General features: G+C 47.5%; 46 protein-coding genes and 2 pseudogenes (2 of these 48 running past the window's edge). 29 read left to right on the top strand and 19 right to left on the bottom strand.

Annotated elements, in window-relative coordinates; translation table 11 throughout:
• The 3 genes from EPB59_RS06485 to pabB all read right to left on the bottom strand — a co-directional run.
• Window positions 1–1242 carry the 5' portion of an aromatic amino acid transport family protein gene (locus tag EPB59_RS06485; protein WP_055027148.1) on the bottom strand. 12 nt of this gene lie to the left of the window's left edge, so the window shows 1242 of its 1254 coding nt (coding positions 1–1242); its start codon is at window positions 1240–1242; its stop codon lies off the left edge, out of view.
• Between the two features lie 298 nt (window positions 1243–1540).
• Window positions 1541–2155, bottom strand: a complete 615-nt coding sequence (locus EPB59_RS06480) for a CoA pyrophosphatase (RefSeq protein WP_154171921.1) — start codon at window positions 2153–2155, stop codon at window positions 1541–1543.
• A gap of 189 nt (window positions 2156–2344) precedes the next feature.
• A complete protein-coding gene (gene pabB, locus EPB59_RS06475) occupies window positions 2345–3721 on the bottom strand; it encodes an aminodeoxychorismate synthase component 1 (RefSeq protein ID WP_055050675.1) in 1377 nt (458 codons plus the stop codon).
• A gap of 178 nt (window positions 3722–3899) precedes the next feature.
• Here pabB and EPB59_RS06470 point away from each other — a divergent pair, with 178 nt between their 5' ends.
• The 8 genes from EPB59_RS06470 (at window position 3900) to EPB59_RS06435 (ending at window position 11574) form a co-directional block, all read left to right on the top strand.
• The gene (locus tag EPB59_RS06470) at window positions 3900–5417 is read left to right on the top strand and encodes a fumarate hydratase (RefSeq protein WP_000216107.1); all 1518 of its coding nucleotides are present in this window, start codon (window positions 3900–3902) and stop codon (window positions 5415–5417) included.
• A gap of 115 nt (window positions 5418–5532) precedes the next feature.
• A complete protein-coding gene (locus tag EPB59_RS06465; protein ID WP_055050677.1) occupies window positions 5533–5718 on the top strand; it encodes a hypothetical protein in 186 nt (61 codons plus the stop codon).
• A gap of 163 nt (window positions 5719–5881) precedes the next feature.
• Window positions 5882–7255 carry a YcjX family protein gene (locus EPB59_RS06460; RefSeq protein WP_154171919.1) on the top strand — a complete coding sequence of 458 codons (1374 nt, stop codon included), beginning with the start codon at window positions 5882–5884 and terminating at the stop codon, window positions 7253–7255.
• Entirely contained in the window at window positions 7252–8268 is a 1017-nt protein-coding gene (locus tag EPB59_RS06455; protein WP_154171917.1) for a YcjF family protein, read from the top strand. The genes EPB59_RS06460 and EPB59_RS06455 overlap by 4 nt, the downstream gene beginning before the upstream one ends.
• Window positions 8269–8381: 113 nt before the next feature.
• A complete protein-coding gene (gene tyrR / locus EPB59_RS06450; RefSeq protein WP_154171916.1) occupies window positions 8382–9923 on the top strand; it encodes a transcriptional regulator TyrR in 1542 nt (513 codons plus the stop codon).
• Window positions 9923–10498, top strand: coding sequence for a ribosomal protein S5-alanine N-acetyltransferase (gene rimJ, locus EPB59_RS06445; RefSeq protein WP_154171914.1), 576 nt, complete (start codon window positions 9923–9925; stop codon window positions 10496–10498). The genes tyrR and rimJ overlap by 1 nt, the downstream gene beginning before the upstream one ends.
• Window positions 10499–10500: 2 nt before the next feature.
• Window positions 10501–11091, top strand: coding sequence for an HD domain-containing protein (locus EPB59_RS06440; RefSeq protein ID WP_055050681.1), 591 nt, complete (start codon window positions 10501–10503; stop codon window positions 11089–11091).
• Window positions 11092–11100: 9 nt separating this feature from the next.
• Window positions 11101–11574 carry a DUF2947 domain-containing protein gene (locus EPB59_RS06435; protein WP_154171911.1) on the top strand — a complete coding sequence of 158 codons (474 nt, stop codon included), beginning with the start codon at window positions 11101–11103 and terminating at the stop codon, window positions 11572–11574.
• Window positions 11575–11664: 90 nt separating this feature from the next.
• Here EPB59_RS06435 and EPB59_RS06430 read toward each other — a convergent pair whose 3' ends face one another.
• The 3 genes from EPB59_RS06430 to EPB59_RS06420 all read right to left on the bottom strand — a co-directional run bounded on the left by EPB59_RS06430 (window position 11665) and on the right by EPB59_RS06420 (window position 15727).
• Window positions 11665–12543 (bottom strand): EamA family transporter, encoded by an 879-nt coding sequence (locus EPB59_RS06430; protein WP_154171909.1) that lies wholly within the window; start codon window positions 12541–12543, stop codon window positions 11665–11667.
• Between the two features lie 130 nt (window positions 12544–12673).
• Window positions 12674–13897 carry an alanine racemase gene (gene alr, locus EPB59_RS06425; protein ID WP_055050684.1) on the bottom strand — a complete coding sequence of 408 codons (1224 nt, stop codon included), beginning with the start codon at window positions 13895–13897 and terminating at the stop codon, window positions 12674–12676.
• 198 nt (window positions 13898–14095) lie between these two features.
• Window positions 14096–15727 (bottom strand): methyl-accepting chemotaxis protein, encoded by a 1632-nt coding sequence (locus EPB59_RS06420; RefSeq protein WP_154171907.1) that lies wholly within the window; start codon window positions 15725–15727, stop codon window positions 14096–14098.
• 393 nt (window positions 15728–16120) lie between these two features.
• Here EPB59_RS06420 and EPB59_RS06415 point away from each other — a divergent pair, with 393 nt between their 5' ends.
• From EPB59_RS06415 to EPB59_RS06405, 3 genes are read left to right on the top strand one after another with little or no spacing between them, the layout of a single operon-like run.
• The gene (locus EPB59_RS06415; RefSeq protein ID WP_055050864.1) at window positions 16121–17533 is read left to right on the top strand and encodes an SLC13 family permease; all 1413 of its coding nucleotides are present in this window, start codon (window positions 16121–16123) and stop codon (window positions 17531–17533) included.
• A 9-nt stretch (window positions 17534–17542) separates the two neighbouring features.
• Window positions 17543–18892 carry a sensor histidine kinase gene (locus EPB59_RS06410; protein ID WP_055050685.1) on the top strand — a complete coding sequence of 450 codons (1350 nt, stop codon included), beginning with the start codon at window positions 17543–17545 and terminating at the stop codon, window positions 18890–18892.
• Complete coding sequence (locus EPB59_RS06405) at window positions 18861–19337, top strand: response regulator (protein ID WP_154171906.1); 477 nt, start codon at window positions 18861–18863, stop codon at window positions 19335–19337. The genes EPB59_RS06410 and EPB59_RS06405 overlap by 32 nt, the downstream gene beginning before the upstream one ends.
• 24 nt (window positions 19338–19361) lie before the next feature.
• Here EPB59_RS06405 and EPB59_RS06400 read toward each other — a convergent pair whose 3' ends face one another.
• Both EPB59_RS06400 and ompV read right to left on the bottom strand, forming a co-directional pair.
• Entirely contained in the window at window positions 19362–20279 is a 918-nt protein-coding gene (locus EPB59_RS06400) for a VirK/YbjX family protein (protein WP_055050687.1), read from the bottom strand.
• An 80-nt stretch (window positions 20280–20359) separates the two neighbouring features.
• Complete coding sequence (ompV, locus tag EPB59_RS06395; protein ID WP_154171904.1) at window positions 20360–21133, bottom strand: outer membrane protein OmpV; 774 nt, start codon at window positions 21131–21133, stop codon at window positions 20360–20362.
• Window positions 21134–21230: 97 nt separating this feature from the next.
• Here ompV and EPB59_RS06390 point away from each other — a divergent pair, with 97 nt between their 5' ends.
• Window positions 21231–21407 (top strand): hypothetical protein, encoded by a 177-nt coding sequence (locus tag EPB59_RS06390; protein ID WP_154171902.1) that lies wholly within the window; start codon window positions 21231–21233, stop codon window positions 21405–21407.
• On the opposite strand, the gene carS is transcribed toward EPB59_RS06390, so the two are convergent.
• Entirely contained in the window at window positions 21404–22702 is a 1299-nt protein-coding gene (gene carS, locus EPB59_RS06385; RefSeq protein WP_154171900.1) for a histidine kinase CarS, read from the bottom strand. The two genes, EPB59_RS06390 and carS, sit on opposite strands and share 4 nt — an antisense overlap.
• A 25-nt stretch (window positions 22703–22727) precedes the next feature.
• Window positions 22728–23429 (bottom strand): response regulator, encoded by a 702-nt coding sequence (locus tag EPB59_RS06380; RefSeq protein WP_055050690.1) that lies wholly within the window; start codon window positions 23427–23429, stop codon window positions 22728–22730.
• Between the two features lie 382 nt (window positions 23430–23811).
• Between EPB59_RS06380 and EPB59_RS06375 the strand changes: the two genes are divergently transcribed.
• Window positions 23812–26871, top strand: coding sequence for a transglycosylase domain-containing protein (locus EPB59_RS06375; RefSeq protein ID WP_154171898.1), 3060 nt, complete (start codon window positions 23812–23814; stop codon window positions 26869–26871).
• Between the two features lie 39 nt (window positions 26872–26910).
• Here EPB59_RS06375 and nqrM read toward each other — a convergent pair whose 3' ends face one another.
• Together nqrM and EPB59_RS06365 are read right to left on the bottom strand one after the other, a co-directional pair.
• The gene (gene nqrM / locus EPB59_RS06370) at window positions 26911–27117 is read right to left on the bottom strand and encodes a (Na+)-NQR maturation NqrM (protein ID WP_055050692.1); all 207 of its coding nucleotides are present in this window, start codon (window positions 27115–27117) and stop codon (window positions 26911–26913) included.
• Window positions 27117–27569, bottom strand: coding sequence for a NifB/NifX family molybdenum-iron cluster-binding protein (locus EPB59_RS06365; protein ID WP_195707079.1), 453 nt, complete (start codon window positions 27567–27569; stop codon window positions 27117–27119). Before EPB59_RS06365 ends, nqrM begins: the two co-directional genes overlap by 1 nt.
• A 595-nt stretch (window positions 27570–28164) precedes the next feature.
• Here EPB59_RS06365 and mglB point away from each other — a divergent pair.
• The 3 genes from mglB to mglC all read left to right on the top strand — a co-directional run bounded on the left by mglB (window position 28165) and on the right by mglC (window position 31826).
• Window positions 28165–29139, top strand: coding sequence for a galactose/glucose ABC transporter substrate-binding protein MglB (mglB, locus tag EPB59_RS06360; protein ID WP_055064550.1), 975 nt, complete (start codon window positions 28165–28167; stop codon window positions 29137–29139).
• A 160-nt stretch (window positions 29140–29299) separates the two neighbouring features.
• A complete protein-coding gene (gene mglA, locus EPB59_RS06355; protein WP_055050865.1) occupies window positions 29300–30808 on the top strand; it encodes a galactose/methyl galactoside ABC transporter ATP-binding protein MglA in 1509 nt (502 codons plus the stop codon).
• Window positions 30809–30818: 10 nt separating this feature from the next.
• Window positions 30819–31826 carry a galactose/methyl galactoside ABC transporter permease MglC gene (gene mglC / locus EPB59_RS06350; protein ID WP_055050695.1) on the top strand — a complete coding sequence of 336 codons (1008 nt, stop codon included), beginning with the start codon at window positions 30819–30821 and terminating at the stop codon, window positions 31824–31826.
• Between the two features lie 244 nt (window positions 31827–32070).
• Here the strand turns inward: mglC and EPB59_RS06345 are convergent, their stop codons facing one another.
• From EPB59_RS06345 to EPB59_RS06325, 5 genes are all read right to left on the bottom strand, one after another.
• The gene (locus tag EPB59_RS06345; protein ID WP_154171896.1) at window positions 32071–32919 is read right to left on the bottom strand and encodes a hypothetical protein; all 849 of its coding nucleotides are present in this window, start codon (window positions 32917–32919) and stop codon (window positions 32071–32073) included.
• Window positions 32916–33104, bottom strand: a complete 189-nt coding sequence (locus EPB59_RS06340) for a hypothetical protein (protein WP_055034475.1) — start codon at window positions 33102–33104, stop codon at window positions 32916–32918. Before EPB59_RS06340 ends, EPB59_RS06345 begins: the two co-directional genes overlap by 4 nt.
• 289 nt (window positions 33105–33393) lie before the next feature.
• A complete protein-coding gene (locus EPB59_RS06335) occupies window positions 33394–34923 on the bottom strand; it encodes a tripartite tricarboxylate transporter permease (RefSeq protein ID WP_154171894.1) in 1530 nt (509 codons plus the stop codon).
• Window positions 34924–34932: 9 nt separating this feature from the next.
• Entirely contained in the window at window positions 34933–35430 is a 498-nt protein-coding gene (locus EPB59_RS06330) for a tripartite tricarboxylate transporter TctB family protein (RefSeq protein WP_001281733.1), read from the bottom strand.
• Between the two features lie 249 nt (window positions 35431–35679).
• Window positions 35680–36651: a tripartite tricarboxylate transporter substrate binding protein gene (locus EPB59_RS06325; RefSeq protein WP_055050697.1), complete on the bottom strand. Its 972-nt coding sequence runs from the start codon at window positions 36649–36651 to the stop codon at window positions 35680–35682.
• Between the two features lie 539 nt (window positions 36652–37190).
• On the opposite strand from EPB59_RS06325, the gene EPB59_RS06320 reads away from it, so the two are divergent.
• From EPB59_RS06320 to EPB59_RS06285, 8 genes are all read left to right on the top strand, one after another.
• Complete coding sequence (locus tag EPB59_RS06320) at window positions 37191–37895, top strand: GntR family transcriptional regulator (protein ID WP_195707078.1); 705 nt, start codon at window positions 37191–37193, stop codon at window positions 37893–37895.
• 10 nt (window positions 37896–37905) lie between these two features.
• On the top strand, window positions 37906–38802 hold the full coding sequence (gene prpB / locus EPB59_RS06315) for a methylisocitrate lyase (RefSeq protein ID WP_195707077.1): 897 nt from the start codon (window positions 37906–37908) through the stop codon (window positions 38800–38802).
• A 300-nt stretch (window positions 38803–39102) separates the two neighbouring features.
• A complete protein-coding gene (gene prpC / locus EPB59_RS06310) occupies window positions 39103–40236 on the top strand; it encodes a bifunctional 2-methylcitrate synthase/citrate synthase (RefSeq protein WP_154171887.1) in 1134 nt (377 codons plus the stop codon).
• Window positions 40237–40313: 77 nt separating this feature from the next.
• Complete coding sequence (gene acnD, locus EPB59_RS06305; protein WP_154171885.1) at window positions 40314–42920, top strand: Fe/S-dependent 2-methylisocitrate dehydratase AcnD; 2607 nt, start codon at window positions 40314–40316, stop codon at window positions 42918–42920.
• 8 nt (window positions 42921–42928) lie between these two features.
• Window positions 42929–44131, top strand: coding sequence for a 2-methylaconitate cis-trans isomerase PrpF (prpF, locus tag EPB59_RS06300; protein WP_154171883.1), 1203 nt, complete (start codon window positions 42929–42931; stop codon window positions 44129–44131).
• A gap of 4 nt (window positions 44132–44135) precedes the next feature.
• A complete protein-coding gene (locus EPB59_RS06295) occupies window positions 44136–46013 on the top strand; it encodes a propionyl-CoA synthetase (RefSeq protein WP_001277379.1) in 1878 nt (625 codons plus the stop codon).
• A 229-nt stretch (window positions 46014–46242) separates the two neighbouring features.
• Window positions 46243–46719 (top strand): GNAT family N-acetyltransferase, encoded by a 477-nt coding sequence (locus EPB59_RS06290; RefSeq protein WP_154171881.1) that lies wholly within the window; start codon window positions 46243–46245, stop codon window positions 46717–46719.
• Window positions 46720–46750: 31 nt separating this feature from the next.
• A complete protein-coding gene (locus EPB59_RS06285; protein ID WP_195707076.1) occupies window positions 46751–48199 on the top strand; it encodes a bifunctional NUDIX hydrolase/phosphatase PAP2 family protein in 1449 nt (482 codons plus the stop codon).
• 73 nt (window positions 48200–48272) lie between these two features.
• Here the strand turns inward: EPB59_RS06285 and EPB59_RS06280 are convergent, their stop codons facing one another.
• Window positions 48273–49379, bottom strand: a complete 1107-nt coding sequence (locus EPB59_RS06280; protein ID WP_055050705.1) for a tripeptidase T — start codon at window positions 49377–49379, stop codon at window positions 48273–48275.
• A gap of 459 nt (window positions 49380–49838) precedes the next feature.
• Here EPB59_RS06280 and hppD point away from each other — a divergent pair, with 459 nt between their 5' ends.
• From hppD to maiA, 4 genes and pseudogenes are all read left to right on the top strand, one after another.
• Window positions 49839–50912 (top strand): 4-hydroxyphenylpyruvate dioxygenase, encoded by a 1074-nt coding sequence (gene hppD / locus EPB59_RS06275; RefSeq protein WP_055050706.1) that lies wholly within the window; start codon window positions 49839–49841, stop codon window positions 50910–50912.
• A complete protein-coding gene (locus tag EPB59_RS06270; protein WP_154171879.1) occupies window positions 50905–52041 on the top strand; it encodes a homogentisate 1,2-dioxygenase in 1137 nt (378 codons plus the stop codon). Before hppD ends, EPB59_RS06270 begins: the two co-directional genes overlap by 8 nt.
• Before the next feature lie 6 nt (window positions 52042–52047).
• Window positions 52048–53069 (top strand): annotated as a pseudogene (locus tag EPB59_RS06265) (fumarylacetoacetate hydrolase family protein).
• Window positions 53066–53710, top strand: coding sequence for a maleylacetoacetate isomerase (gene maiA / locus EPB59_RS06260; protein WP_095468154.1), 645 nt, complete (start codon window positions 53066–53068; stop codon window positions 53708–53710). Before EPB59_RS06265 ends, maiA begins: the two are co-directional and overlap by 4 nt.
• Here the strand turns inward: maiA and EPB59_RS06255 are convergent.
• Window positions 53692–54831, bottom strand: coding sequence for a response regulator (locus tag EPB59_RS06255; protein WP_154171878.1), 1140 nt, complete (start codon window positions 54829–54831; stop codon window positions 53692–53694). The two genes, maiA and EPB59_RS06255, sit on opposite strands and share 19 nt — an antisense overlap.
• A 121-nt stretch (window positions 54832–54952) precedes the next feature.
• Between EPB59_RS06255 and EPB59_RS06250 the strand changes: the two are divergent.
• Window positions 54953–57671, top strand: a pseudogene (locus tag EPB59_RS06250) (response regulator) (its annotated part continues 609 nt past the right edge of the window); the annotation flags it as partial.

Here is a 57671-nt window from a genome sequence, read left to right as displayed (position 1 = left end):
GTAGATTACAGAACTAATCGCAGCCAAGCCACAAATAACTGTAAAAATCTGTACAGGTGCTGAAGTCTTGAACTTCGCCATCGCAGGTACTTTGTGCATTGCGAATACAGGCAGCAGGAACAAGATAGCGGCAATCATTGGTGCGCCCATGGTTTCGATCATGCCAAGGATGCTTGGGTTGATAATGGCAACAATCCAAGTGGTAATTACGATGAAGCCCAGAGAGATTTTTTCAATCTTGCTGATTTGCATATCGCTGCGAGATTTCACCAGACCAACCAAACCTTCATGTGCACCAAGGAAGTGACCGAAGTAGCTTGAAGTGATCGCTGCGAATGCCACGATAGGACCTAAGTAAGAGATGATTGGTGAAGCGTGTTCGTTCGCTAGGTAAGACAGAACGGAGATGTTTTGCTCTTTCGCCATAGCCAGTTCTTCAGGAGACAGTGACAGTACCACCGAGAATACGAAGAACATCACGAAGCCCATCAGCATCATCGCTGCACCGCCAGTGATCATGTCAGTTTTCTTCACTGCGTTGTCACCAAATTGTTGGCGTTGCTCTTTAGAGAACTGAGAAATGATTGGGCTGTGGTTGAAAGAGAACACGATGATTGGAATCGCAAGCCATACAATAGTTGGCATTGCTGACCAATCAGGTGCGACTTCGATCATTGAAGTGTTCCAATCTGGAATCAGGTAGAAAGACAGTGCCAGTAGGATAAATACCAGAGGGTAAACCATGGCAGAAGTGGCTTTCAGCATCAGCTCTTTACCAAATACCACACCTGCTGTCATCGCGATAATCAGCGCACCAGAGAGCAACCAGCGAGGGATGGATTCCATGCCGATTTGGTTAACGAGGAAAGAGTCAACGGTGTTGGTGATACCCACGCCGTAAATCAGCACGATAGGGTAGATGGCGAAAAAGTAAGCAAAAGTAATAAGGTTAGCGCCAGCTTTACCAAAGTGCTCTTCAACGGTGTCGGTAATGTCTGCATCAGGGTTTTTTGCAGATAAAACGAAACGAGCCAAAGATTTGTGAGCAAACCATGTCATTGGTGCTGCAATTAACGCGAGGATAACTAATGGCCAGAAACCACCTGCACCAGCTTTAATCGGTAGGAAGAGTACACCTGCACCAACCGCCGTACCAAAAAGGGACAGAGCCCAGGTGAAATCTTTGTAGGTCCACTTGCTAGCAGAACGTGCTGTAGAAGTAGCCGCTGTTGTAGTATTCATATGTTTTTACTCATTTTGGGAACAGGAAATAAGTCGGAGCGCATTTTTGCACATTTTTCACATAATAAAACTAGATCTAAATCATGATTGGCTGTGCTTATTGAAACTTCTGTCAAAAACCTATTTTTGATCACGAAATTGGCGTGCCACATGTGAGAATTGTTAATAGGTTGGATTAGTTAAAGTTATCGTTGGGTGAAAGATTCTCAACGAATGAGCTAGCAAACGGTTGCGTTGCTTTTGGATTAGATTTTCTAATCAACCAAGCTTGTTAAGAAATACCAACTTAAAAACGAAATTAAACTAACTCATTGTAATTAATAAGTTGTTTTTGGAGGGATTGAATGATTTGTGCGGTCATACCCCATATAAAATGTTGTTTATAGGGGATGGCGAACACTCTATGGCAATGATTTTTTAGCTGAAACGTACCGCTGTAGAGCTTTTTTCGATCAAGCAAAAAACTGATTGGCACTTCAAATACTTCATCGACTTCATTGTGATCGAGCTGAATTTGGTAGTCTGACTCAACAAACGCCAAAATCGGTGTTACCACAAATTGGCTCACAGTCACTAACTCGGGTAGCTGTCCAACAATGTGGATTTTCTCTTCAAGGATACCGATCTCTTCCCGCGCTTCACGTTTTGCGGTGTGTTGGAGTGAACGGTCACCCTCTTCATATTTTCCGCCGGGAAAGCTGATCTGTCCGGGGTGATGCCTTAAATGTGCGGCTCGCTTTGTTAAAATCACGTGCAGCCCTTGTTGACGTTCGACTAAGCCAATCAAAACAGAGGCTTTGCGTAGCGTGTCGGGTGCTAAATGCGCGACACGCAGTAAACTTTCACGGTGGTATGCGACGGGCAAATGAAATTGAAACTGTTGAATAAACTCGTAACGACTGATTTTTCGCAAAATTGACCTCTATACCGTAATTAGCGTACAACACAAGTTATAGCGTGTTTCAAAACGATGCGCTGTCGGTTACTGCACATTTGCCGGATATGCTCTCTTCCTAATTGAAGCTTCAGGCAGGAAGGGGATGGTATGAGAGGAAAATCGCCAGCGGCATATGCGTCGCTGGCGGTAGTTCAAAACGGCGGATTAGGATTCTAAAGTCGGAAGAATTCGGCTTAACTTATCCAGTGTTTCTTGATATTCCGCCGCACCCTCACTGTCCGCGACTAAGCCGCCGCCCGCCCAAGCATAAAGTTGCTGCTGATAGGCAACCAAAGTACGAATAGTGATACTGGTGTCCATCGTTCCATGGCGGCTGAGGTAGCCAATTGAGCCACAATAAGCGCTTCGGCGATGCGGCTCAAGTTCTTCAATAATTTCCATAGCGCGAATTTTCGGTGCACCTGTAATCGAGCCACCAGGAAAGCAAGCTCGGAGTAGATCGGCTAATTCATAATGCTCATCGAGGGTTGCGCGAATCGTGCTTACCAGATGGTGCACAGCAGGAAAGCTCTCCACATCAAACAGCTTAGGTACATGTACGCTCCCCGGCTTTGCCACACGACCAATATCATTACGCAGTAGATCGACAATCATTAAATTCTCGGCCTGATCTTTTTCTGCGCTGACTAAATCTTGCTTGAGTAGGGCATCTTGTTGCTTGTCAGCATGGCGTGGACGTGTCCCTTTGATCGGTTTGGTTTCAATCACTCGATCGGAGACTTGCAGAAAACGTTCTGGAGAAACACTCAAAATTGCGCCTTGCGGCAAACGCAAAAAGGCGGAAAAGGGCGCTTGGTTGCCAGCTTCCAACTTCAAATACGCTTGCCATTCACTGCCTGTGTAATGAGCCTGAAAGCGCTGTGCGAGGTTGATTTGATAGCAGTCTCCAGAGCGTAAATACTCCTGCACGCGGACAAATTTATCTTGGTAGGCGGTATAGCTCATATTGGATCGCCATGGCGAAGTGAGAGCAAAGTCAGTCACTTTGCTTGGCATTTCTGCCTCTTGTTGGTTTAACCAACGCCAAGCTTCCTCAACGTTATGTCCCACTAGCTGCGCGGTCTGTTCTTGATGATCCACTACCAATGCCCAAGGATAAAGACCGACAGCCATATCAGGCATTGCAATATCTTGCTCGGCTAAGGTCGGGATTTGTTCAACTTGACGGCCGAGATCATAAGCAAAATACCCTAAAGTCCCTCCGATAAATGGGAGATCTTGATGATAAGTTAACGTCGGGAGGTACTGTTCTTGCGTTTGTGCCAAGAGCTGGAATGGGTCATCTCGTGACAATGTCACACTGTCGGCAGTACGAATTTCGGTTTCATTACCGAAGGTGGTAAGGGTTGCTAAAGGATTGGCAACCAGAATATCAAAGCGGCTATCCATATGAGTGGCAGACGCCGAGCGCAACAGCATCGCCCACGGTTGCTGTTCAATCGTATAAAAAAATTGTTTAGCAATATCATGGTGATAAGTTAGGTGTTTATGTTCAATTGACAAAATTTGGTTGTTATTCATTTGTGTAATTTGTGACAGAGAAACCGTTCATTGCGTAGCATCGTGAGGAAAGCAAGAGTATCATAAAAATCTCATACAAAGCTGCTACTTAAAGAGTGAGAGCTTTCTTCCATTTGGAAAGCAGTTGTCCACGTAAATAGCGGCAGTACACGGAAGCATAACAATAACGAGGCAAGCAATGACGGTAATACGCAAGCAAGATGTGATCAGCAGTGTTGCTGATGCGCTGCAGTACATCTCCTACTACCACCCATTGGACTTTGTAAAAGCCCTAGAAAAAGCCTACCAACGTGAAGAAAGCCAAGCGGCGAAAGATTCGATAGCGCAGATTTTGATTAACTCGCGTATGTCCGCTGAAGGACACCGCCCAATCTGCCAAGACACTGGTATTGTCACTTGTTTTGTGAACATCGGGATGGGTGTGCAATGGGACTCTACCGATATGACAGTGCAGCAGATGGTGGATGAGGGCGTACGCCAAGCGTACACCAACCCAGATAACCCACTGCGTGCCTCGGTATTGATGGATCCGGCAGGCAAACGCATCAATACCAAAGACAACACCCCAGCTGTGGTACACATCAACATGGTGCCAGGCGATAAAGTGGATATTCAAATTGCGGCCAAAGGTGGCGGCAGTGAAAACAAAACCAAGATGGTGATGCTCAACCCGTCCGATGATATTGCAGAATGGGTAGAGAAAACCGTGCCGCTGATGGGCGCGGGCTGGTGCCCACCGGGCATGCTCGGCATTGGTATTGGCGGTACAGCAGAAAAAGCTGCAGTGCTGGCTAAAGAAGCCTTGATGGAACACATTGATATTCATGAGCTTATCGAGCGTGGTCCGCAAAATGCGGAAGAAGAGCTGCGTTTAGACATTTTCAACCGTGTGAATAAGCTCGGTATTGGCGCGCAAGGCCTTGGCGGTTTGACCACTGTGGTGGATGTAAAAATCAAATCTGCACCAACTCACGCGGCTTCAAAACCTGTGTGCTTAATTCCAAACTGTGCGGCAACGCGCCATGTACATTTCACGCTTGATGGCAGCGGCCCTGCACAGCTAACACCACCTAAGTTAGAAGACTGGCCACAAATTACGTGGGAAGCGGGCGCCAATACGCGCCGTGTCAACCTTGATAACATCACCCGTGAAGAGATCCAAACTTGGAAAACGGGTGAAACCGTATTGCTGTCTGGCAAGATCCTCACCGGTCGTGACGCAGCACATAAACGCATTCAAACCATGCTGCAAAAAGGCGAGAAACTGCCCGAAGGTGTGGATTTGAAAGGCAAATTTATCTACTACGTTGGACCTGTGGACGCGGTTGGCGATGAAGTGGTTGGCCCAGCAGGCCCAACAACCTCAACACGTATGGACAAGTTTACCGACATGATGCTGGAAGAGGTCGGCGTTATGGGCATGATTGGTAAAGCAGAGCGTGGCCCAGCTACCGTTGAATCGATCAAGAAACACAAAGCGGTTTACTTGATGGCGGTAGGCGGTGCGGCTTACTTAGTGGCGAAAGCGATCAAGAAAGCTCGCGTAGTCGCGTTTGAAGATCTCGGTATGGAAGCAATCTACGAATTTGAGGTCGAAGATATGCCAGTCACAGTCGCGGTTGACTCAACCGGTGCGAATGCGCACCAAATTGGTCCAGATACTTGGCGGGTCAAAATCGCTGAAGCGGCCAAGTAACGCTTTGTAACTCTGTTCAATAAAACACTTGGCAAAAAAATGACAAAGGTGCAGCGTAAGTTGCACCTTTTTAATATTACAATTCATTCTGTTATCGATACGTCAGGAGCCAAACATGCCTCGTTTTATCCAAATTCTACAAATCATTATTGCCGTTATGATTGGCGCAGTAGTCGGTTACGACCTTATTTTGAACGGCATCAGCATTTTCAATGATAAATACGTCACTATTAGTTGTAGCTTGTTTGTGTTGCTTGAAATTGCTTTGTTTGTCATCTACAAACTGATCGAAGAAGACTGATCTCTTTTCATTGCCTCTGTCATCTGAATTGCCGTTTAGTACAGAGGCAAACCCGCAACAACAATCCAGTTCTGTATTTGCCACAAATATAAGTTGTGACTTATTCATCTCACATTAAGTTTGAGTTTATTAAGCTGTGCTAAATCCTAATTTGGAGTAAGAAATGCAGCGAATTCGTCAAGAAATGAGCGATTTTATCCATCGCGGTATGGATTCTCATGTGCGTTTGGCCGTGACGGGTCTTTCTAGAGCGGGCAAAACCGCTTTCATCACTTCGCTGGTTAATCAGCTATTACACACCTCCACCCATCAGAATTTGCCGCTATTGGCAGCGGGGCGTGAACAGCGTTTTATTGGTGCTAAACGTGTGCCACAAACCAATATGATGGTGCCACGCTTTGCTTATGATGAAGCGCTGGCGCAACTGCAAAGCAGTCCAGCACAATGGCCAGTTCCAACGCGAGATGTGAGCGAAATACGTTTGGCGATCAAATACAAGCCGCAAAAACGCAGCAAAAAGTTATTAACCAGCAGCGCGACTCTGTATCTCGACATCATCGACTATCCTGGAGAGTGGTTGCTCGATTTACCGTTATTAGAGATGGATTACGCAACCTGGTCAGCACAGCAATTCAATGCCCTGCATGGTTTGCGCAAAGAACTTGCAGCAGAATGGTGTGCAGCCGTTGAGCAGCTTGATATTAGCCAAGAAGCCAATGAACAAACCTTGGCGGCTATTGCCGCGAGCTATACCGACTATCTGCATCAATGTAAAGCCAATGGACTGCATTGGGTTCAGCCGGGGCGATTTGTGTTGCCCGGCGAGCTAGAGAGTGCGCCTGTGCTGCAATTCTTCCCATGTCATGCACCGCAAGATTCGGTCAGCAAACAGAGCTATTACGCTTTGCTGCAAGCACGCTATCAGGAATATCAAAACAAGGTGGTGAAAGCTTTCTATAAGCACTATTTTGCAACGTTTGATCGCCAAATTGTGTTGGTGGACTGCTTATCGCCGCTCAATGTGGGACATGAATCGTTTTTGGATATGCGCAGTGCTCTTGAGCAAATCATGCACAGTTTCCGCTATGGGCGCAGTGGTTTGCTCAGCCGTCTGTTTGCACCGAAAATCGATAAAGTTTTATTTGCCGCCACCAAAGCCGATCACGTGACACCAGAGCAGCATGTCAACATGGTTTCTCTCTTGCAGCAGATGATTCATCCTGCTTGGCAACATGCGGCGTATGAAAATATTGAAATGAACTGCATCAGCATGGCTTCGGTGCGCGCTACGCAATCGGGCTACATTATGCAGGGAGATAATAAGGTTGCGGCGATTCAAGGTGTGACCATGACGGGAGAATCGATCACGTTATTTCCTGGTGAAGTACCGCGCAAATTACCGGAACCTGATTACTGGCAGCGACAATCGTTCGATTTCACGGCGTTTCGCCCGTTGCCAACATCTAGTGATGAGCCGTGTCAGCACATTCGAGTGGATAAAGCCCTCGACATTCTGATTGGAGATAAATTGCGATGAGCGACCTCAAAACCAAACAGATTTTCAGCGAGCCGCTGCAAGGCAGTATTGAAACGCCGACTTTCACGGTTCAGCAGCAGTTCAGTGCACAAGAGAAATTTGTGCCGATGAGTGTGGAAGAATCGTCGGAAGCTTTGGAAGCACAAATAGATACCATTATTCGCCCAAATAAAGGACGCAAGTGGTTTGCAGGTGGCTTGTTTGCCGCGTTCAGTGGCTTGGTCGCTTGGCAGGCTATTGATAGCGTAGTCAAAGCCATTCAAAGCGCAGACTGGCTTAGCCTAGGTTGGGCGGGCTTTGTTAGTGCTTTGGCGACATTAGGCCTAGGTGCTATCGGCAAAGAATTGTGGAAGCTACGCCGCTTACGCCAACACTTTAGTGTGCAAGAGCAAGCTCAAGCCTTGATGGATAAAGACGCAGTAGGACAAGGCCAAGCCTTTTGTCAGCAGATCGCCAAAGAAGGTCAGGTTGATAAACAGGGTTACCAGCGTTGGCAATCTGCGCTCAATAGCAGCCATAGTGATGCAGAAATCATCGATTTATACGATGCGTTAGTGGTCGCGGAGCAAGATAAACAAGCCAGCCAAATTGTGACTCGTTATGCGACAGAAGCGGCCGCGTTAGTGGCGATTAGTCCACTCGCGATTGCCGATATGTTACTGGTGGCTTGGCGTAATTTTTCTATGGTCGATCAACTGGCAAAAGTGTATGGCGTTGAACTCGGTTACTGGTCACGCGTAAAACTATTTAAAGCCGTGCTGCTGAACATGGCGTTAGCGGGAGCGAGTGAGTTGGCTGTGGATGCGAGCGTTGATCTGTTTTCCATGGACTTAGCTGGGCGAGTTTCAGCTCGTGCAGGACAAGGCGTGGGAGTGGGCATTCTGACGGCGCGTTTGGGCATCAAAGCTGTTGGATTGCTGCGTCCGCTGCCGTGGCACCCCGATCGTCAGCTCAAGCTGAGCTCGGTACGTAAGCAAGTGGTGAGCAAAGTCGCGGCGATGATAGCGAAATAGCCATTAAATTTCGGAAATAGCGATCCGTTATCACGGATCGCTTGACGCCGATCTGGGCTTGGGCGAAACTACTGTCAACTTTTCGTGACACTTTCAAACAGGATCCCATTAAAGTGCGTCTTGAAGTCCTCTGTGAAGACCGTCTCGGTCTGACCCGCGAGTTGCTGGATATTCTCGCCTCCAAAAGCATCGATCTACGAGGGATTGAAATCGATGTGATCGGTATTATTTACCTCAATTGTCCTGATATTGATTTTGAAACCTTCAGTGAACTGATGGCGGAAATTCGCCGCATCCCTGGGGTGAAAGATGTCCGTAAAATCCAGTTTATGCCGATTGAACGACACAACACCGAATTGATTTCTCTGCTCAATAACTTGCCTGATGCGGTGTTGGCGATCAACCTCAAAGGCGCGGTGGATATGGCTAACCACGCTGCTGCTGCACTGTTTAATCGTGAAGAATCCAACATGATTGGTCAGCAAATATCGGCATTGATGCCGGTATTCAACTTCACACGTTGGATTGAAGGCAGCAAATCACGCCTACGTGAAGATGTGGTGTTGGATGGACTGGATTATGTCATGGAGATCATGCCGGTTTACATCTCTGGCGATTCCAAGCAATCAACCTTAGCCAGTGCGATGATGATTTTACGTGCTGCGACAGCAGGGCTGAGTGATATCACGCAGATCCCGCTACAGAGCCATTTAGGCTTTGAGCACTTTGTTGGGGTCTCGAATCGGCATAAAAGCCTAATCAGTCAAGCGAAAAAACTGGCCATGCTCGATCAGCCACTGCTGATTGAAGGGGAAACCGGCACTGGCAAAGAGATGCTCGCTAAGGCGTGCCATAACCGTTCGGATCGTTCTTCTGCGCCATTTCTGGTTCTGAGCTGTGCTTCGATGCCTGATGATGTGGCCGAAACCGAGTTGTTTGGTCATGCGCCGGGCTCCTTTAACCATCAACAAGGTCATAAAGGGATTTTTGAGCAAGCCAATGGCGGCACCGTATTTCTGGATGAAATTGGTGAGATGAGCCCACATTTGCAGATTAAGCTGCTGCGTTTTTTGCAAGATGGTACTTTCCGTCGAGTAGGGGAAGAGCATGAAATCCACGTGGATGTGCGAGTGATTGCTTCCACGCGTCATAACTTAGCGGATTTGGCCGAATCTCGCCGTTTCCGCGAAGATCTGTTCTACCGCCTGAATGTGCTGACGCTGCGTATTCCCCCTTTGCGTGAGCGCCCAAGCGATGTACAGCCGTTGCTCGAACTCTTCATCACCAAACATTGCAATAAACTTGGCATGATGAAGCCGAAATTGAGTGATGATGTGTTAGACAAACTCAGCCAATACCAATGGCCGGGTAATATGCGCCAACTGGACAATATGGTGTTGCGCGCCTTAACTGAAATTGATGGGGATGTATTGGGTATTGAGCCGTTCCACTTGCCACAAGTTGACAGCGTGAGCTCTGCCCCTAGTATCAACCTCGATGGTTCGCTCGACGACATCATGAAGGAATACGAATCACAAGTGTTGGATCGTCTGTTCCAATCCTTTCCTTCCAGTCGTAAGTTAGCGAAAAGACTGAATGTTTCTCACACGTCGATCGCGAATAAACTGAGGGATTATGGAATAAGGAAGCGCTGATGAACGGACTAAACAGCGAATGCCGCTTCTATCAAAGCGATGGTGAAATTGTCGTGCGCTGCGCACAAATCACTGACGCTGAACGCTTGAGCCAGTATTTTGTGGATAACCGAAGCCACTTGATAGAATGGGAGCCGAAGCGCGAAGCGGAGTTTTTTACTGAGTCTGGCTGGCTGCAAAGGCTGATTAAGCTCAATGAATTGCACAAAATGAAGCTCGGTTACTATCTACTGATTTTGGATGCGAAAAATGATGCCATGTTAGGCACCATCTCGTTTAGCAATATTATCCGCTTCCCATTTTATGCCTGTAATGTTGGGTACTCTCTGGGGTTTGATGCGCAAGGGAAAGGCACCATGACCCGAGCGTTGACGATGGCTTGCCAACATATGTTTAGTGAGCATAACCTGCACCGCATTATGGCGTCGTACATGCCACACAATAAGCGCAGTGAAAATGTGCTCAAGCGTGTAGGTTTTGTACTGGAAGGTCATGCCAAAGACTATCTTCTGATCAACGGTAAGTGGGAAGACCATAATCTCACCGCACTTATCAATCCAAATTGGAAGGAATAACCATGTCAGAACGTTTAGCCCAACAGATGGCACTGTTGATGGAGCTTGATCGCCTTAAATCAGTGTTGCGCCGCACGCGAGTGAAAAGTGCTGATGGACGTTTAGAAAACAGTGCTGAACATAGCTGGCATGTCGCGTTGATGGCGATTTTGCTACAAGAGTACGCAAACGAAGCAGTCGATATACAAAAAGTTCTAACGATGCTTTTGCTGCATGATGTAGTGGAAATTGATGCCGGCGATACCTTCGTGTACGATTCCGCCGCTTCTGCTGGGCAGGAAGAGAAAGAGTGGCAAGCAGCCCTCCGCTTGTTCGGTCTGCTGCCGAAAGAGCAAGGCGACGCCTTATTGGCGATTTGGCAAGAATTTGAAGCGGCACAGAGCGCAGAAGCGCGTTTTGCCAAAGCGTTAGATCGCTTAATTCCTATGCTGTTGAACTACCACAATCAAGGCCAAAGTTGGCAAGAGCATGGAGTCACTCGTGAGCAAGCGCTGACGGTGAATCGCAAAATTGAAGATGGCTCTCAAACTCTTTGGGAGTACGCAAAACACATTATTGAACAAGCAAGCCAACACGGCTGGCTGAAAGTTTAAGGAAACTCAATGTCTTATTTGCCTTTGGAGCAATACCAAAGAAAATGGATTTTTACCCATGCGTCAATGCCCGTTCCTGAAGCCGATCTGGCTCAGATAAAACCGATGGAGCCACTACGCGCAGCACAATTTTGGAAAGAGAACATCAGTGCGACAAGTCCTGACGCTGAGCGTTTGAGCTCACAAGACTGGCCACGTAAAGCCAATTGCTGGTCTGATGAAACGAGCTGGATGGCCGAATGGGAAAGTGATGAGCCTGAATTGCCGGAAGCATTGGCAGCCCATCTGCCATGGCAAGATGACGTGACTGTGTATTTCTGTTACGAGAAATACAACGTACTGGAGACCAAATGGTCAGTCTTTAAGCGCCATTGGAAAAACTTCCTGTTTTATGATGATGGCCCATTTTTGCTGGGTCGCCGTCGCAAAGAAGCGCTTTGGTTTAGTAGCGAAGGTAAAGTGAAATTCGGGCTTCGCCCATAAAAAATCCGGCTTAGGCCGGATTTTTCTATTGTGATTCTTAAACTAGCTTTTTAGGGGGGATTGTTTCTCTTTTCATTGAACCCTGAGGCGTTACTCCTGAGTGATCTTAGTGGAGCTTTTGGCTGCAGAAAGCGTCGACCCCATGGACGCTGTGATGATCATGAAAATCGCAAGCCATTGAGTCCACTGTAGCGTTTCGCCTAAAATCGCCAGTCCAGCCATTGCCGCGATTGCCGGTTCCAAACTCATCAAAACACTGAAATGTTGTGTGGAAAGTCGGCTTAGTGCTGCCATTTCTAAGCTATAGGGCAGGGCGCTCGACATTACCGCAACCAGCAGCGCCATCGGTAGAATCGACCAGCTAAAAATGGATGCCTCAGCTAATTGGGTTGCAATCGGAAAATAAATCGCTGCAGCGACAAGCATACCGATTGAAACTGTAATACCACCAGAGCCCACGCTGCCTGCGCGCTGTCCAAACCAGATGTAGCCAGCCCAGAATCCACCCGCAATTAATGCTAAAGCGACACCAATCGGATCTAACGCATCGACCCCATTCATATCTGGCAGCAAGAACACGATGCCCAGAATGGCTAGCGCTACCCAGATCAAATCCTTTTTGCGTTTTGATGACAGTAACGCCAGTAGCAACGGCCCTGAAAACTCTAGTGCGACACCAATCCCAAGAGGAATCCGTTCGATAGCGAAGTAGAAGCAAAGTTGCATACCGCCTAAACTTGCGCCATAGATGATCATTGAACGCCATTGTGGCCAACTGAGTCGCGCCCGCCATGGGCGGAAAATCAGCATTAAAATCAGTGCCGAGAGGCTAATCCGTAGCGCGACTGTGCCACCTGGGCCGACGAGAGGAAACAGTTGTTTCGCAATAGAAGCACCAGACTGAATGGTGACCATTGCAGCGAGCAAACAAAGAATAGCAATGAATAAAGGGGATTTTATTGTTGGCATAAATAATTAAAAATTCGGCAGAAAGTGCCGAGCGATTATGCCGTAAAAAATGGGGTGGAGATAGGTGGGCGTAGTGCGCCCACCTCAATTTCTAGGCTTCGATTCAGAAGCACAGCCAAGTGAAATCCGCTTACTTCACGTAGAAACGTGGGTTACTGTTCCCCCAAAGCGTGTATAGCTCAGGGAAAATCAGCTCTGCGTTATTTTCCATTTCGCTGACCGCGATGCTTTGTTTTTGCTGTTGGCCATAAAGTGCAACTTCTTGGCCTGGGAGCACGCCTTTAATGTCGGTAACGTCAACCACGGTGGTGTTCATTGAAGTTACACCCACTACTTTGGCGCGTTGACCGTTGACTAGCACATCCGCTTTGTTGCCCATTTTTCGTGGGTAACCATCAGAATAACCGACAGGGAGGTTAGCCAGTACACTGTCACGGCTGGTGGTAAAGGTGCTGTCATAACCAACGGTTGAACCTTTCGGTACATGGTGCAAAGACGCCACACGGGTTTTGAAAGCGACAATCGATGGGTATTCAGGGTTGGTTGGCAAATCGCCGTACAACACGCCACCAGGACGAACCATGTCCAGCTGTGCTTCTGGTACGTTCAACGCGGTGTAAGAGTTAGCTACGTGCAGCGTGATGTCTTCACGTTTTAGATTGGATTTTTCGATTAACCAAGCTGAGTTTTCTTTGAATTTTGCCAGTTTAGCGCGCACTTCATCGGCATTGTAATTCGGGAAGTGAGTCATCATGCCAACGATGTTCAATGATGGCTGTTTGGCGATCGAGAGGGCTTCTTTTTTGCCGGCTTCCGTGGTCATGTCGATGCCGTTGCGACCCATACCACCATCGTTCAGGGCCATATGCACCTTAATGGTTTTACCGGTTTTTTTCGCTAAATCAGCCAGTTCCATGGCTTGTTGGTGAGTTCCAATCAGCTCTTCGATATTAAGGTCTAATACCGCAGACATTTCACTTAAGCTCGCTGAACGAACACGCATGAGTTCGCCTTTAAACCCACTTTCACGTACGGCGCGCGCTTCCGCATTGCTTGCTACGCCTACACAAGGAATGCCTTGCGCTATAATCGTAGGCATTAAACCACGAATACCGTTGCCATAAGCATCTGCCTTCATGATAGCGCAGATCTTGGTATCGCTATTCATGTGAGACTTGAATTGCTCAATATTACTTTGGAATTGACCTAAGCTGACTTCCAACCATGAATTACTTTGCTGAATTTGCGCAGCATCCGGTAACACAGTATCAATTTGTAATGGTGCAGCAGAGAGAGAGAAAGAAGGCAAAGTGGCTGCAATAGAAAGAGAAAGTAGCGTGGCTTTAAAGTGCATGATATCTCCTGTTGTTATCATTGATGAATATCCCCTTTGTCCTTGATGCAGCAGGACTGCCGACGTGGTTCATTTGCCCAAAGCTATATGATTGCGCAAATGTGTTTCCGACAAACTGACCACTACTTGCCGCTAACCTGCAACGTCAAGTTGTTCAGGGATAGAGAAAAACGCCCCCGATGTCGGAGGCGTGGGATTTTAACGAACCTTAAATCGGCGTAGTGTGTCTTGCAGAGACACAGCTAACTGACTTAATTCACGACATGCCTGTGCGGTTTGCTGTGAACCTTGAGCGACTTCTTGCGACGCCAAATGAATGTTTTCTACATTGCGGCTTAGTTCATCGGCCACAGAATCTTGCTGGCTGCATGCACTTGCGATTTGTGTACCGACGTCTGCAATTGTTGCAATCGACTCTTCAATGGAAACCATTAATGATTGCGAGTGGTTGCCTTGGTCTACACACTTATCAATGCTAGAGCGTGAGCGTTCTGTGGCATCTTTGGCTTGTTTGGCCATCACTTGCAATTTCTCAATGATGGTGGTGATTTCACCGGTTGAGTCTTGCGTGCGTCCCGCCAAGGTACGAACTTCATCGGCTACCACAGCAAAGCCACGTCCAGATTCACCGGCGCGTGCAGCTTCAATCGCGGCGTTAAGTGCCAGCAGGTTGGTTTGATCGGCAATACTGCGGATCACGTCGACCACCACGTTGATTTGGCTCGATTGCAGTTCAAGTTCACTCACGGTTTCGCCCGCTTCACCGATGATATCGGCAACTTGTTGGATTGAACGAACCATCGAGGCATTTTCACGCGCACCTTCTTGCGATTTACCATTGGCAGCCATCGCTTGACTGGCCGAGTCTTCGGTATTACGCGCCACATCCGCAACGGCGGCTTTCATTTCCGTCATTGCCGTCGCGACTTGGGTTATTTGGTATTGCTGCTCTTTCATACCATCAGCAGATTGATTCGAAATCTGCGTCATTTCTTCTACCGCACTGCTTAACTGAGTCACGGCTGAGATAATTTCATCGATCAGTTGACGTAGATTTTGTTGCATTTGCTCTGAAGCGTCGGCCAAAGTGCCGAGTTCATCATGACCAATTGCTTTACGATCCATGCTTTGCGATAGGTCACCTTTCGCAATTGCATTGGCTTGTTTCATGACGATTGCCAATGGTCCACAAATTAAGCGCGTGAGCACGAGTGTCATTACTACCATGATAGCCAAGATAGCAATATTGCTGACCACAGACGTTGAGTTCAGTGTTTTGACTGAGTCTAAAATCTGCGATTTATTGTTATCCATCGCTTGGCGCAAAATGCCAATCAATTTTGCGAAATCACTTTCCAACGCTTCAAAGGTAGACAATGAATTAGCCAAAATGGGGTAAGCGTCATCGGCACCTTGGGTCAAAAGGGCTTGGTTAAATTGGTTTGTGACCGCGATATAGGCATTCCAATTGCTCATTAGGCGTTTAAACGTTTGTTCTTCTTCACCCGGCCAAACAGTTTTGCCGTAGGCCACCAGTGAATCATTAATTTCGGCTTGAACTCGATTATTACGCTCAATGGTCTGCTTAACTTGCGCGGTATCCTTCATTGGCAATACCGCAAATTGAGTACGACGCCAGTAAGACATCTTGTCTTTGATTGCATCGACATTTTCCATTGCCGGTAAAGTATCATCAGTGTAGTTGAGTAGTTCAGACTGGATCTTGCCCAACTCAGAGATGAGGTAGATGGCGAATCCTAGGCTAATGACTGCAATAACCGAAAATGAAAGTGCAATTTTTTTGCCTATCGACAAGTTTTTTAGAAACATGAATGTTTTACCTTTGATTGATGTCATTTAAAGCCGCGTGACTCACAACATCCTTATCTGCGACAAAGTTTAGAAAGTTACGTATGTCCCAAAATTGGCTGCATACTATCATTTCAATTGTCAGTTGACGACTCTTATAGATAAAGTTAGCAAATGCTACAGAAATCGCAGATAAATTTATTTATTGCTGTTGAGTTGATTCGAAAGCGCGATTTCTCAATGTACTATTTGTTAACTGTGACTCACTTTTGCGCATTGCTCAATTAAGAAACTTTAATCATTGATCTAACACCAAACATTTCTTTTTCACGCATCAATAATAACTCTTGCCGCTCCGATAGCGTGCATTCTCCTCGCCAAACACAAAATCAATTCTCAGGAAGAGTGAACATGATGCGCCCTTATCTTAAATATATTATTCCGTTGCTGATCCCATTATTGGTGTTAATGCTGCCGACAACTGCGTTTCCATTTGATGGATTAACCATTATTCAACAGCGGGTTATTGCTATTTTCTTGTTGGCTGCATTGTTGTGGGTTTTTGAGCCAATCCCCATTTACTCTACATCGGTAGTTATTATCGTACTCGAAGTGCTAATGCTGTCTGATAAGGGATTTATCTTGTTCCGGCTTGGTGAAGGTACTACTGAGTTTGGGGCATTGTTAAAGTCGACCGAAATCATGGCGACCTTTGCCAACCCAATCATCATGCTGTTTTTAGGTGGTTTTTTCCTCGCAATGGCGGCAACGAAGTACCGTCTTGATGTGAACTTAGCCCGTGTATTGCTCAAACCCTTTGGCAATAACCCTAAGTATGTGATGTTGGGTTTGATGTTGATCACCGGTATTTTTTCGATGTTTATGTCGAACACGGCGACAACAGCGATGATGCTCTCAATTCTAACGCCGGTGATTGCGGTATTTGGCCCCAAAGACCCGGGGCGTGTCGCTTTTGCTCTTTGTATTCCTGTCGCCGCGAATATCGGTGGTATTGGTACGCCGATTGGCACCCCACCAAATGCCATTGCTCTGAAATATTTAGTGGGTGATAACTTGATTACTTTTGCGGAATGGATGGCATTTGGTATTCCATTTGTGGTGATCCTCATGGCACTAGCATGGTTTTTAATTGAAGCCATGTATCGAGCCGAGCAGAAAACCATTGAGCTAAGTATTAAAGGTAAGTTTTTGAAAACACCTAAAGCGATCATTGTTTACATTACCTTCGCTGCGACCATTTTATTGTGGATGCTGGGTTCATTACACGGAATGAATTCATATTCGGTGGCATTAATTCCTGTTGCGGTATTTTCTGTGACCGGAATTATTGGCAAAGAAGATTTGAAAATGATCTCATGGGATGTGTTGTGGCTGGTTTCTGGTGGTATTGCTTTAGGTCTCGCTTTAGATAAAACCGGTCTGGCAGAACTGGTCGTCCATAGCATTCCATTTGATCAATATTCACCCTATGTTGTGATTCTCGGTGCGGCCATACTCTGTTTGCTGATGGCGAATTTTATGTCACACACCGCTACTGCGAACCTGTTAATGCCGATCATGGCAGCATTAGGGGCATCAATGACTTCTCTCACACCACTTGGTGGTGAAGTGACACTGATTCTTGTTGTGACGTTTGCCGCTTCGTTGGGAATGTCGCTCCCTATCAGTACTCCACCAAATGCTCTAGCTCATGCTACGGGTAATGTACAAAGCCAACAAATGGCGAAGGTGGGGGTTATTTTAGGGATTCTAGGCGTGCTGATGAGCTTCGTGATGGTGTGGATCCTGAATATGGTTGGTCATTAAGGAAAGGTTATGGCCAAACTTACGGCAGTTATTGAGCGTTATTTTAACCATCCTGAGCGTACGATTACGCTTCCTTCTGGTTCTATTTTGCTGGCACAAAATGGCTATAACGATCGGCTGTACTACCTCAGAAGCGGCCATGTATCGGGTTTTTTTTCCGAAAAAGGGGAGCGCAGAATTAAAGTGTTTTCTGCTGCTCCTGGCGCATTTATTGGGGTACACAGTTTTTTCTCTGGTTTATGGACGGCGTCATCAACCGTGATTGCGGACAGTGAAGTTGAGCTGGCGTGGATTGATCGTGATACATCGGTGCAGGATGTAGAGCAGTATGGCTCACTGAGTACGCAGTTTATGCCTGTGATTGTGGCGGAATTATCTCAGCGGCAGCGAAGAGCCACGCAAGAAGCGGTGGCCAAAGAGCGCGCATTGGAACGGCTGCATTCTGCCGAACAGATGACCACGCTCGGTCAGCTTGCCGCAGGGATTGCCCATGAACTCAACAATGCGATAGGCGTTGTCAGCAGTAAAACTGAACGCTTAGAAGCTTTGTTTATGGAGCTGCTTGAAGAGGTGCATCCAGAAGCGAGTCAGTTCTTTGATTTCGGTTTGCTGTTTGGACAAAAGGTATCGTCGAGCGAGGCACGTGAACGTGGTGCCTTATTTGAAAAGCAATACCAATTGCCTAAAGACATTGCGCGTGAGCTAGCGCGAGCGGTTCCCGCTAACGAACTTTCTACCCATTGGTTGAGAAACCCACATTTGGCGATCCGTTACTGGCAAATGGGGCGGGATCTACATGACTTAAGGCTAGCGGCGAAACATTCTGTGGGTATTGTCAAATCAGTCAAACAGCTTGGCCGCGCGGAGATTCATTTCGATGAAGAGGTGGACTTGAACAGCACCATCAATCGGGCATTGGCCTTATTGCAAAGTGACTTACGTCGAGTCTCTGTTCGTATGCGCCCTGGAACCTTACCTATTATCAAAGGCTCTCAGACCGAGTGGGTGCAAGTGTGGATAAATTTGGTGAAGAATGCGTGTGATGCGATGGCGCAAACGACCGAGCCCACCATTGATATTCATACCCGTTGTAGCCGGCAGCGGCTATACATCACGGTAGCAAACAACGGGCCAGAAATCGATGAGGCGACGCGGCGGAAAATTTTCCAACCCAGTTTTACCACCAAGAAAGAGGGGCTTTCTTTCGGTTTAGGGCTTGGGTTAGCCATTGTGAAACGTATTGTATCGGGCTATGGCGGATCGGTTGCAGTAAAAAGCGATCAGGACAAAACCATTTTTAGGATCAAATTACCAATTGAGGGATACCATGGAGAAGATGAATATCATATGCGTGGATGACCAACGCGAAGTATTGAGTGCGGTACTCCAAGACTTAGAACCGCTGAGTCGCTGGCTGAATATCGAAGATTGTGAATCAGCGGCGGAAGCGCTAGAGCTGATGGATGACCTAGATGCGCAAGGTGAATGCGTTGCTGTTGTGATTTCTGACCATGTTATGCCCGGCAAAAGTGGGGTTGAACTGTTGAGTGAAATTAGTGCTGATCCGCGGTTTGTACACACCAAAAAAGTTCTGCTGACTGGGCAAGCGACTCACACCGATACGATTAATGCGATTAACACGGCGGGCATTCATCACTATTTTGAAAAACCATGGAATGCCAAAACGTTGGTCGATAGTGTACGTAGTCTAGTGACGCACTATATTTTTGATAAACGTTTAGATTATACCGAGTGGCAAAGCGAACTGGACTCTACCATCGTACTTTCCCGACTGCATGGTTAGTATCGGGAAAATACGGCGATACGTTTAGTGACGGGAATTATCCCAAGGCTGCAGCGAGGCTTGAATGGATTGTTCAAGCTCGGTTAGCCACGTGTAGCGTTTAGTGTAAAGACGGCGTTTAGTTTTCGATAAACTGAGCGGGTCTTTACGTGGTGGTTGTAGAGGTAATGCGTGCCAATAAGCATTGATAACCTCACCCCCCATTTCTTGCCATAATTCAGAATATTGAAAACGCACAGAGCTGCGTTTTGAACCCACATAGCGTAGGGCTTGATAAACATGCCCATGATTGGTAACGCCGTAAATTTGTTCTATTTCCCAGTAACGAGCCAAAATCAGCAAAACTTCCATAATCAATGCTTTAGGGCGCAAACCATGTAACTGATGTGTGAGTTGGCGAATGATCTCTTGCCTATGTTCAACATTCGGTCCCGGACCTTGCAAGGCGCCAATATGGATTACGGGTTTGGCCTTACCGCTGATATTAAAAGCCAGTGTAAATAAAGGTTGTTGATCGTGGCTTAGCAACACTAATGCCAGAGAACCTTCACGTTCAGGCCCGTGGCAAAGCTGGATTGAAAATAGATCATGCTGATATAACTGCCAGCCTTGGTGGCGATAAATGAGCGGAAGTAATTGAGCGTGGCGCTTCTCCAGAAAGGCAAAATGTTCAATCATACGCTGAGCGCGTTCTCGCGCAGACCATTTAACACAAACGTAAGGTTTTAGCGGTTTTTCCAACGTGCGCGGGTAGTGCAGACGTACCGTGTGAAAAGAGGGCTGACTAAGTAAGTTTTGCACACGAGTCAATGTCTCAGGCATCAAGACTCCCCATAGGCAGAAGCGAGCGTTATAACGCAGTTTTTTTATGCCTCGAACATCGGGGTAAATTTCAGCTGCGAGAGTTGATAAATGTTTTAAATAATGAATCCGTGAGTTCATATCAAAGCCGTTTGGGTATTACTAAGAACTAAGCAAGCAAAAAATCAAGCAGGAGCTGCACGCTCCTGCCTGTAAGCGGATTAAAAGTGGTAGGCAACGGTGGCGCCGACCAACCATTGGTTCGCACTTTCGACAATCGGAGAGTTGGCGATGTCAGAGCCTAAACGGGTATAAGCACTGGTTTGGGTTATTTCCCAACGTTCGTTAATTGGGTAGACCAGTTTGTAACCGAGGCTGTAAGAGAAATCGCCACCGGCATGGTAGGCTTTGCGCTGTGCGTTTGCTTCTTTGTCTTTCACACCGAAATAGTAGTTGTTGTAGTCCGAACTCTGGTAACTGATACCCGCGAAAGGTACGAGGTCGGCTACACCTAAATCGATGATATGGAAGTAGTTCACACCGGTTTTATAGCCTTTATCTTCGTTGAGGACATCATGTTGGAAGTAGGTGGAGACCGTTCCATCGCCCAGAGCGATATCCGCATTTAAACCTAGGTCAACCGTGGCTTTGCGTTTATCCATTCCTTTGACACTTTTGGCTGAATCTTGGTCATAAGCGACACCACTGCCAGTGAGGTAGGTACCGAGATTGATCACATCGCCAGTTTGACCAAAGAAGCGGTAGTTAATACCCGCCAGATCGGCATTGAAATCTTCACCGTGGTAACCAAAGTTAAGAAGTGCACCGTAAGATTGGTCTTGATCTTTCAGTAGGTCGCTACTGCCAAAGCCGCCAGCTTCAGCAACCCATTGCCCTTCGTGAGTGTAAATATTGCCGTTTCGGATATACGTTTGCGCTGCAAAAGCGTGACCCGCAATGAGCGATGTGGTGATCAGTAGTGCAATGTTTTTCATGATGTCCTTCCATTTAAGAGCTTGTGTTTGGATGTGAACACTGTACAAAATCCCTAGTGAGGACAATATCAAGAGTTTGTATGGGAATGTCGGGCTTTTGTCAGTCGCCTCGAACGGAACGTTATGGAAAGTGGGTGTTCTTGCGTTATTTGGTACTGAAGAACGGTTGAAAGTCAGCTCATCATTATCCGATGAGCTGACTTATTGTATGGAGGGGATGGTGCGCCAACATGTTATGACTAAAGGCGTTGTTGAAGGTAAGTCGGGAAATTAATCCGTCGTGTGTAAGGGTAACCAAAGAGAGAAGCAAGCTCCACCCAGTGGGCTTTTGGTGAGTGTCACTTCCCCTTGGTGACGCCCCATGATCTGTTTCACTATCGCAAGACCCAATCCAAATCCCGATTGCGCTTTGTTACGTGATGAATCGGTACTGTAGAACGCGTCAAAAATATGCGGCCAATGCAGTTCATCAATCCCAGGTCCATTATCGTGAACGGCGATACAAAGCTTTCCATCATGACTGCTGGCTTCGATCAGCAATCGATCTCCGGCATATTTTTCTGCATTGCGGATCAGATTAATTAAAGCGCGTGAGAGGAGCTGTGGATCGGCGTCCAAGCACAGCGGTTGTAAAGAGGGGAGATACTGGATTTGTAATGTACTTTTATGGCTTTGTTCATCAATGAAATCGGCGAGCCACTGATTGACTTCTAAACTTTGGCTTTGTATTTCGCTCTCTGGATGTTCTAACTTAGCGTAATACAGCAGCTCATCGACCATGGTTTCCATTTCTTCGGTATCTTCAATAATACTGGCAATTTGCTGGTGCTGTTTGTCACTCAATTGGCTTTCGGCCAACACTTCGGCTTGCCACTGGATTCGAAAAATAGGGGTACGTAAATCATGCGCTATTGCATTGGTCAGTGCTTTATTACTCAGGATCAGGTGTGAGATTTTATCTGCCATCAAGTTAAAGCTGTGGTTAAGTTTTCCAACGCTTTTACTACTTTTGGTACTCGCTCTGGCTTGTAAGTGGCCGTTAGCAAAGTCGTGGGTGACTTGTTCCAATTCACGTAGACGACGGCTTAGGAACCAAATCAAAAACATACAGTAGAGCGCAAAACCACCAAGCATAAATACCCAAAGCAGGCTATCGGCACGTTCTATGGCCTGATAGACAGGGGAGTGACTATCTGGTTTGAGGAGATAAATCTGCTCATTGGATCCCAGTTGTAGCCATAGGTTCCGGTCATCATCATGATAGATTGGAGAGTGCTCGATGGTTTGAGTGAAATGCTTTTGCACCTCTGGTGGCAGCTCAGTAAGCGGTAATTCGGAGAGCGTTTTATGGATGTGTTGAGCATAGTCACGCAGTGCAGTATCGGCTGCTTGTGGACTGTCTAATTGAGCTATCTGGCTTAATAAGGTGTGTAAACCTTCGGCCTGAAAGTCTTCTAGCACATAGTCATAATCAGTATCTAACTCATAAACAATCAGGCTATAGCTGACTAAACTGCCAAAAAAAAGCACGATCAGCGAGACAAGCGACTCGATGTAAATACGGCGCATAGGTTTCCTTTAAATCTGCTTGGAATTACCAAGTGTCAGGTACAAACAAATAACCCTTACCACGTACGGTGATGATGCGTTTAGGCGTGTTGGAATCATCACACAGCCTTTTACGCAGCGTGACGATCTTGTTGTCTACCGTGCGATCTAACCCATCGTATTCAATGCCTCGCAGGGCTTTAGTCAAAAATTCGCGTGACACTACTTGATCGGCAGAAGAGGCCAGTAACCACAGCAAATCGAATTCACTGTCGGATAAATTGATCGCATCACCTTCTAATTCACAACTGCGCCGACTTTGATTAAGCACTAGACCGCCAAATTGTAATAGATGGGTAACATCAGGGCTGGTAGCTCGTTCTTCCCGCCGCATCAGCATCCGGATTCTGGCTAAAAGCACTCTCGGTTTGATCGGTTTATTTACGAAGTCATCAGCACCCATTTCAAGTGCGGCGACATGGTCAAAATCATCATCACTGGCGGTAAGCATTAAAATCTTACCGAGAAATTGAGCGCGGATCTGTCTACAAATTGTCAGGCCATTTTCACCCGGTAACATGAGATCCAGCAGCACCAGATCTGGCTGATTGAGTAAAATTTGTTCTGGAGCGGTGGCGCCAGTAGAAAACGTAGTGACTTGGAAGCCTTGAGTGGTCATGTACTCGGCCAACATTTCGCGAAGTTTACTATCGTCTTCGATAATGTAGAGACTGGGTTGGTTAGACATGGGGACCTCGTATTTATGGTTTATCCATCAAGGAACAAACGACCAATACTAACCGAAAAGCTCATAGGTAAAACCAATATTTCTGTTTGTTTTTGTCATAAATATGAATACTTCCCTAACAGGATTCGGTAACTGTGGCATGACAAGTATTTTTCTTGTGATGGGTACTTTTCACGTGATCGGCATTATGCAATGATGTGCGCCATGCTTAGTGTGCTGATGGCCTTGCAAATACATCAGGGACGATTTCAATCAGATAAGAAAATGCTGTTCGCTAAATTCGGTAACTTCTTTACACTTCTGTACCATTATCATCGTTTAACGATGACTTCTTCCTGTTGCCTTTTGGCTACACTCTCAGTGATTAAACGGATTCAATTAAGTGGCATCTGACTCTATTCCTCGGCGCGTGTTAAAAAAGCGTCGACGCGCACAAAAAAACAAACCACGATTCTGGCTTTTTATCGTACTTATCGCGGGTACGGCAGCGGGAGCAGCCCTGTATCATGAAATGGAAACCTCCACTCTGCAATCGCGTGAAATCAGTCGGTATGCGGCAGGGCTGACTTATCAAGTTGAATCAGGACCGAGTGATAAAATTACCTTTCCAAGCTATGGTCCTTTCGATCAACGTTTGGGCTATGTGGCTTTACCGAGCATTCAAGAGCGGTTATTGCAACGTGGCTTTGCGATTCGTCAACAAGTTCGTTTTTCTGATGAGCTTTACCGTTATGCTCAGTCGAGTTTGTTTGTGCCTTATACGGAGAAAGTGCAGGCGGGATTAACCTTAATGGATTGTCGTGCTGAGCCGGTTTACCAGTTCCGTTACCCAGGCCATCATTACTCCGAGTTTAATACGATCCCTGACCTCATTGTGCAGTCACTGCTGTTTATCGAAAACCGTGACTTGCTCAGCGAGAAAAATCCTTTGGTTAACCCTGCGGTGGATTGGCCACGCTTTTTTAAAGCGGCATTGACGCAAGTGGGTAAAGCTCTGGATCTTGATTCTCCCTCCGCAGGGGGAAGTACTTTGGCGACTCAAGTTGAAAAGTATCGTCATTCAGAAGATGGTTTGACGTATAGCCCGCAAGAAAAAATTCGTCAGATGGTTTCTGCCAGTGTACGGGCGTATCGATTAGGTGCGAATACGTTAGAAGCGCGCAAACTCGTGGTTTGGGCATACTTGAACTCTGTACCGTTATCCGCCGCCCCCGGTTATGGAGAAGTTCATGGTTTAGGCGATGGTTTGTGGGTATGGTTTGCCGCTGATCCTGAACGAGTGAATCAACTGCTAGATAGCCGACTTAATCATTCTGCGGATTTAGCTGAACAAGGTTTGGCTTTGCGTCAGGTCGTGGCGCTGATGATAGCTCACCGCCGTCCCTCTTATTATCTTGCAGTGCAAGGACGTGCTGATCTCGCGACATTAACCGACAGTCACTTGCGACTTTTCTACCGTGAGAAAATGATTTCGCAGTCCTTGATGAATGCTGCGCTGAATGCGAATTTGCAGTTCCGCGATTTTGTGCGCCAACCCGCATTGGTCAGAATCAATACCAATAAAGGTTTGTTGGCGGCACGAACGCATCTTAGCCGTCAGTTAGGTGTGAGCTTGTATGATCTGGATCGAATGGATCTCAGCGCATCGACAACCCTCAACTTCGAATTACAAAATGAAGTTACCCGCTATTTGCAGAAGCTGGCGAATCCTGAGTTTGCTGCCGAAATGGGCATTTTAGGGTATCGCTTACTTGCTGCTGAAAAAACAGCGGATGTACGTTACAGCTTTACACTTTTTGAACGTAGTGATGAAGGGTTCAAAGTTCGGGTACAAACCGATAATACCAACCAACCTTTTGACCTCAATGAAGGCAGTAAACTTGAGCTAGGCTCTACCGCCAAACTTCGTGTGTTAACCAACTACCTAGAAATTATCGCGAAGCTACACAACAAGTATCGTGATATGCCGATGACTGAACTGCGTCATCATGCGATTGAAGCACAAGATGACTTAAGTCAATGGGCGCTTGATTGGCTTTTAGTGAGCCCGAAACGCGATCTCTCGACCATGTTAGAAGCGGCTTTGGATCGTCAATACTCGGCAGATCCAAATGAACGTTTCTTTACTGGTGGTGGGCTGCATACGTTTAATAACTTCCGTAAAGAAGATGATGACCGGATCCCAACATTGCGTGATGCGCTGCGTGAATCCATTAACTTACCTTTCGTACGTTTAATGCAGGATATTGAACGTTACACGTTGTACAGCGAAGGCTACCGAGCCCAATTGCTGCGCGACGACAATGATCCTCGCCGCAAAGAGTATCTGCGTCAATTTGCCGATAAAGAAGGGCAAGCTTATTTGCTGAGATTCTGGCGCAAATACAAAGACAAAACGGTCGATGAACGTATGGCGACGCTTCTAGAGGGGCTCAAGCCAAGCTCAGATCGATTAGCGGCCGTGCATCGCTATCTGTTGCCAGAGGCATCCATCAATGAGTTTATGCGCTTTATGGATGACAAATTGCCGAGTGCAACACGCGATAAAATCACCAATAAGCAGCTAGAAAAACTGTATAACAAATATGGTCGTGGTCAGTATTCGTTACCTGACCAAGGCTATATTGCTCGGGTTCATCCGCTAGAACTGTGGCTATTAGGGTATTTGAACGAACATGCTCAAGTTTCATTTAGTGATGTCGTCGAGGCAAGCAGTGATAGGCGGCAAGAAGTGTATGGCTGGCTATTTAAAACACGCCACCGTAATGCGCGCGATAGCCGAGTGCGAACCATGCTTGAAGTGGAGGCATTTTTAGATATCCACCAAAGCTGGCAGCGTTTAGGTTATCCATTCGATCACTTAGTGCCTTCTTTAGCGACCGCGCTGGGAAGTTCGGGAGATCGCCCTGCGGCTTTGTCTGAATTGATGGGGATTATTTTGAATGATGGGGTACGTGTTCCGACCAAACGCATCAATCACTTGCATTTTGCACAAGGGACTCCTTTCGAAACCGAATTTGCTCCAGTGCAAACCACAGGAGTAAGAGTGCTTCCTGTTGAAGTTGCTCGTGCTTTGCGTGGTGCATTATCTCAAGTGGTAGACAGTGGTACAGCAAGACGGATATCCGGTGTGTTCAAACTGCCTGATGGTACGCCAATTGTGATGGGTGGAAAAACCGGAACCGGCGACAACCGCTTACAAACGGTGAACCGTATCGGTACTGTAGTGCAGTCTCAAGCACGTAACCGAACGGCCACTTTTGTGTTTTATCTAGGAGAGCGTCACTTCGGTACATTAACCGCCTATGTAGCGGGGAGTGATTCTGAGAAGTTCACCTTTACCTCGGCGTTACCTGTGCAAGTTCTGAAAGGGATGGCCCCGATTTTATCGCCATACCTTGCACCAGATGAACAAGAGTGCCGACCCGCGCTCAAACAATAAATCGGGCGATGAGGAGATTAAGGCAGGAGAATTCCTGCCTTAATTGTTTTTATCTTCTGGTTCAGAAATTTGATAAAGCTTATGTTGATGCATATCGCACGTCGTTTCACAATTACACACCTTATCTACCCCCACATTGGCTAGCCCTCCACAACTACCTTGGATGGGCTTTCGCTTAGCCATGACACCTAATGTCATCAAAAGGGCAAACAGAACAAACACTCCGAAAGCCAGTAAATACGTCATTATTTTTCTCCCTTCCATAATCGTTTGATTGCAAAACCGCTATGGTTTGGTTTGGACAACTTAAATGCAGTTTTCGTACCTTGGCGATGCGCACAAGTATGAGTTTTATTCGAAGAAGATTTGCCATAACTCAATTCGGTGATGGGTTTAAGTTGCTCTAACACTAAGTTGTCGAAGGTTACCCCTCTGGGTAAAGCATAGACACGAATGCCTGCGTTAAACAAGGCTTGCAGCATGGATTGCCCAATCTGACGAACCATCACTGCTTCAACCTGATATCGCTGGAACTGCTCTAAGATTTTAGTTTTCTTTCCGCAAGATGTGGCGGAGTTATGCGTGATCGCTAACTCAATTGGCGGCTGTTGGTGCGAGGAATCCATCAGAACAAAAGAGGGGGCCTTTGCGAAGTGGTTAAAAGGTTGACCTTGGCGGCTAGGGATTGCATACATCATTTTTGTTCTCCGACATGGGTGACGTTGCTATTTTTCTCTAATTATTGGCATATGCCAATAATTATTTTTGCAAACTTATCTGCCATCGCGTTTGTTACTTTGGTTCACTTTGAGGTCAATGATAAGGCTGTGAATAGTAAAGCAATAGTAGACTGGGTTCATATTGTGGTCGGGTGAGAAGCCTTTAATAGAGAGCTTGGTATTCCATGAGATTGGTTTTTTAATCATCATCTTAAAAAACAGCGTCTATACTTTTTATCAATCACAGAGTGTGGCTTTGAATGGTGATATATAACTTGGTGTAAACGTTATCACATTGATTCTGTCAATATGCATGACTATGAGACTAAGTGAGCAAGGTGGATTCAGGAAAAATAGGTGGAATTTGTTATTTACTTCAAAGTATTTAAACAAATAGTTACGCCATTGTTGTTTGGCAAACATTTTTTTAACTGGTTCACATTAATTGTGTTTTTTAAAACTATACTCTTGAGTAAACGTTTTCACTGATTGTGCAAGTTAAGCATTGTGCAAAAGGCTGAATCAACGTTGTTCCCTACACATGTAATACAAAACAACAAATAGGACTTGTTCAATGAGAAAGTTAACTGTTTTAGCAATGCTTTCTGCGGGTATGGGGTTTGGTGCACAGGCTCTGGCAGATACCACCATTGGCTTTACCATCTATAAATACGACGATAACTTCATGTCTGTTGTTCGCCAAGCGATTGAAAAGGAAGCGGCGGCGGATAGCAGTACACGTATCCTGATGAATGACTCGCAAAATAGCCAGTCGATGCAAAACGACCAAGTCGACGTTATGTTGGCGCGTGGCGTTCAAGCTCTGGCAATCAACCTTGTTGACCCAGCGGCGGCATCTACCATCATCCAGAAAGCAAAAATCGACAACGTACCTGTGGTGTTTTACAACAAAGAACCTTCAGCGGACGCGATGGCAAGTTACGACAAAGCTTACTATGTAGGTACGGATTCGAAAGAGTCTGGCATCATTCAAGGTGATTTGATCTCTGCGCAATGGAAAGCAAACCCAGCGTGGGATAAAAACGGCGATGGTGTACTGCAATACGTTATGCTGAAAGGCGAACCAGGCCACCCAGATGCGGAAGCGCGTACCACTTACTCCGTGCAAACCATCAACGACAACGGCATCAAAACTCAAGAACTGCACATGGATACCGGCATGTGGGATACCGCGATGGCCAAAGATAAGATGGACGCGTGGCTCTCTGGCCCGAACGGCAGCAAAATCGAAGTCGTGATTGCCAACAACGATGGCATGGCGATGGGGGCGATTGAAGCTCTGCGCGGCGCAGGCCAAAAAATCCCAGTATTTGGTGTAGATGCTCTGGCGGAAGCTTTGGCTCTCATCAAATCCGGTGACATGGCGGGTACTGTGTTGAACGATGCGCAAAACCAAGCAAAAGCGACATTCGAATTGGCACGTAACCTAGCGAATGGTAAGCCTGCTGCGGAAGGCACTCAATGGACCATTGAGAATAAAGTCGTTCGCGTACCTTATGTTGGCGTTGACATCAATAACGTCGAGTAACCTTGGCGAGATGAGGAGAAGGCTACTTCTCCTCTTCGCTCTTTCGCAACATCTAAAGATTCAGCGTCAGACCGCTAGGTTTGCCGCACAGAAATATCACGCCGTGTGTACCACGCATTGATATGGGTTGTCTGAATTTTTGCACAATAAAAGTGATGCCATGGTCAATCAAACACATGAATTCCTGTTAGAAATGACAGGGGTGAGTAAAGAATTCCCGGGGGTGAAAGCCCTTGATAAGGTGAATTTAAAAGTGCGTCCGCATTCTGTTCACGCCTTGATGGGTGAAAACGGCGCAGGTAAATCTACCTTGCTGAAATGCTTATTTGGTATTTATGAGAAGGATGAGGGCGACATCATTTTTCTTGGCCAGCATGTGAATTTTTCCTCATCAAAAGAGGCGCTGGAATCCGGTGTCTCAATGGTTCACCAAGAGTTGAACCAAGTAAAACAGTGCTCGGTGATGGATAATATTTGGCTTGGCCGTTATCCCACCAAAGGTTTTTTTGTCGATCACGACAAGATGTATCGTGATACTAAAGCGATTTTTGCCGAACTCGATATTGATATCGACCCGAGAGTTAAAGTTGCTACCTTGTCGGTTTCGCAAATGCAGATGCTCGAGATCGCGAAAGCTTTCTCCTACGATGCGAAAGTGGTGATCATGGATGAGCCAACCTCTTCCTTGACCGAAAAAGAGGTAAACCATCTCTTCACCATTATCAAAAAGCTCAAAGAGAAAGGCTGTGGAGTGGTGTATATCTCGCACAAAATGGAAGAGATTTTTTCTATCTGCGATGAAATCACCATTTTACGTGATGGTCAGTGGGTGGATACTCGTCCGTTAAAAGGTTTGGACATGGACAAGATCATTTCGATGATGGTTGGCCGTGAACTGACCCAGCGTTTCCCTGAAAAAAGTAACGAGCCGAAGAATATTATTCTTGAGGTGAAAAACCTCACTGCGCTCAATCAACCCTCGATTCAAGATATTTCGTTTGAATTGCGAGCTGGCGAGATCTTGGGCGTGGCGGGTCTGGTCGGTTCGCGTCGTACCGATATTGTCGAGACCATTTTCGGTGTGCGTGAACGTAGTGCCGGACATGTGTTACTGCATGGACGTGAAATGAAAAATCACGATGCCCATGAAGCGATCAGAAACGGCTTTGCGTTGGTTACCGAAGAGCGTCGCTCAACGGGGATTTATTCCAATTTGGACATCACTTTTAACTCGTTAGTCGCCAACGTCGATGAATACAAAACGCCTTACGGCCTACTCAGCGACAAGAAAATGAAAAGCGACACGCAGTGGGTGATTGACTCGATGCGGGTAAAAACGCCTTCACACCAAACTAATATTGGCTCGCTTTCAGGTGGAAACCAGCAAAAAGTCATCATTGGCCGTTGGCTACTGACTCAACCCGAGATTTTGATGTTGGATGAACCCACTCGCGGTATTGATGTGGGCGCAAAATACGAAATTTACCAGCTGATCCTAGAGCTGGCGAAGAAAGACAAAGGCATCATCATTATTTCCTCTGAGATGCCGGAATTACTCGGTATTACCGACCGGATCATGGTGATGAGCAACGGCCGTAATGCGGGCATTGTGAACACTAAAGAAACCTCTCAGAACGAAATTTTAGAGCTAGCCTCTCGATACCTCTAAGGAAATGACTATGGATGCTGTCAAATCATATGCAATTAAACATTTAAAAGAGGGCGCGATCTACGCAGTGCTGTTTATTCTGCTTGCGGTTATTGTGATTCAAGAGCCCTCATTTCTTAGCCTACGTAACCTCAGTAACATCCTGACTCAATCCTCCGTGCGCGTGATTATTGCACTGGGTGTGGCAGGTTTGATCGTGACCCAAGGTACTGACTTATCCGCAGGTCGCCAAGTTGGTCTAGCCGCGGTTATATCCGCCACCTTGCTGCAATCAATGGATAACGTGAACAAAGTATTCCCAAGTTTGGGTGAAATTCCCATTCTTGCGGTCATTGTCAGCGTTTGCTTGATTGGTGCGATTATCGGTTTGGTGAACGGTGTGATTGTGGCTTATCTCAAAGTAACGCCGTTTATTGCGACCTTAGGTACGATGATCATCGTGTACGGCATTAACTCGCTGTACTACGACTCGGTCGGTGCATCACCGATTGCAGGTTTCGATGAACGCTTCACCACCTTTACTCAAGGCTTTATCCGCATTGGCGATTTCAGGTTCTCCTACATCACCTTCTACGCCATTATCGCGATCATTTTTATGTGGATCCTGTGGAACAAAACGGTATTTGGCAAAAACATTTTTGCGGTTGGTGGTAACCCAGAAGCGGCGAAAGTGTCGGGTGTTAACGTGCCCTTGACCCTGCTTAAAGTGTATGCGCTTTCCGGTGTGTTCTATGCCTTTGGTGGTATGCTCGAAGCTGGACGAATTGGTAGTGCAACCAACAACTTAGGCTTCTTGTATGAGTTGGATGCGATTGCAGCGTGTGTGGTGGGCGGTGTCTCATTCGCTGGCGGTGTGGGGAGTATCGCTGGGGTAGTGACCGGGGTACTGATTTTTACCGTAATCAACTACGGTATGACCTACATCGGCGTTAGCCCGTATTGGCAGTACATCATTAAAGGTTCAATCATCGTTTTCGCTGTTGCGTTGGATTCAATGAAGTACGCGAATAAGAAATAATCGAACTGTAGATTTGCTTTTATAAAAGCCTAGCAATTGCTAGGCTTTTCTTTTGGGAATTTGTAAAAGAAATGGCGTTTTTCTTGAATCAATATTCGTAGGATAGGATTGATTTTGCACGGTTCAAAAGTGTGAGTAAGAGGAGGAGCCTTCAACATATCTGAGGTGACAAATATGTTGATGATTAACTATAACGCTATGGGTCAGGTCATTAACCTTGCTGTTAGAGTGAAAATGTAAACGCTTACCCACTAGATGTAGAATTAAAACCTCGATAGCTCTCTTGCACTGAGTTTGCACTGAACTCAGAGTTGGGTATGCCAATACTGTTGTCAGCACCATTTTTATCACATTTTTTTTCTACTTCTTTAAACTGTTTGAAAGTAGCAATATCGAAAAACGAGTAAATTTCCACTTCTGATTTTGGAATAATCACCCTAAATTGATCTAATGTTAAATTGTCGTGTGTGCCGTCATACAGGTCATTATCTTCATAATGAATATGGTAGTTAGTGAGGATGTTTAGCGATAACTTATCTTTGTCTCGGTATCCACTAAGCAAAGGCAATAGTGATATATGTTCTGAACCACCGTCATCAAAGCCTGCCTCGCCGAAACAAATGCCGACATAGCACTTTCGGGAGCCAAGAGTAACCAATATCGGTATTTGAGTCGCAGAGGCTTCTAAGATGAATGTGTCCAAATGATCATTTTTAGCTATTTTCGCTATGTGTTTCAGTTTTTTGTCTGGGAATATAGTGAAGTAGAGCCTTGATAAAAGACCACAGATAAGCGCGATAGAAACCGATACAAAAGCAAAAGCAATAGTTCGAATATCGTCGAACTTAATGGATAGTTTTGAGACATCTTTAAGGTTGTAGCCTAAATGCTCTATAGTCAAAGCAACACAATTAAAGAAGTCAATTAACACACAGATTATTGCAGCAATGAAGCCCCATAGAGTTCCCCAAGCAACCACATAAAAATAAGAATCCCAGCCAGTTGTTCGCTTCTGCTTAAACCTTGCTGGGATATGTAAACTTGTAAAGACAAAACCTGATACAAGTATTAGTAGAATTAAAACTGCACTCATGCTTTAACAGCAATATCCTCAATTTTATCCACTTGCTCTCTGATGGCTTTGAGCGCATCTTGGGATGCAAGATCTATGGATATGAAACCATCACGATTAACTTTGAACTTACTTTTATTGTCTTTAAGCACTTGTTCAAGAGAGCTGTTTTTAGAGTTGTCTTTGGGTTTTGTGTTCCAGAACATAAACACCTCCATACTCCGCTTGTTTAGTGAGAGAAAAGCACACACGGATGGCCGAATGTGCTTGGACTTTTACCAAAAGTTTAACTGCCTAGGTATAAAAGACAAGTTATTTGTTCGCAAATGCGATCAGCTTGTAACACAGCAATCAAAGGTTGCTCACAAAAGTTATAGAACAAAATGAGCAGTTGAACGATTCATTCACAACACAAAACTACTTCGAATTTCTATCTACTAAAAAGCGCCACCCAAATGGTGGCGCTCTCATATTCTCGTGAAGAATAAGCTTTAATTAGTGCGGCAATTTCACACCTGTTGGGCGTTTTTTACGTTCCATCAAGCGGCCAAACAGTGGGCTAAGTAACGTTACAATTGCCAATACGGTAAAGGCTAAAGTGATTGGGCGTTCCCACAGGAAGCTGATTTCGCCATCCGTAATGATCAATGCACGGCGTAAGTTCTCTTCCATCAAACCGCCCAAAATAAAGCCGAGTAAGAGTGGGGCTAGTGGGAAGTTCGCCAGACGCAGGGCAATTGCGCCCATCGCGACCAGAATCATCACATACACATCCATGGTATTGAACGACACCAAATACACGCCGGTGATGGAGAAGAACAGAATCATCGGCAGCAATACAGTGCGTGGTACTGCTAGCAGTTTAGAGATGTACGGAATCAACGGTAAGTTCAGGATCAGTAGTACGATGTTACCGACGTACATAGAGATGATCACTGACCAGAAGATATCGGGATGCTCAACAAACAGACGAGGACCTGGTTGAATTCCGTAAGCAATCAATGCACCAAGCATAATTGCCGTTGTACCAGACCCAGGGATACCCAACGTTAAGAGGGGAACAAATGAGCCGCTTGATGCCGCGTTGTTGGCGGACTCTGGTGCAACCAGACCACGAATCGAGCCTTGGCCGAACTCTTCTTTCTTGCCTTTTGGTGCGAGATTACGCTCCATGCCGTAAGCCAAGAAAGCCGCAATGGTTGCGCCTGCACCGGGTAGAACGCCAGTGAAGAAACCAAGGATTGAGGAGCGCAGTGAAACCGGTGCGGCTTCTCTCACTTCTTCTCTGGTTAGCTTCATGCTACCGATGTTTTTCATCTGCTCTTGTTCGTTGGCACTGTTATCGCCGTCCGGTTTTAAAATACCCATCAAGGTTTCACCAAGGGCAAAAGTTGCCATGGCTAAGAGTAGGAAGCTAAAGCCATCCATCAAATCGGTCAGGCCGAAAGTGAAGCGTTCGACACCAATGCCTTTATCAATACCAACTGTTGAAAGCATTAAGCCGAGTACGGTCATCATCCATGCCTTTATCACTTGACCTTTACCCGCAAAGGCGGCTACGGCTGAAAGGCCGACCAACATCAGCGCGAAATAGTCTGACGATTGGAAGCTGAGTGATACTTTGGCCAGTGCTGGTGCGGCAAACAGCAACATAATGGCTGAGAGTGTACCGCCAGTGAACGAGGCGTAAGCGGCGAGTGCCAGAGCTTTACCCGCTTGGCCTTTTTGCGCCATTGGGTAGCCGTCAAACGCAGTCACCACCGTTGAAGAACAGCCCGGAGCATTGATCAAAATCGAAGAGGTTGAGCCACCAAAAATCGCGCCGTAGTAAACGCCAGCCATCAGGATTAAGCCTGAAGCAGGTTCTAAACCGTAAGTAATCGGGATCATCAGCGCAATGGCTGAAATGGGGCCTAAGCCGGGCAACATACCGATGAAAGTGCCGACGAAGCAGCCGATCATGACCATCATCAGGTTGGTCGGCATTACCGCCGTTGCCAGCCCTTGTAAAATTCCGTCTAACATGATGATTTCCTATCCGAAAGTAAACAAATGACCAGGTTCAAGATACACATCCAGTCCTTTGGTCAGTAACAAATAAAAGGCAATCACGAAAGGGAATGATGCCCCCAATAAAATGCTTTTCCGCCGCTCACCCAGTAGGTAAAAACCGGCCATGAGGAACAGAGATGTGGCAATCACAAAGCCCAGATACGTCAAACCGAGACCATACAGCGCCATCAGGACTAAGAAACTGATCAGTAATTTCCAGTTAAAATCGAGCACTGCACCACTTTTTTTATCGGGTTGTCCAACTACCAACAATAATAGTGAGAGTGCGATGCCGGCATAAGTCAAAATGGTCGGTAAGGTTCGAGCGTTAAACGGCTCAAGTTCATCGCCGGGAAACATGGCGATCAGTGACGTTTGGTAGCCATAACCGAGGCTGAAGAGCAGGAATAGCATGGCTCCCACTCGATCGCGGCAGAGCATATTCTCTTTGGTAAATAATTTGGTTGGCAGGTCCGACATATCCAACTCCATTGGGTTTGTGAACGGTAGAGGAAAAAAGAGCCGAGTAAACACGAGTTAATGAATGGAGATTAACTAACCCTGTCACACTGCCGGCACGAATGCAGGCAGCATTGGGGTGTCAGGATAAATGAAGTACTGCAAGTCAAAGGAGTTACCCATAACATTTATCCATAAACAAAGGAGTGACGTTGTATACGTTTACTCGGCAAACTGTGAGAGAAGCGGATTGCTCCGCTTCTGCTGCAATTACTTCAGGAAACCAAGCTCACGCATCAGGTCTGCCATTTGCTTCTCTTGCTCTTCAAGGAAAGCGTAAAACTCTTTGTCGCCTTTGTAGCTGTCAATCCAGCCATTACGATCGCGGATCACTTTCCACTCTTCGCTAGCGAACATCTTCTTGAACACTTCGTTCCACTCCGCCACTTTTTCTGCGCTTACGCCCGGTGCGGCAAAGTAGCCACGCCAGTTAACGAAGGTGGTTGGGTTGCCATAGTCGGCAAGGGTTGGAATATCGGGTGCGATGTCCAAACGTTTTGGAGAGGTGATCGCTAAAACGCGCACTTGACCGGATTTCGACATCTCCAGCACTTCGCCTAAACCAGTAGAAAGCACTTGAGTTTCACCAGAGAGCAGAGCTGTCATGGCTGAGCCGCCCGCATCATAAGCCACGTAACGCACTTCTTTTGGATCTAAGCCTTGGCCTTTAAAGGCCGCCGCTGCGACTAAGTGGTCCATACTGCCGCGCGCAGAACCACCTGCAATTTTGATTTGTTTCGGGTTGGCTTTGAAATCCGCAACCACTTGTTCCCAAGAGGTATATTTCGAATCACCTGCCACCACGAAAGCACCGTAGTCAGAGACGATTTCAGCAACGGGCGTTAAATCACGGAAAGATTGTGGGAAAACGCCAGACAGTGAACGGATAACAATCGGGGTTGAGTTTACCATCAGCGTATCTTGTTGACGTTCTGCCGTTTCAATCAGGTGTGCAATCGCTTTACCGCCACCGCCACCAGAAAGGTTTTGGTAAGAGGCGTTTTCGATCAGCTTCGCTTTCATTAGCGCATCACCAGTAGCGCGCGCAGTCATATCCCAGCCACCACCAGCACCACCGGGTACAATAAAGTGGATTTTTTCAATGTCAGCCGCGAGAGAGGAGAAAGAAAAAGTAGCGGCCAGCATGGCGGCGGTGAGAGAAGGTTTAAAAAACTTCAACATGTTTCACGTTCCTTATGTCGGCGCATCATACTGCACGTTGATGCTTATTTTTGTGTTATCCCTTGCTATGCTGAAAAGCGTTCAAATTCGCTTTCACAGAGCTTGGTGAAAAGTGGAGAGCACGAATGGCTGACCACTGCTACCGATGACTTGGTATGCGTTAAGGTTAAAAATCTGTTAAGGAAATGTCTTTAATCCGTCAATAAAAACAATATTGGCTATAAAGGGGATTTTGTTCATAAAGTTCACAGCATCATCGACGTTTAATTTTTAAGTTGGGAAAAATCTGATGGTGTAGACACTGCGCGATTGTTTGTCTCAAGCTATAAATTGGCGGTTTTGTTTTTATTTATTGTTTTTAAACAGCTTATTCAGCTTTCCTCTTTTGGGTTGGTTTTATACCTTAGTCTAAAGTGTCGACAGTTTGCTTGATTGTCGACACTTTAATGGGCTATTTTTTCATCAGACCAAGATAGCGATGCGCATTTAACACAGAGTGAGTTGTGAACAGTTAGTTGCGAACATGAGAATCACGATTGATGAAAAGTAGTCCGTTAGTCCGCCAAGCGAGCACTGAAAAAGAGAGCACCAAATCAGAGAATCTAACCGAATATCTGATTGAAGCCATTGTTGAAGGTCAGCTCGCGCCGGGCGGTAAAATCTCTGAACCTGAGCTCGCCAAACAGTTTCAAGTCAGCCGTGGCCCACTGCGTGAAGCGTTAATGCGAGTGGAAGGGCTTGGGTTGATTGAACGTATTCCGCACATCGGTGCGCGAGTGATTCAATTGTCACCCGTTAAACTGGTTGAGCTGTATGCAGTGCGCGAAGCTCTGGAAGGCATGGCCGCAAGGTTAGCAGCGCGCAATATTATTGAAATCGAACTGGCGGGCTTAGAAAGCTTATTGTCGACACATTCGACCCATATCGATCAGGTTGAAGGCGCTTCTTACTTTCACCAGCAGGGTGATTTCGATTTCCACTATCGAATTATTCAAGCCAGCCGCAATCAACAACTGATTGGCTTGCTGTGTGATGAGCTTTACCACTTGCTGCGTATGTATCGTTACCAATCACCGCGCTCGCATTCGCGTCCGGTAGAAGCTTTGGAAGAACACAAATTTATTCTGCGTGCGATTCGCCAACGAGACGAAGAGTTGGCCGAAATGCTGATGCGTCGCCACATCTCGCGCAGTCGTCAATTGATCGAACAACAAATAATGCTGGATGCCCAACAACAAGGTTAAGGAGAATCCCATGAGTTTAAGTCCTGGCGCCAAATTCAGGCTGGCAGTGAAAACCCATCATCCACTGCAAATCGTCGGCACCATCAACCCTTACTGCGCCATGATGGCGAAAAGTATCGGCCATCAAGCGATTTATCTCTCTGGCGGTGGCATTGCCAATGCCTCGTACGGCTTGCCAGATTTGGGCATCACCACACTCAATGACGTGTTGGTGGATGTGGAACGCATCACCAACGCCTGCGATTTGCCTTTGCTGGTGGATATTGATACCGGATTTGGCGGCGCATTTAACATTGCTCGCTCCATCAAAGCGATGGAAAAAGCCGGAGCCGCGGCGGTACACATGGAAGATCAGGTGGCGCAAAAACGCTGTGGTCATCGTCCGAATAAAGCGATTGTTAGTCAGCAAGAGATGGTGGATCGCGTCAAAGCCGCAGTGGATGCGCGCATTAATCCTGAGTTTGTGATCATGGCGCGCACCGATGCGTTAGCGGTAGAAGGCATGGACAGTGCAATTGAACGTGCGATCGCTTGTGTGGAAGCGGGCGCAGACATGATTTTCCCCGAAGCCATGACCGAACTGAAACAGTACGAGCAGTTTTCGACGGCACTGCGCAGTGCCACAGGTAAACATGTACCGATTTTGGCCAACATTACTGAGTTCGGTCAGACACCCCTTTACAGCGGTGAACAACTGGCGGCCGTGAATGTCGATATGGTGCTGTACCCACTCAGCGCTTTCCGAGCCATGAATAAGGCGGCGGAAAATGTGTATCGCCACTTGCTAGAACACGGTAATCAGGAAGCGCTGCTCGATCAAATGCAAACGCGTAAAGAGCTGTACGCTTATCTGCATTACCACGAATACGAAGACAAGCTAGATCAGCTGTTTTCAAACAATCCCTAAACCCTTGCTACTTGAAGCCGCAGCGTTGTTGGCTACGTTCATTCACCCCAATCACATAGTGTGTCTATGCTCATGGGGATGAACTCACTTGCCGCCTAGCTGCAACTCCAAGTAGTTTGGGTTCCAGTGAGGGAAGCTCAAGGAAAACAACCCTCTCTTAGGTTTGACAGCCAATGTGGCTGCGCGAGTAAGAGAACATTAAATCCAATAACGTGAAATTGCTCTCCTAAAACACCTGAAGGTGGACACTAAGAGGTCGGTGCGCTAGCACCAAAAGGAGAGCCAGAAAAGGAGTTCGACATGTCTGCTGCAAAAGAGTTGGGCGGAGCAGGGCTGCGCGGCCAAAGCGCGGGAAGCACCGCTTTATGTACAGTGGGTAAAACGGGAACCGGGTTAACCTACCGTGGTTACGACATTACCGATTTGGCCCATCATGCTCAGTTTGAAGAGGTTGCACACCTGCTATTGGTGGGGCATTTGCCAACGCAAGCGGAGCTGGAACAGTACAAAACTCGTTTGATTGGCCTGCGCGGTTTACCCGAAAAACTCAAGCAAGCACTGGAATTGATCCCAGCTGAAGCGCATCCGATGGATGTGATGCGCACGGGCTGCTCCATTCTTGGCAACCTTGAGCCTGAACATACCTTTGCAGAGCAACAATCGGCTACCGAGCGTATGTTGGCGCTGTTTCCGGCGATCATCTGTTACTGGTATCGCTTCAGTCATGACGGGGTGCGGATTGATACCGCCGATCAAAGTGAAGATTCGATTGGCGGCTATTTCCTCAAAATGCTCACCGGCCAAGCGCCGAGCGAGCTGTTCAAAAAAGTGATGCACTGCTCGCTCACTCTGTACGCCGAGCATGAATTCAATGCTTCTACCTTTGCAGCAAGAGTCTGTGCGTCAACCTTGTCGGATATTCACTCTTGTGTGACGGGTGCGATTGGTACACTGCGTGGGCCTTTGCATGGCGGAGCGAATGAAGCTGCGATGGCGATGATTGAGCAGTGGCACAGTGCCGATGAAGCGGAAGCGGGCATCATGCGCATGTTGGCGAACAAAGAGAAAATCATGGGCTTTGGCCACGCGATTTATCGTGAGAGTGACCCACGCAATGCATTAATCAAAGAGTGGTCGAAGGCGCTTTCTGAAGCAGTGGGGGATTCTCATCTCTACGCTGTTTCTGAGCGCGTGGAAGCGGTGATGAAGCGTGAAAAAGACCTCTTCTGTAATGCGGACTTCTTCCACGCCTCGGCCTATCACTTTATGGGCATTCCGACCAAATTGTTCACGCCAATCTTTGTGATGAGCCGTTTAACTGGCTGGGCTGCGCATGTTTATGAGCAGCGTGCGAATAACCGAATTATTCGCCCAAGCGCCGATTATGTAGGGCCTGAGCATCAAACTTGGTTGCCGATTGAACAGCGTGGCTAACACTGAACAAGTACAACGAACCCTCCAGTGGAGGGTTCAGAGCCATTTAAATGGCCAGCAGCAATGGAAGCAAAAACATGAACAGTCTGTATCGTAAATCTTTATCGCCAAGCCCCGTGCAACCTCAGGTCGATTTCTTTGATACGCGCGCTGCGGTCGAGGCGTTAAAACTGGGCGCATACCAAACTTTGCCTTACACGGCACGTATTCTGGCCGAAAACTTGGTTCGCCGCTGCCCACCGGAACAATTGAGCGAAAGTCTGCTGCAAATTATCGAGCGTAAACGCGATCTTGATTTCCCTTGGTATCCCGCGCGTGTGGTGTGCCACGATATTCTCGGCCAAACCGCGCTGGTCGATTTAGCGGGCTTGCGTGATGCGATAGCCGATCAAGGTGGCGACCCCGCGCAAGTCAATCCTGTCGTAGAGACTCAGTTGATTGTTGATCACTCGTTGGCGGTGGAATATTCCGGCTGCGATCCTGATGCGTTTGAAAAAAATCGCGCGGTGGAAGACAGACGCAACGAAGATCGCTTCCACTTTATCGAGTGGTGCAAAACCGCGTTCAAAAACGTCAGCGTGATCCCCGCCGGTAACGGCATCATGCACCAGATCAATCTGGAAAAAATGTCGCCGGTGATACAGGTGAAAGAGGGCGTGGCCTTCCCTGATTCTTGCGTAGGAACCGATAGCCACACGCCGCACGTCGATGCACTCGGTGTGCTGGCGATTGGTGTGGGTGGCCTTGAAGCGGAAACCGTAATGCTCGGTCGCCCTTCCATGATGCGCTTGCCAGATATTGTTGGCGTGAAACTGACCGGAGCGCGCCAACTGGGCATTACCGCAACCGATATTGTATTGGCCTTAACCGAATTTCTGCGCCACGAGCGCGTGGTCTCGGCCTATCTGGAGTTTTTTGGCGAAGGGGCGAAAGCGCTGACCATCGGCGATCGCGCGACCATCTCCAATATGACACCGGAATACGGTGCGACCGCCGGCATGTTCTACATTGATGAACAAACCATTCAATATTTAAAACTGACTGGTCGCGAGCCAGAGCAAGTTGCTTTGGTTGAAAGCTATGCCAAAGCCGCAGGTTTATGGGCGGACAGCTTAGAGCACGCGGAATACGAACGTGTGCTAGAGTTTGATCTCTCCAGCGTTGAGCGTAATTTGGCGGGGCCTTCCAATCCACATCGCCGTTTGCCTACCAAAGAGCTAAGCGCGCGTGGTATTGCGATACCTTCTCAGCAACGAGAAGCACAACAAGCTGAGGGCTTGATGCCCGATGGCGCGGTGATCATCGCCGCCATCACTTCCTGCACCAACACCAGTAACCCGCGTAACGTCGTTGCAGCAGGGCTGCTCGCCCAAAAAGCCAATCAGCTGGGCCTTAAACGTCAACCTTGGGTGAAAACCTCTTTCGCGCCCGGCTCGAAAGTCGCCAAATTGTATTTGCAAGAAGCTGGGCTGCTCTCTGAACTTGAACAGCTTGGTTTTGGGATTGTGGCGTATGCCTGTACCACTTGTAACGGCATGAGCGGTGCGCTCGATCCTGCCATTCAACAAGAAATCATTGAACGCGATCTCTACGCAACGGCGGTGCTGTCTGGCAACCGCAACTTTGATGGCCGTATTCATCCGTATGCCAAACAAGCGTTTTTGGCTTCGCCGCCTCTGGTCGTGGCTTACGCGATAGCAGGCACGATGCGCTTTGATATTGAGCGTGACGCGCTGGGTCACGATGCGCAAGGCAAGCCGATTTATCTCAATGATTTATGGCCAAGTGATGAAGAGATTGATGCCGTCGTTGGCCGCGCGGTCAAGCCGGAGCAGTTCAAGCAGATCTATATCCAGATGTTTAAACTCGATGAGACACAAAGCGCGAGCTCGCCGCTGTATGACTGGCGGCCGATGAGCACGTATATTCGCCGTCCACCGTATTGGGAAGGGGCGCTCGCGGCGCCGCGAACCTTGAAAGCGATGCGACCACTGGCGATTTTGGGTGACAACATCACCACCGATCATTTATCACCCTCCAATGCCATTTTGGCGAACAGCGCAGCTGGGGAATACCTGAGCAAAATGGGCGTGCCGGAGGAGGATTTTAATTCTTACGCTACCCACCGCGGCGATCACCTGACTGCACAGCGAGCGACGTTTGCCAACCCGAAACTGTTTAACGATATGGTCAAAGAAAACGGGCAGATCAAACAAGGTTCCCTCGCACGTATTGAGCCGGAAGGCAAAGTAACCCGCATGTGGGAAGCGATTGAAACTTACATGAACCGCAAACAACCGCTGATTGTGATTGCGGGAGCGGATTACGGCCAAGGTTCATCGCGCGACTGGGCGGCTAAAGGCGTGCGTTTAGCGGGTGTTGAGGCGATTGTTGCGGAAGGCTTTGAGCGGATTCACCGCACCAACTTGGTCGGTATGGGCGTACTGCCGCTAGAGTTTAAGCCGGGCGTCAATCGCCACTCGTTAGCGCTCGATGGCACTGAGCTGTTTGATGTGGTGGGTGAGATCAAGCCCGGTGCCGATTTAGCGCTAGTCGTGACCAGACAAAACGGCGAGAAGCTCGATGTGGCGGTGACGTGCCGTTTGGACACGGCCGATGAAGTGCATGTATATCAAGCGGGTGGCGTGTTGCAACGCTTCGCGCAAGACTTTTTGGCGCAGTAGGAGGCAGCATGAACGAGACAGTGTCACAAATTCGTATTCCTGCCACCTACATGCGCGGCGGAACCAGCAAAGGGGTGTTTTTCCGTCTGAAGGATTTGCCGCTTGAAGCGCAGCTTCCCAGTGCTGCCCGTGATGCTCTGTTGTTACGAGTGATTGGTAGCCCTGACCCCTACGGCAAGCAGATCGATGGCATGGGCGGCGCGACATCAAGCACCAGCAAAACGGTGATTGTCAGTGCCAGTTCGCGCGCGGATCACGATGTGGATTATCTGTTCGGGCAAGTGGCGATAGATAAACCGTTTGTCGATTGGAGCGGAAACTGCGGCAATCTTTCCGCTGCGGTGGGGCCGTTTGCAATCCATGCTGGGCTGATTCCTGCTGAGCGTATTCCGCACAATGGTGTGGTGGCGGTGAAAGTGTGGCAGGCCAACATCAGCAAAACCATTGTGGTGCATGTGCCGATAGTCAATGGCGCGGTGCAAGAGTGCGGTGAATTTGAACTCGATGGCGTGACCTTTCCGGCGGCCGAAGTACAGGTCGATTTTGTTGATCCTGCGGATGACAGCGGCGCTATGTTCCCAACTGGTAACGTGATGGATGATTTGCAAGTGCCGGGTATCGGCACGTTCAACGCGACTTTCATCAACTCGGGCATTCCAACTATTTTTGTCGATGCTGAAGCGCTTGGCTATCAAGGTACTGAGCTGCAAGATGCCATCAACAGTGATCCACAAGCCTTGGCGAAGTTTGAAACGCTACGCGCTTATGGCGCACTGAAAATGGGGCTGATTGAGTGCATTGAAGAAGCGCAAAACCGTCAGCACACGCCGAAAATTGCTTTTGTCAGTAGCGCGAAAAGTTACCTCGCTTCAAGTGGTAAGCCAGTAGATGCGGATTCGGTGGATCTGTTGGTGCGCGCGCTCTCGATGGGCAAACTGCATCACGCCATGATGGGCACGGCCGCTGTGGCGATTGCTTCTGCTGCCGCCGTTCCGGGCACGTTGGTCAATTTGGCCGCGGGGGGCGGTGAGCGTACGTCAGTCACCTTTGGTCATCCCTCCGGCACTTTAAAAGTCGGAGCCAAAGCCAAGCAAGGTGAACAAGGCTGGAAAATTGAGCGTGCGATCATGAGTCGCAGCGCCAGAATTCTAATGGAAGGATGGGTACGCGTTCCCGCAAATTACGCTGCCCTCAGTGAGAGCAAGGAGTAATGCGATGTCTGCCTATCAAGAGCAATATCAATGGGCGAAAGAGCAGCCCGAAGCCTTCTGGCGTAAACAAGCGCAGCAGATCGACTGGTTTCAACCACCGCAAACCATTTTGGCGAATGATGAGCATGGCATCGAGCGTTGGTTTCCTGATGGTGTACTCAATACTTGCTGGCTAGCGCTCGACTATCACTGCGAGCAAGGCCGTGGTGATCACACTGCGCTGATTTACGATTCGCCCGTGACGGGCAAAAAGCAGCGCTATAGTTACTCGGCATTGCGTGACAGTGTCGCGAAAATTGCCGGTATGCTGGCTGCGCAAGGGGTGAGCAAAGGTGATCGCGTTATCATCTACATGCCGATGATCCCAGAAGCGGCGATGGCGATGCTGGCTTGTGCGCGTTTGGGCGCCATTCACTCGGTCGTGTTTGGTGGCTTCGCACCGAATGAGCTGGCAGTGCGGATTGAAGATGCGGAGCCGAAAGTGATCATGACCGCCTCGTGCGGCGTGGAAATCAATAAGGTGATTCCCTACAAGCCCATGGTCGACAAAGCCATTATGGATAGCCGCTGGAAGCCTGAAAAAGTCTTGGTTTATCAGCGCAGTGAATGCCGCGCCGAGCTCACTCATGCACGCGATTTGGAATGGAACACGGTCGTGCAATCGGCCACGCCGCACGGTTGTGTGCCTGTGCTCGCCACCGATCCGCTGTATATCCTCTACACCTCAGGCACCACAGGCAAACCGAAAGGCGTGGTGCGCGATAATGGCGGTCACGCGGTTGCGCTCAAGTATTCAATGCAGATCATCTACAACATGCCGCAAGATGGAGTGTTTTGGGCGGCTTCGGATGTGGGCTGGGTAGTCGGTCACTCCTATATTGTGTATGCGCCGCTGATTCATGGCTGCACCACCATTTTGTATGAAGGCAAACCGGTACGCACACCCGATCCCGGCGCGTTTTGGCGAGTGTGTCAGGAGTACCAAGTCACCGCTCTGTTTTCTGCGCCGACCGCGTTTCGTGCCATCAAAAAAGAAGATCCAAATGGCGATTATTTAAAACAGTACGATTTGTCGGCGTTAACCACCATTTTTATGGCCGGAGAGCGGCTTGACCCGCCGACCTTGGAATGGGTACAAAGCAAAACAGGCAAGCCAGTGATTGATCACTGGTGGCAAACAGAAACGGGGTGGGCGATTGCTGGAAACCCAACGGGTCTTGAATCTATGCCCATCAAAGCGGGCTCGGCAACCAAACCGATCCCCGGTTATCAGGTGGAGATTCTTAATGAGCTTGGCGAAAACATGCCCGCCAATCAGCAAGGTTTTGTCGCACTAAAAAGGCCTCTACCACCAAGCTGCCTGCCAACCGTATGGCGTAACCATGACCGTTTTGAGTCGGGCTATTTGGCGCAATTCCCCGGTTATTATGTATCCGGTGATGGCGGTTATCTCGATGACGACGGGTATCTGTTCATCATGGGACGCATTGATGATGTGATCAACGTTGCGGGGCATCGATTATCGACAGGCGAGATGGAAGAGATCGTCGGTGCGCATCCGGCTGTGGCGGAATGTGCGGTGATTGGCGTCCACGACGAGCTGAAAGGGCAGTTGCCACTGGGTTTAGTGGTGCTCAAAGATGGGGTGAAGATTGATGCGCAAACGCTGGAGCAAGAGTTGGTCGCCAGTGTGCGCAATCAAATTGGTGCGGTGGCTTGCTTTAAGCATGCAATAGTCGTCGAACGTTTACCCAAAACACGCTCCGGCAAAATTTTGCGGCGTATCATCCGCCAAATCGCCGATGGTGAGAGTTACACCATTCCGTCGACCATTGATGATCCCATGAGCCTCAATGAGCTGGAAAACCTGTTTCAGCATTAAATTGATTCGGCTTTAGCAGCAGAAGATCAGGCCGTCATGTCGTTCACATTTGTGGGCTGCATCATGGCCTGATTATTTTTTGCATCTATTAGAGTGATTTTTAGTTAACCATCTCACTGATGTGACACAGATAACAACCCGATTGCACAAAATCCCTGTAGCCTGAGCTGATTTTTTATCGCACTTCCTATACAATTTCGCCCCACGATAAATTGATAACAATCACAAAATGACCAACTTCTCACTTTCGGCAGCCAACAGTGCAGATTTAGAGCAACTTAATGAGTTGATGTTTCGATTGCACGATGAGCACCATCTGCAATGCCCAGAGCATTTCAAAACCGCAGAGGAGATTGAGCAAGAGAAAAGCATCGCTCGTTATTTGGATGATCCTGAGTGTTTGGTGTATGTCGCGAAGCAACAAGATCAGATAGTGGGTTTTGTGACTGGACATTTTTGTGAGCTGGTTTCTACCGTGAGTCAGGCGGTGACAATGGGCAGTGTCGATGAGCTTTATGTAGTTCCGGCATTTCGTGGACAAGGGATTGCCAATCAGCTATGTCATAAATTAGAGCGGGTTTTCAAAGATTACGGGGTCAAACAAATGTTTGTCGAAGTATGGGATTTTAACCGTACTGCCCAAGACTTTTACCAGAGTGCAGGCTTTGTGCCACATATCCACTGGTTACGTAAACCGCTTGTATAAGTCAGTTCGTTTTTTAAAAGGAAACAGTACCTTGTTGGCACATGTTCGCACACTTTGGTTAGTGTTAGGCTTCACTCTGAGTTTAGGGCTCTCTTTTTCGGCTATGTCCAGCCAAGAAGAAGAGGCGGCGTATCGCGGCGCGTTATGTTTGATCCGTGGCGATAATAAGTTAGTGATGACGCAAGAGGTATTGACTGGAAAACTTTCGTTGCCCGGTGGCACGATTGAAGCGGGTGAAACACCCCAGATGGCGGCTCAGCGTGAAACCTGGCAAGAAACAGGCATGGTGGTTGCGGTGGGGCGTCTACTTGGCCACACTCCTACAGCGTTAGTTTATGAGTGCATCAGTGAATCACAGGTAATCGCTTACGCGTACCAAAATGGTTTAGGAGGGTATGAATTACCCATTTGGTTCGCGCCAGATTATGGAGTGGAAACGATCTCATCCATGCTGATCACTCCTAGTTATATCAAAGCGAATCAGTATCGATATTCAGAGCAGTGGGAGTCTATCCTCTCGCTGTTTAACGTGAGTACAGATCAAACCGTGGATTATGTGACTGAATTGCACAAAGCGGCACCTCGATTTCAGCAAGTGGAATTGGATTGGCTAAACCAGCTTCAATATGGGTTGGCACAGTTGCAAAAGAGCATGCCTTGGCTGCAAAACATCATCCTCAGCGGAATGCTTTTTAATCTTCCAGTGATGGGGTTAGTGTTGTTTCCTTTGATTTATTGGCAGCTTGGTAAACCCTATTGCTACAAAATTTTGTTTGCGATGACCGTCACCTCATTGCTTTGTCTGGTTGCTCAACAAGGTTTTTCTTTGCCAAGACCTCATGTTTACCAACCGGGATTAGAACTGTTCCCTAGCTATGGTTTTGGGTTCCCTAATTTGCCGATCGCGCTCTGGAGTTGCTTGGGGGTCTTGTTGTGGCACGTGCGACAAGAGTTTACGCACCGCTGGGCTATGCGCATTTGGGCTGGGGTATTTATCTGGTTATCTTTTGCTTCGTTTTATTCAGGCAGTGCCTTTCTCAGTGATATTGCGGCGGGCTCGCTGTTTGGTGGTTTAGTTGCATGGCACATTATTCGCCTCGATCTGAAACCGGGGGTTAATGTACAAAGTTTGTTGACCTCAAAGCCAGTTTGGTGGGGATTAACCATTGCTTGCGCAATTTTGTCGATTATCTGGCCACAACCCATTTTTACCCAGTGGTTGGCATTTTTAGTTACCATTTCTGGTTTAGTGACGGTACTGAAACCGATCTCGGCAGAGTTGTCATTTCGTGAAGTGTTATTGATGATTGTTCTCTTGCTGTTGGCGAATGAGGTGATTTCATTGGCAGTCAGCCCGCTCAATTACAGCTCGCTGTATTCTTTGATCGGTGAAACATTGCGTTATCCGGCGCTGATTTTGTTGTTTGTGCTGTTGGCACGCCGCCGAGTGAAACCTTCACTAACTACACCAGTGCATTAACTGATTTGATGAATCGGGAATAAAAAACCGGAAGCTTAGGCTTCCGGTTTGCTTTTCTGAAACAAGATGAGAATTAGGCGGTGGTATAAGCACAAACGAATTCGGCAATTTTCACCATATCCGCAATCGCGATGTACTCTTCAGTAGTATGAACTTTAGCCATGCCGGTTGAGAGGTTTACCGTAGTTAAGCCTTTCGCGTTGAAGTTATTAGCATCACTGCCGCCGCCGCTGAGCTTGGTTTTTGGCTCAACGCCAATCGCTTCGAAACTCGCTTTAATCGCTTGGATGTGCGCGTTATCTTCTTCCAACTTGAATGCGTTATAAGCACGAGTTGATTCAATCTCTACTTGTGCGCCATGCTTCTCCGCTGCGCGCTCAAACGTTTCGATCATATGCTGAACTTGGGCTTCTAACTTAGCGTCGTTGAGTGAACGTGCTTCTGCCACAATTTTTAGTTCAGGCATCACAATATTTGTTGCTTGACCACCTTGCACAATACCGATGTTGGCTGTGGTTTCTTCGTCAATACGTAGCAGTTTCATTTGAGTGATCGCATCAGCTGCCACAGAAATCGCGCTGATACCATCTTCCGGTACTAAACCCGCGTGGGCAGGTTTGCCTTTGATCATTGCAACGATTTTTTGTTGGCCCGGCGCTGCGCGAACGATAGTGCCAATCGGGCCGCCTGTGTCGAGAACAATCGCTTTCTGTGCTTGTACTTTGCTCATGTCGAAGTGCTCAGAGCCTTTTAGGCCGCCTTCTTCATGCACAGTGAAAGCAATCTCAATGGTTTTGTGCGCTTGTTGGTTATCGCGCAGAACACGTACTGCTTCAAGAATTGCAGCAATGCCTGATTTGTCATCACCACCCAAAATCGTGTTGCCTTTGGAGCGGATAATGCCATCTTCAATCACTGGCTCGATACCGTTACCCGGTTTTACTGTGTCCATGTGGCAGCTAAAGAGAATGCTGTCATTCAATGTGCCATCAAGACGGGCATACAGGTTAAAACCGTTCGACACATCCGCCGGAACAGGCAGTTTTTGCACGGAGAAACCGAGCTCACCTAGCTGCTCAGCTAGGGTTTCAGCAATCTGTTTTTCATTACCAGATTCGCTATCGATTTGAATCAATTGTAGGAAGTGGTCAACAAGACGTTGGGTATTAATCAGACTCATAGGAATACCTCTTGGGGAACAGAAGCTGACACCATGCCTGCAATCGAATTCACAAAAGATGCGTTAAATCAAAAAAAGTCTGAAAAGAGGAGGGGAAAAACGTGCTTGAGTGAAATGGCACTCATTTTGATGAATCGACACATTTCGAACAGAGCTGACGTCAATGAAAGTAACAATATTGTTACATTGTAAGTATTGCTTTACTCTTTGAATGAGAGTGGAAAAGAGTCTTCACGGGCTATTGAAAGTTAACTATATTTTAATTTTCAATGCGTTGTGCTTATCAGAAGCATGTTATAGGCACGATTTTTAGCTAAGAGATAGCGCGATGTGATAAATGTAATCATTTTGTTACTTTGTTTGATTTAAATCAGCATAAAGTCACTTTGGCGCTTGGGATTTTCTTTATGCAGCATTTCAGCCATGGTTAGTGCAACCCCACACACCAAGGAAACGATGATGATGGATAGCGTAAACCCACTCGGTACAGATGGCTTTGAATTTGTGGAATACACAGCGGCGGATATGCAGGGAATTGCCAGTCTCAAACACCTCTTCACCTCTCTGGGCTTTGCTGAAATTGCGAAACACCGCTCCAAAGAAGCTTGGTTATATCGCCAAGGCGACATCAATTTTATTGTGAATGCCCAGCCACGCAGCCAAGCTGAAGCGTTTGCCAAAGAGCATGGTCCTTCTGTCTGCGGGATGGCCTTTCGCGTGAAAGATGCAGCTGCCGCGCTCAAACATGCTTTGGCTAATGGTGCGGTGGAGTACAAAACCGAGATTGGGCCGATGGAGTTGAGCATTCCGGCGGTGATGGGCATTGGTGACAGCTTGCTCTATTTTGTGGATCGCTATGGCGATCGCAGCATCTATGATGTCGATTTCCATTTTTACCCTGACAGCGAAGTACGCCTAGCGAAAGCGCAAGTGGGACTGTACGAAATTGACCACCTCACTCACAACGTGAAGCGCGGCAATATGAACCAGTGGGCAGGTTTTTATGAGCGCATTGGTAACTTCCGTGAAATCCGCTACTTTGATATCGAGGGTAAACTGACGGGGTTGGTGAGCCGAGCCATGACTGCGCCATGCGGCAAAATACGCATTCCGATCAACGAGTCTTCTGACGATAAATCGCAAATCGAAGAGTTTATTCGTGAGTACAAAGGGGAAGGGATCCAGCATATCGCGCTCAGCACGGAGGATATTTACCATACAGTGAAAACCTTGCGTGAACGCGGTATGGATTTTATGCCAACGCCAGATACTTATTACGATAAAGTGAATCAGCGGGTGGTTGGACATCAAGAAGATGTCGATGCGCTGCGTGAATTGCGTATTTTAATTGACGGCGCACCGATGAAAGACGGCATTCTGCTGCAAATCTTTACCCAAACCGTGATTGGCCCAGTCTTCTTTGAAATCATTCAGCGTAAAGGAAACCAAGGCTTTGGTGAGGGTAACTTTAAAGCGCTGTTTGAATCGATTGAAGAAGATCAAATCCGCCGTGGAGTATTGACTGATGCATAAATGGATTACTTTTCCGCATCGTGAAGGCACCTGTTCAAGGCAGGCACATGCTGATTTCCCAGAGCAGGCGATTTATGAGCGTGAAGCGGGGCGCAGTGGTTTTTTCGGCCCCGCGGCGCATTTTCATCACCAACATGCACCGACAGGTTGGAGTGAGTGGGAGGGCGAACTGCGTCCACGTGCATTCAATTTCAACCATGTTGAGGGAGTGAATGCTTTATCCCCTTGGCAAGTGCCGCTTTTACTGAATAACCAAGAAGTGAAAGTGCGGGTGTGGAAGCTAGAACAAGCTATGCCAGCGTTGGCGCGCAATGCCGATGGTGATGAGCTGTTGTTTATCCATCAGGGCAAAGCGGATCTCTATTGTGATTATGGTCATCTGACGGTGAGTGAAGGTGATTATGTGTTGATTCCTCGCTCGACCAACTGGCGTTTAGAGCCGATTGAGCCCTTGTTTATTTTGATGATTGAAAACACCGATGCAGCGTATTCACTGCCGGAAAAAGGCTTAGTGGGAAATCATGCGGTGTTTGATCCTGCGGTCCTAGATGTGCCTTCGATCAATGATCAGTTCCGAGCGCAGTATTCTGAGCAGCAGACGCAAGTGCAGGTGAAGCGTCACGGGCAGATCAGCACCATTACTTTCCCGTTTAATCCATTGGATGCGGTGGGGTGGCATGGCGATCTCTCTGTCGTGCGCCTGAACTGGCGCGATATTCGCCCGCTGATGTCGCATCGCTACCATCTTCCGCCTTCGGCACATACCACCTTTGTCGGCCAAGGTTTTGTTGTGTGTACTTTTGTACCGCGCCCGATTGAGAGTGATCCCGGCGCGCTGAAAGTGCCGTTTTATCACAACAACGATGATTACGATGAAGTGCTGTTTTACCACGCCGGCGATTTTTTCAGCCGTGACAATATTGAAGCCGGCATGGTGACTTTTCACCCTGCGGGTTTTACTCACGGTCCGCATCCGAAAGCGTTCCAAGCCGGCTTGGAATACCGCAAAAAATTCACTGATGAAGTGGCGGTGATGATTGATACCCGCCATGCGCTGCACTTTAGCGAAGCGGCGCAGCAAGTCGAAAATCGTCAGTATGTTTACAGTTGGCAGAGCAAAAAGGAGTAGGGCGATATGAAATTAGCGACTCTGAAAAATGGAATGCGTGATGGTCAACTGGTTGTGGTGAGTCGAGATTTAAGCCTGTGTGTTGCAGTACCTGAGATTGCCAGTACATTACAACAGGCGTTGGATAACTGGGACTCGGTGGTTGACTCGTTGCAAGATGTCTATTTCGCACTGAATGAACGCACCATTACTGCACGTTTGTTCGACCCAGATCTTTGCCTCTCTCCGTTGCCGAGAGCCTATCACTGGGCGGATGGTTCTGCTTACGTGAATCATGTTGAGTTGGTGCGCAAAGCGCGTGGCGCAGAAATGCCAGAGAGTTTTTGGACTGATCCTCTGATGTATCAAGGTGGCTCAGATACGTTTTTAGCCCCGCGGGAGCCGATCGTGATGGCGGATGAAGCGTGGGGGATCGATTTTGAAGCAGAGGTGGCGGTGGTGACCGCCGATGTGGCGATGGGCAGTTCCCCCAAGAAACCGCACAAGCCATTCGACTGCTGATTCTAGTGAATGATGTTTCACTGCGAGGGCTGATCCCGAACGAACTCGCCAAAGGGTTTGGCTTCTATCAATCCAAACCCTCTTCGGCCTTTTCTCCTGTCGCGGTGACTCCGGATGAGCTTGGTGAAGCATGGGATGGTGAACGGCTCGCGTTACCTTTGCGCACCACATATAACCACGAACTGTTTGGCTGCCCCAATGCCAGCGTGGATATGACCTTTTCATTTCCTGAGTTAATTGCTCATGCGGCGAAAACGCGTGCGCTGTGTGCCGGCTCCATTATTGGCTCGGGTACAGTTTCCAATAAGCAGGGTACCGATTACGGCAGCGCGATCCGTGAGGGTGGTGTGGGTTATTCCTGTATTGCGGAACTGCGGATGATTGAAACGCTGCGTGATGGCAAACCGCAAACGCCATTTATGCAGTTTGGTGATACGGTGCGTATTGAGATGTTCAACGATCAGCAACAAAGCGTATTTGGTGCGATTGAACAGCGTGTACTGCCACACAACAAGGAGACACAATGAGTTTGATTCTTTATGGATACTGGCGATCTTCTGCGGCTTACCGAGTGCGAATTGCGCTCAACATCAAACAGTTGGCGTATGAATCGCGTGCTGTGCATTTGAACAAAGATGGGGGGCAGCAGCATCATGCGGATTTTCATCGCCTCAACCCCAGTGAACTCATCCCCGTGCTTATTGATGGTGAACTGTGTTTAAACCAGTCGTTGGCGATTATTGAATATCTGGATGAAACCTATCCAGAGCCTCGTCTGATCCCAGAACGAGGTGTAGAACGCTATCAAATAAAGGCATTGGCGCTCGATATCGCAGCCGATATCCATCCGATCAATAATTTGCGGATTTTGCAGTACCTTTCCGCAGAATTTTCGGCTTCGGACGATGAGAAAAATCATTGGTACCGTCATTGGATTGACAAAGGCTTCCTCGGGCTGGAAGAAAAGTTACGCCAACGAGCAGGGATATACAGTGTGGGCGATACTCTGTCACTGGTTGACGTCTGCCTAGTTCCACAAGTGTACAACGCTGAGCGTTTTGATTTGGATATGAGTCGTTACCCCACACTAAAACGGGTAGCTGAGTCTTTACGCGCTTTACCCGCTTTTGAGCGGGCAGCACCTGATCGTCAGCCAGATGCTACTTGAGCCGGCACGATAGATTTTATTTCAGAAGCTTCATCGGCAAATTTCTGTGCGATAGCGATGAAGCTCTGTTCTTCGGCTAAAAAAGCGTCGATGACCATAGGGTCAAAGTGAGTTCCGCTGCCTTGCAGAATGATGGCTTTCGCTTGTTCATGGCTCATCGGTTCTTTGTAGACGCGGCGACAAATCAAAGCATCATACACATCGGCAAGCGCCATTAAACGTGCACTGAGTGGAATGGCTTCTCCTCTTAATCCCATTGGATACCCCGAACCATCCCATTTTTCGTGATGACCGATGACGATCTCTTTAGCAACCCTGATCAGTTCGGTACAAGCCCCAGAGAGCTTTTCTGCTTTCTCTAGCGCAAGTTTACCTAGCAGTGCGTGATTACGCATGATGGTGAACTCACTCTCAGTGAGCTTTCCTGGTTTGAGCAGTATGTTGTCAGGAATGCCAACTTTGCCAATATCGTGCAAGGGAGCGGCTTTAAAGTAAGTATCAATGACCCTCGGAGTGAGTGTGTCTCGGTATTTTTCTAAACATGCCAAACGTTCTGCCAGCACCTTAACATAGTGCTGCGTACGCAAAAGATGATTTCCCGTTTCAGGATCGCGTGTTTCCGCTAGGCTTGCTAGAGCAAATACCACCGCATCCTGCATGCGATCTAAGTCGCCAGAGCGACGTAACACTTCGGTTTCCAGATAATCGTTTTGATTGAGCAGAATATCTTTGGAAAGCTTGTTCTGTAGATGAGTTCGCACGCGTGATTTGAGCAGAGGGATGCTAACGGGCTTAAAAACGTAGTCTACTGCGCCAAGTTCGAAACCGAGTTGTTCATCTTCCGGATGGCTTTTCCCGGTGAGGAAAATGACCGGAATATGCTGTGTTTTCGGGTTCTGTTTGATTTGGTGGATGACTTCATACCCCGACATCTCGGGCATCACAATATCCAACAACACTAAATCGATCGGGTGTTGAGCCAATATATCTAACGCAACCTTACCTGAGCGTGCGGCTTTAATGCGATAAAACTGCGCCAAGCCTTGTGACATAAAAGCGATATTGTCGGGAGAGTCATCGACAATCAGTATTGTGCATTGGGTCAAATCTTCCATTGACATGTGAATTATCCTATTCACCACAAAGTTTAGGGGATTGTGATTAAAATGGCGTTCATTGCATAAACTATAGCTAAACTTTGGAAATAAGCTGCACAGAATCCTGTGTTAATAAGGAGATAGCATGCGCTCAATCAAGGCGATATTTGCATTACTATTTTGTTTGATGGCGGTGCTGGCCGTGGCGATGTTCACCGTCACTCGGCAGGTGGCGGATCTCCGAGTGGAGAGCCATCAGCATAGTGAGCAGCTTCATCGGTTTTATCGTTTGTCACAAGAGTTAAAACAGAGCTCAGATCATCTGACCAAGTTTGCTCGTGCCTATGCGAGTACCGGTAATGAGCGTTGGCTGCGCTTGTTTAATCAAGTATTGGCTGTGCGTAATGGTAAATTGGCAGCCCCCTCCAATAATGATTACGAGTTTTGGGATGTCGTCGTACTCAGCGATACCAATGAATTAGACCAAAGCGGAAACCAGCGTTATCCATCACTCATTGAGCGTATTCGGCAATCGGGGATCGATTCTGTCGAGTTCTTGGAGCTACAAAATGCTCTTTCTCTGTCTGACCAACTCGTTGCGCTTGAACGTGAAGCCTTTATGGCCGTCAAAGGATGGAAAAAAGAGTTTGCCGGAGAGTATCGTTACACTGGTGAGCCAGACCTGAATTTCGCCCGCTCTTTACTCTATAGCGAAAAGTATTTTCTTGAGAAAGCCAAGATTATGGCCGCGATCGGTTCTGCACACGGCAACATCGTGCGCAGGATTCAGTCTCAAGCCAACGCGGCGGATGAGAAAGCACAATATTATGAGCGGATCAGCCTTGTGTTAGTGAGCTTATTGTTATCGGCGATTATTGCTTCCTTCGTTTTACTGTGGATGGTGTATGTGGCGCCATTAACCACCTTATTAAAAACCGTGGTTAAGCAAGTTCAGAGTGAAGATTACGAGTTTACGCTCACTCAAAAAGCGTATGGCGAGTTACAACGCTTCATCGACAGTTTGAATGTGGTCTTTCACCACATTGCAGAGCAGTTGAGTTTTAATACACTGGTCAAAGACTTCAACATCATCATCCGTAATAACCCGACCACTGAAGCACTGTGCAATCAGGTTACTCAGTTTTTACTCCATCAGTTTCCGGTCGAGTTCATTGGCCTGTATATCTATCATGAGGGCGTGTTAGTGCGGGTGGCCGGTGTGGGGCAAACCGAATCCGCACAACGCGAATTTAGTGATCCTACTACCACCCATTTTAGTGTGCTGCGTTCAGGTAAACCGTATGCGATGAGATCACTGAATGGCCATTTCCAAGTTGTTTCTACTTCGGGGATGATCGCGCTGAATGAGGTGTATTACTTGCCTCTGCATGTTAATGGTCAACCTATCGCTCTGCTTGAACTTGGCACGGTGGGCATGCTAAGTACCCAACACTACCATTGGTTATCGCAGATGCTCGATGATCTTTCGGTTGCGATTCAACTGACGCAAAATGCGGAACAGCAACGTTTAGCTGAACGTAAAGTGCTTGAGCAGTCCCAACTTAATCAAGAAATTCTCGATGCAACCCCGAACCCTATGTACTGCTTGAACCCTGAAGGGCTTTATTTGACCGTTAACGCTAAGTTCTTGGATCTGGTTGGGTTTGAACGGCAAGAGGTGATAGGAAAATCGCCACATGACATTTTCTCACCCGTGGCTTCCCAGTGTTTCTCCGAAGCTCATCGGGCATTGGCACAGCAGCAAACTAGCCGAAATTATGAAGTGTCCTTGCTTGATCAGAAAGGAGAGCAACGGGAGTTATTGGTGTATGAAGCTTCTTTTGGCGATCATCTAGAGCAGGTGCATGGCATTGTTGGGATTTTGCTAGATCTCACGGAACGTAAACGGATGGAGGAAGAGTTACGGGACGCGAAAAAAATGGCGGATGCGATGAGTCAAGCCAAAGGTGATTTTTTGGCCAATATGAGTCATGAGATCCGCACGCCGATGAATGCCATTCTTGGCATGGCACATTTGGCACTTAATACTCCGCTTGATACCACTCAGCGCAAATACGTGACACGGATTAATGAATCTGCCAAAAATTTACTCGGCATTATTAATGACATCCTCGACTTTTCCAAAATGGAAGCAGGAAAACTGCATGTTGAACGGATTGATTTCAATCTTGATGATGTCCTCGATAACCTTATCTCAGTGATCTCTTTGAAAGCGCAAGAAAAAGGCATTGAGTTCTTGATGGATATTGACCCGCATATCCCGCTTGGTTTGATTGGCGATCCTTTGCGCTTAGGGCAAGTGATGGTGAACTTGTGTGGTAACGCGGTGAAGTTTACTCACCAAGGTGAAATCGTTATCTCAGCACGCGTGCGTCAATTGAATGAACAACAAGTCACGCTATTTTTTGCTGTGAAAGATACGGGAATTGGAATTACCCAAGAGAAATTGGCGGGTTTGTTTAACGCCTTCTCGCAAGCCGATAACAGCATTACACGCCAATATGGCGGTACAGGGCTTGGCCTAAGCATCAGTAAACAGTTGGTGGAATTGATGGGTGGGGAGATCTCGGCACACAGTGAAGAAGGCAAAGGCTCTACCTTTGAATTTTCTGTGGTGTGTGGGCTACAAGAAGCGAAAATGCGTGATATCGCCCAGCCTCTGCATGGCCTAGCGGATAAGCGAGTGCTGGTTGTTGATGATAATGATTCTGCACGGAACATTTTGGATTCGTTACTGACGGCGATGCGTTTTAATGTGGTTACCGTGAGCAATGGGTTTGAGGCATTGTCGGAAATACAGCAAAAGCCGTTTGATATGTTATTTGTTGACTGGAACATGCCGG

Source organism: Vibrio metoecus, from assembly GCF_009665255.1.
In the GTDB taxonomy this organism is placed as follows: domain Bacteria; phylum Pseudomonadota; class Gammaproteobacteria; order Enterobacterales; family Vibrionaceae; genus Vibrio; species Vibrio metoecus_B.
The sequence above is the reverse complement of the archived record's forward strand: the minus strand, read 5'-3'. Positions and strand labels throughout refer to the sequence as shown.

What these genes read in the sequence shown, in the direction of transcription:
- EPB59_RS06420 (WP_154171907.1), bottom strand. Translation starts at nt 15,727, where the DNA reads ATGTTTCTAAAAAACTTGTCGATAGGCAAAAAAATTGCACTTTCATTT.
- EPB59_RS06270 (WP_154171879.1), top strand. Translation starts at nt 50,905, where the DNA reads ATGCATAAATGGATTACTTTTCCGCATCGTGAAGGCACCTGTTCAAGG.
- EPB59_RS06400 (WP_055050687.1), bottom strand. Translation starts at nt 20,279, where the DNA reads ATGAACTCACGGATTCATTATTTAAAACATTTATCAACTCTCGCAGCT.
- EPB59_RS06410 (WP_055050685.1), top strand. Translation starts at nt 17,543, where the DNA reads ATGGCCAAACTTACGGCAGTTATTGAGCGTTATTTTAACCATCCTGAG.
- EPB59_RS06295 (WP_001277379.1), top strand. Translation starts at nt 44,136, where the DNA reads ATGTCTGCCTATCAAGAGCAATATCAATGGGCGAAAGAGCAGCCCGAA.
- EPB59_RS06470 (WP_000216107.1), top strand. Translation starts at nt 3,900, where the DNA reads ATGACGGTAATACGCAAGCAAGATGTGATCAGCAGTGTTGCTGATGCG.
- EPB59_RS06405 (WP_154171906.1), top strand. Translation starts at nt 18,861, where the DNA reads ATGGAGAAGATGAATATCATATGCGTGGATGACCAACGCGAAGTATTG.
- EPB59_RS06380 (WP_055050690.1), bottom strand. Translation starts at nt 23,429, where the DNA reads ATGTCTAACCAACCCAGTCTCTACATTATCGAAGACGATAGTAAACTT.
- rimJ (WP_154171914.1), top strand. Translation starts at nt 9,923, where the DNA reads ATGAACGGACTAAACAGCGAATGCCGCTTCTATCAAAGCGATGGTGAA.
- ompV (WP_154171904.1), bottom strand. Translation starts at nt 21,133, where the DNA reads ATGAAAAACATTGCACTACTGATCACCACATCGCTCATTGCGGGTCAC.
- prpF (WP_154171883.1), top strand. Translation starts at nt 42,929, where the DNA reads ATGAACGAGACAGTGTCACAAATTCGTATTCCTGCCACCTACATGCGC.
- mglC (WP_055050695.1), top strand. Translation starts at nt 30,819, where the DNA reads ATGGATGCTGTCAAATCATATGCAATTAAACATTTAAAAGAGGGCGCG.
- EPB59_RS06465 (WP_055050677.1), top strand. Translation starts at nt 5,533, where the DNA reads ATGCCTCGTTTTATCCAAATTCTACAAATCATTATTGCCGTTATGATT.
- acnD (WP_154171885.1), top strand. Translation starts at nt 40,314, where the DNA reads ATGAACAGTCTGTATCGTAAATCTTTATCGCCAAGCCCCGTGCAACCT.
- EPB59_RS06460 (WP_154171919.1), top strand. Translation starts at nt 5,882, where the DNA reads ATGCAGCGAATTCGTCAAGAAATGAGCGATTTTATCCATCGCGGTATG.
- EPB59_RS06345 (WP_154171896.1), bottom strand. Translation starts at nt 32,919, where the DNA reads ATGAGTGCAGTTTTAATTCTACTAATACTTGTATCAGGTTTTGTCTTT.
- EPB59_RS06335 (WP_154171894.1), bottom strand. Translation starts at nt 34,923, where the DNA reads ATGTTAGACGGAATTTTACAAGGGCTGGCAACGGCGGTAATGCCGACC.
- EPB59_RS06430 (WP_154171909.1), bottom strand. Translation starts at nt 12,543, where the DNA reads ATGCCAACAATAAAATCCCCTTTATTCATTGCTATTCTTTGTTTGCTC.
- EPB59_RS06255 (WP_154171878.1), bottom strand. Translation starts at nt 54,831, where the DNA reads ATGTCAATGGAAGATTTGACCCAATGCACAATACTGATTGTCGATGAC.
- EPB59_RS06435 (WP_154171911.1), top strand. Translation starts at nt 11,101, where the DNA reads ATGTCTTATTTGCCTTTGGAGCAATACCAAAGAAAATGGATTTTTACC.
- hppD (WP_055050706.1), top strand. Translation starts at nt 49,839, where the DNA reads ATGATGGATAGCGTAAACCCACTCGGTACAGATGGCTTTGAATTTGTG.
- EPB59_RS06325 (WP_055050697.1), bottom strand. Translation starts at nt 36,651, where the DNA reads ATGTTGAAGTTTTTTAAACCTTCTCTCACCGCCGCCATGCTGGCCGCT.
- prpB (WP_195707077.1), top strand. Translation starts at nt 37,906, where the DNA reads ATGAGTTTAAGTCCTGGCGCCAAATTCAGGCTGGCAGTGAAAACCCAT.
- maiA (WP_095468154.1), top strand. Translation starts at nt 53,066, where the DNA reads ATGAGTTTGATTCTTTATGGATACTGGCGATCTTCTGCGGCTTACCGA.
- carS (WP_154171900.1), bottom strand. Translation starts at nt 22,702, where the DNA reads ATGCGCCGTATTTACATCGAGTCGCTTGTCTCGCTGATCGTGCTTTTT.
- EPB59_RS06415 (WP_055050864.1), top strand. Translation starts at nt 16,121, where the DNA reads ATGCGCCCTTATCTTAAATATATTATTCCGTTGCTGATCCCATTATTG.
- pabB (WP_055050675.1), bottom strand. Translation starts at nt 3,721, where the DNA reads ATGAATAACAACCAAATTTTGTCAATTGAACATAAACACCTAACTTAT.
- mglB (WP_055064550.1), top strand. Translation starts at nt 28,165, where the DNA reads ATGAGAAAGTTAACTGTTTTAGCAATGCTTTCTGCGGGTATGGGGTTT.
- EPB59_RS06455 (WP_154171917.1), top strand. Translation starts at nt 7,252, where the DNA reads ATGAGCGACCTCAAAACCAAACAGATTTTCAGCGAGCCGCTGCAAGGC.
- EPB59_RS06330 (WP_001281733.1), bottom strand. Translation starts at nt 35,430, where the DNA reads ATGTCGGACCTGCCAACCAAATTATTTACCAAAGAGAATATGCTCTGC.
- alr (WP_055050684.1), bottom strand. Translation starts at nt 13,897, where the DNA reads ATGCACTTTAAAGCCACGCTACTTTCTCTTTCTATTGCAGCCACTTTG.
- EPB59_RS06365 (WP_195707079.1), bottom strand. Translation starts at nt 27,569, where the DNA reads ATGATGTATGCAATCCCTAGCCGCCAAGGTCAACCTTTTAACCACTTC.
- EPB59_RS06290 (WP_154171881.1), top strand. Translation starts at nt 46,243, where the DNA reads ATGACCAACTTCTCACTTTCGGCAGCCAACAGTGCAGATTTAGAGCAA.
- EPB59_RS06440 (WP_055050681.1), top strand. Translation starts at nt 10,501, where the DNA reads ATGTCAGAACGTTTAGCCCAACAGATGGCACTGTTGATGGAGCTTGAT.
- EPB59_RS06320 (WP_195707078.1), top strand. Translation starts at nt 37,191, where the DNA reads ATGAAAAGTAGTCCGTTAGTCCGCCAAGCGAGCACTGAAAAAGAGAGC.
- prpC (WP_154171887.1), top strand. Translation starts at nt 39,103, where the DNA reads ATGTCTGCTGCAAAAGAGTTGGGCGGAGCAGGGCTGCGCGGCCAAAGC.
- mglA (WP_055050865.1), top strand. Translation starts at nt 29,300, where the DNA reads ATGGTCAATCAAACACATGAATTCCTGTTAGAAATGACAGGGGTGAGT.
- nqrM (WP_055050692.1), bottom strand. Translation starts at nt 27,117, where the DNA reads ATGACGTATTTACTGGCTTTCGGAGTGTTTGTTCTGTTTGCCCTTTTG.
- EPB59_RS06280 (WP_055050705.1), bottom strand. Translation starts at nt 49,379, where the DNA reads ATGAGTCTGATTAATACCCAACGTCTTGTTGACCACTTCCTACAATTG.
- EPB59_RS06340 (WP_055034475.1), bottom strand. Translation starts at nt 33,104, where the DNA reads ATGTTCTGGAACACAAAACCCAAAGACAACTCTAAAAACAGCTCTCTT.